Annotated in this window: 42 protein-coding genes, 6 tRNA genes, 3 rRNA genes and 13 pseudogenes (1 of these 64 running past the window's edge); 23 read left to right on the top strand and 41 right to left on the bottom strand. The window is 35.2% G+C overall.

Features of this window, described 5'->3' with window-relative positions; translation table 11 throughout:
- The 4 genes in view from ACZZ95_RS00320 to ACZZ95_RS00305 are tightly spaced (at most 58 nt apart) and all read right to left on the bottom strand, a layout consistent with a single transcriptional unit that may run on beyond the window.
- A protein-coding gene (locus ACZZ95_RS00320; protein ID WP_463467596.1) for an RNA polymerase sigma factor crosses the window boundary here: on the bottom strand, window positions 1-539 show its 5' portion. Its footprint begins 13 nt before the window's first position; 539 of the gene's 552 nt are visible here — the first part of the coding sequence; its start codon is at window positions 537-539; its stop codon lies beyond the left edge, outside the window.
- A gap of 58 nt (window positions 540-597) precedes the next feature.
- Entirely contained in the window at window positions 598-990 is a 393-nt protein-coding gene (locus ACZZ95_RS00315) for a hypothetical protein (protein WP_463467595.1), read from the bottom strand.
- Window positions 991-997: 7 nt separating this feature from the next.
- Complete coding sequence (locus ACZZ95_RS00310; RefSeq protein ID WP_463467594.1) at window positions 998-1,708, bottom strand: protease complex subunit PrcB family protein; 711 nt, start codon at window positions 1,706-1,708, stop codon at window positions 998-1,000.
- Window positions 1,665-1,865 (bottom strand): hypothetical protein, encoded by a 201-nt coding sequence (locus ACZZ95_RS00305; RefSeq protein ID WP_463467593.1) that lies wholly within the window; start codon window positions 1,863-1,865, stop codon window positions 1,665-1,667. The genes ACZZ95_RS00310 and ACZZ95_RS00305 overlap by 44 nt, the downstream gene beginning before the upstream one ends.
- Before the next feature lie 183 nt (window positions 1,866-2,048).
- Here ACZZ95_RS00305 and ACZZ95_RS00300 point away from each other — a divergent pair, with 183 nt between their 5' ends.
- From ACZZ95_RS00300 to ACZZ95_RS00285, 4 genes are all read left to right on the top strand, one after another.
- Complete coding sequence (locus ACZZ95_RS00300) at window positions 2,049-3,422, top strand: DNA recombination protein RmuC (RefSeq protein WP_463467592.1); 1,374 nt, start codon at window positions 2,049-2,051, stop codon at window positions 3,420-3,422.
- 184 nt (window positions 3,423-3,606) lie between these two features.
- A complete protein-coding gene (locus ACZZ95_RS00295; RefSeq protein WP_057117795.1) occupies window positions 3,607-4,155 on the top strand; it encodes an acyl-CoA thioesterase in 549 nt (182 codons plus the stop codon).
- A 42-nt stretch (window positions 4,156-4,197) separates the two neighbouring features.
- A complete protein-coding gene (locus tag ACZZ95_RS00290; RefSeq protein WP_463467591.1) occupies window positions 4,198-4,593 on the top strand; it encodes a VOC family protein in 396 nt (131 codons plus the stop codon).
- Window positions 4,594-4,832: 239 nt separating this feature from the next.
- Entirely contained in the window at window positions 4,833-5,402 is a 570-nt protein-coding gene (locus ACZZ95_RS00285; protein ID WP_463467590.1) for a YceI family protein, read from the top strand.
- A 2-nt stretch (window positions 5,403-5,404) separates the two neighbouring features.
- Here the strand turns inward: ACZZ95_RS00285 and ACZZ95_RS00280 are convergent, their stop codons facing one another.
- The gene (locus ACZZ95_RS00280; protein ID WP_463467589.1) at window positions 5,405-5,563 is read right to left on the bottom strand and encodes a DUF1731 domain-containing protein; all 159 of its coding nucleotides are present in this window, start codon (window positions 5,561-5,563) and stop codon (window positions 5,405-5,407) included.
- On the bottom strand, window positions 5,564-6,316 hold the full coding sequence (locus ACZZ95_RS00275) for a TIGR01777 family oxidoreductase (protein WP_463467588.1): 753 nt from the start codon (window positions 6,314-6,316) through the stop codon (window positions 5,564-5,566). It abuts the gene before it with no gap.
- Window positions 6,317-6,414: 98 nt separating this feature from the next.
- Here ACZZ95_RS00275 and ACZZ95_RS00270 point away from each other — a divergent pair.
- Both ACZZ95_RS00270 and ACZZ95_RS00265 read left to right on the top strand, forming a co-directional pair.
- Window positions 6,415-7,073: pseudogene (locus ACZZ95_RS00270) on the top strand (TetR family transcriptional regulator C-terminal domain-containing protein).
- Entirely contained in the window at window positions 7,073-8,377 is a 1,305-nt protein-coding gene (locus tag ACZZ95_RS00265; RefSeq protein ID WP_463467587.1) for an ABC1 kinase family protein, read from the top strand. Before ACZZ95_RS00270 ends, ACZZ95_RS00265 begins: the two are co-directional and overlap by 1 nt.
- A gap of 179 nt (window positions 8,378-8,556) precedes the next feature.
- Here the strand turns inward: ACZZ95_RS00265 and ACZZ95_RS00260 are convergent.
- From ACZZ95_RS00260 to ACZZ95_RS00180, 17 genes and pseudogenes are all read right to left on the bottom strand, one after another.
- A pseudogene (locus ACZZ95_RS00260) lies at window positions 8,557-9,853 on the bottom strand (cryptochrome/photolyase family protein).
- 172 nt (window positions 9,854-10,025) lie between these two features.
- Window positions 10,026-10,535, bottom strand: a complete 510-nt coding sequence (locus tag ACZZ95_RS00255) for an SRPBCC family protein (protein WP_463467586.1) — start codon at window positions 10,533-10,535, stop codon at window positions 10,026-10,028.
- A 147-nt stretch (window positions 10,536-10,682) separates the two neighbouring features.
- On the bottom strand, window positions 10,683-11,123 hold the full coding sequence (locus tag ACZZ95_RS00250) for a sterol desaturase family protein (protein ID WP_095952106.1): 441 nt from the start codon (window positions 11,121-11,123) through the stop codon (window positions 10,683-10,685).
- Window positions 11,124-11,353: 230 nt separating this feature from the next.
- Window positions 11,354-12,193 (bottom strand): phytoene/squalene synthase family protein, encoded by an 840-nt coding sequence (locus ACZZ95_RS00245; protein WP_095952105.1) that lies wholly within the window; start codon window positions 12,191-12,193, stop codon window positions 11,354-11,356.
- Window positions 12,194-12,196: 3 nt separating this feature from the next.
- Window positions 12,197-13,664, bottom strand: a pseudogene (locus tag ACZZ95_RS00240) (phytoene desaturase family protein).
- Between the two features lie 39 nt (window positions 13,665-13,703).
- The gene (locus tag ACZZ95_RS00235; RefSeq protein ID WP_095952103.1) at window positions 13,704-14,603 is read right to left on the bottom strand and encodes a MerR family transcriptional regulator; all 900 of its coding nucleotides are present in this window, start codon (window positions 14,601-14,603) and stop codon (window positions 13,704-13,706) included.
- Window positions 14,604-14,810: 207 nt separating this feature from the next.
- Window positions 14,811-15,311 (bottom strand): tetratricopeptide repeat protein, encoded by a 501-nt coding sequence (locus ACZZ95_RS00230; RefSeq protein WP_463467585.1) that lies wholly within the window; start codon window positions 15,309-15,311, stop codon window positions 14,811-14,813.
- Window positions 15,312-15,506: 195 nt separating this feature from the next.
- Window positions 15,507-17,439 (bottom strand): annotated as a pseudogene (locus tag ACZZ95_RS00225) (OmpA family protein).
- Window positions 17,440-17,451: 12 nt separating this feature from the next.
- Window positions 17,452-18,369 carry a PorP/SprF family type IX secretion system membrane protein gene (locus ACZZ95_RS00220; RefSeq protein WP_463467584.1) on the bottom strand — a complete coding sequence of 306 codons (918 nt, stop codon included), beginning with the start codon at window positions 18,367-18,369 and terminating at the stop codon, window positions 17,452-17,454.
- A 58-nt stretch (window positions 18,370-18,427) separates the two neighbouring features.
- Window positions 18,428-18,727 (bottom strand): gliding motility-associated C-terminal domain-containing protein, encoded by a 300-nt coding sequence (locus tag ACZZ95_RS00215; RefSeq protein WP_463467583.1) that lies wholly within the window; start codon window positions 18,725-18,727, stop codon window positions 18,428-18,430.
- Window positions 18,657-20,762, bottom strand: coding sequence for a hypothetical protein (locus tag ACZZ95_RS00210; RefSeq protein WP_463467582.1), 2,106 nt, complete (start codon window positions 20,760-20,762; stop codon window positions 18,657-18,659). Before ACZZ95_RS00210 ends, ACZZ95_RS00215 begins: the two co-directional genes overlap by 71 nt.
- A complete protein-coding gene (locus ACZZ95_RS00205) occupies window positions 20,698-21,432 on the bottom strand; it encodes a hypothetical protein (RefSeq protein ID WP_463467581.1) in 735 nt (244 codons plus the stop codon). The genes ACZZ95_RS00210 and ACZZ95_RS00205 overlap by 65 nt, the downstream gene beginning before the upstream one ends.
- Window positions 21,389-23,392: a hypothetical protein gene (locus tag ACZZ95_RS00200; protein WP_463467580.1), complete on the bottom strand. Its 2,004-nt coding sequence runs from the start codon at window positions 23,390-23,392 to the stop codon at window positions 21,389-21,391. Before ACZZ95_RS00200 ends, ACZZ95_RS00205 begins: the two co-directional genes overlap by 44 nt.
- An 891-nt stretch (window positions 23,393-24,283) precedes the next feature.
- Window positions 24,284-24,356: transfer RNA gene (locus ACZZ95_RS00195), tRNA-Lys, on the bottom strand.
- Between the two features lie 137 nt (window positions 24,357-24,493).
- Window positions 24,494-24,576, bottom strand: a tRNA-Leu gene (locus tag ACZZ95_RS00190).
- Between the two features lie 41 nt (window positions 24,577-24,617).
- Window positions 24,618-24,690, bottom strand: a tRNA-Lys gene (locus ACZZ95_RS00185).
- A 40-nt stretch (window positions 24,691-24,730) separates the two neighbouring features.
- A tRNA-Lys gene (locus ACZZ95_RS00180) sits at window positions 24,731-24,803 on the bottom strand.
- A gap of 126 nt (window positions 24,804-24,929) precedes the next feature.
- Between ACZZ95_RS00180 and ACZZ95_RS00175 the strand changes: the two genes are divergently transcribed.
- Window positions 24,930-25,448 carry a shikimate kinase gene (locus ACZZ95_RS00175; protein WP_463467579.1) on the top strand — a complete coding sequence of 173 codons (519 nt, stop codon included), beginning with the start codon at window positions 24,930-24,932 and terminating at the stop codon, window positions 25,446-25,448.
- Here the strand turns inward: ACZZ95_RS00175 and ACZZ95_RS00170 are convergent.
- Both ACZZ95_RS00170 and ACZZ95_RS00165 read right to left on the bottom strand, forming a co-directional pair.
- On the bottom strand, window positions 25,440-25,940 hold the full coding sequence (locus tag ACZZ95_RS00170) for a phosphoribosyltransferase domain-containing protein (protein WP_463467578.1): 501 nt from the start codon (window positions 25,938-25,940) through the stop codon (window positions 25,440-25,442). The two genes, ACZZ95_RS00175 and ACZZ95_RS00170, sit on opposite strands and share 9 nt — an antisense overlap.
- 172 nt (window positions 25,941-26,112) lie before the next feature.
- Entirely contained in the window at window positions 26,113-26,502 is a 390-nt protein-coding gene (locus ACZZ95_RS00165) for an RNA-binding S4 domain-containing protein (RefSeq protein WP_095952423.1), read from the bottom strand.
- Between the two features lie 79 nt (window positions 26,503-26,581).
- Between ACZZ95_RS00165 and ACZZ95_RS00160 the strand changes: the two genes are divergently transcribed.
- Window positions 26,582-27,673, top strand: coding sequence for an FKBP-type peptidyl-prolyl cis-trans isomerase (locus tag ACZZ95_RS00160; RefSeq protein ID WP_463467577.1), 1,092 nt, complete (start codon window positions 26,582-26,584; stop codon window positions 27,671-27,673).
- 149 nt (window positions 27,674-27,822) lie between these two features.
- On the opposite strand, the pseudogene ACZZ95_RS00155 reads toward ACZZ95_RS00160, so the two are convergent.
- The 3 genes and pseudogenes from ACZZ95_RS00155 to ACZZ95_RS00145 form a co-directional block, all read right to left on the bottom strand.
- Window positions 27,823-28,777 (bottom strand): annotated as a pseudogene (locus tag ACZZ95_RS00155) (transketolase family protein).
- 75 nt (window positions 28,778-28,852) lie between these two features.
- Window positions 28,853-29,705 (bottom strand): annotated as a pseudogene (locus tag ACZZ95_RS00150) (transketolase).
- Between the two features lie 240 nt (window positions 29,706-29,945).
- Window positions 29,946-30,266: a hypothetical protein gene (locus ACZZ95_RS00145; protein ID WP_095952096.1), complete on the bottom strand. Its 321-nt coding sequence runs from the start codon at window positions 30,264-30,266 to the stop codon at window positions 29,946-29,948.
- 326 nt (window positions 30,267-30,592) lie between these two features.
- On the opposite strand from ACZZ95_RS00145, the gene tgt reads away from it, so the two are divergent.
- The 10 genes and pseudogenes from tgt (at window position 30,593) to ACZZ95_RS00095 (ending at window position 40,867) form a co-directional block, all read left to right on the top strand.
- Window positions 30,593-31,723 carry a tRNA guanosine(34) transglycosylase Tgt gene (tgt, locus tag ACZZ95_RS00140; RefSeq protein ID WP_463467576.1) on the top strand — a complete coding sequence of 377 codons (1,131 nt, stop codon included), beginning with the start codon at window positions 30,593-30,595 and terminating at the stop codon, window positions 31,721-31,723.
- Window positions 31,724-31,789: 66 nt separating this feature from the next.
- Window positions 31,790-32,879 (top strand): annotated as a pseudogene (locus ACZZ95_RS00135) (LptF/LptG family permease).
- A complete protein-coding gene (locus tag ACZZ95_RS00130) occupies window positions 32,866-33,756 on the top strand; it encodes a DMT family transporter (protein ID WP_463467575.1) in 891 nt (296 codons plus the stop codon). The pseudogene ACZZ95_RS00135 and the gene ACZZ95_RS00130 overlap by 14 nt, the downstream one beginning before the upstream one ends.
- Window positions 33,757-33,868: 112 nt before the next feature.
- Window positions 33,869-34,823 (top strand): annotated as a pseudogene (locus tag ACZZ95_RS00125) (acetyl-CoA carboxylase carboxyltransferase subunit alpha).
- Between the two features lie 140 nt (window positions 34,824-34,963).
- Window positions 34,964-36,509, top strand: a pseudogene (gene dnaB / locus ACZZ95_RS00120) (replicative DNA helicase).
- Window positions 36,510-36,701: 192 nt separating this feature from the next.
- Window positions 36,702-37,025 (top strand): hypothetical protein, encoded by a 324-nt coding sequence (locus tag ACZZ95_RS00115; RefSeq protein WP_463467574.1) that lies wholly within the window; start codon window positions 36,702-36,704, stop codon window positions 37,023-37,025.
- 2 nt (window positions 37,026-37,027) lie between these two features.
- The gene (locus tag ACZZ95_RS00110; RefSeq protein WP_463467573.1) at window positions 37,028-37,663 is read left to right on the top strand and encodes a hypothetical protein; all 636 of its coding nucleotides are present in this window, start codon (window positions 37,028-37,030) and stop codon (window positions 37,661-37,663) included.
- A gap of 15 nt (window positions 37,664-37,678) precedes the next feature.
- The gene (locus ACZZ95_RS00105; RefSeq protein WP_463467572.1) at window positions 37,679-38,470 is read left to right on the top strand and encodes a sensor histidine kinase; all 792 of its coding nucleotides are present in this window, start codon (window positions 37,679-37,681) and stop codon (window positions 38,468-38,470) included.
- A gap of 121 nt (window positions 38,471-38,591) precedes the next feature.
- Window positions 38,592-39,254: a response regulator transcription factor gene (locus ACZZ95_RS00100; protein ID WP_463467571.1), complete on the top strand. Its 663-nt coding sequence runs from the start codon at window positions 38,592-38,594 to the stop codon at window positions 39,252-39,254.
- Between the two features lie 352 nt (window positions 39,255-39,606).
- Window positions 39,607-40,867: pseudogene (locus ACZZ95_RS00095) on the top strand (asparagine synthetase B).
- Here the strand turns inward: ACZZ95_RS00095 and ACZZ95_RS00090 are convergent.
- The 13 genes and pseudogenes from ACZZ95_RS00090 to thrS form a co-directional block, all read right to left on the bottom strand.
- Window positions 40,864-41,669: pseudogene (locus tag ACZZ95_RS00090) on the bottom strand (endonuclease/exonuclease/phosphatase family protein). The pseudogenes ACZZ95_RS00095 and ACZZ95_RS00090 sit on opposite strands and share 4 nt — an antisense overlap.
- A gap of 375 nt (window positions 41,670-42,044) precedes the next feature.
- Entirely contained in the window at window positions 42,045-42,713 is a 669-nt protein-coding gene (locus ACZZ95_RS00085) for a response regulator (RefSeq protein ID WP_463467570.1), read from the bottom strand.
- An 11-nt stretch (window positions 42,714-42,724) separates the two neighbouring features.
- The gene (locus ACZZ95_RS00080) at window positions 42,725-43,954 is read right to left on the bottom strand and encodes a hypothetical protein (protein WP_463467569.1); all 1,230 of its coding nucleotides are present in this window, start codon (window positions 43,952-43,954) and stop codon (window positions 42,725-42,727) included.
- Window positions 43,955-44,173: 219 nt separating this feature from the next.
- A complete protein-coding gene (locus ACZZ95_RS00075) occupies window positions 44,174-44,350 on the bottom strand; it encodes a hypothetical protein (RefSeq protein WP_463467568.1) in 177 nt (58 codons plus the stop codon).
- A gap of 143 nt (window positions 44,351-44,493) precedes the next feature.
- Complete coding sequence (locus ACZZ95_RS00070; protein ID WP_463467567.1) at window positions 44,494-45,081, bottom strand: sensor histidine kinase; 588 nt, start codon at window positions 45,079-45,081, stop codon at window positions 44,494-44,496.
- Window positions 45,082-45,200: 119 nt separating this feature from the next.
- On the bottom strand, window positions 45,201-45,566 hold the full coding sequence (locus tag ACZZ95_RS00065; RefSeq protein ID WP_463467566.1) for a hypothetical protein: 366 nt from the start codon (window positions 45,564-45,566) through the stop codon (window positions 45,201-45,203).
- The gene (locus ACZZ95_RS00060; RefSeq protein WP_463467565.1) at window positions 45,559-46,221 is read right to left on the bottom strand and encodes a tetratricopeptide repeat protein; all 663 of its coding nucleotides are present in this window, start codon (window positions 46,219-46,221) and stop codon (window positions 45,559-45,561) included. Before ACZZ95_RS00060 ends, ACZZ95_RS00065 begins: the two co-directional genes overlap by 8 nt.
- 168 nt (window positions 46,222-46,389) lie before the next feature.
- Window positions 46,390-46,824 (bottom strand): carboxymuconolactone decarboxylase family protein, encoded by a 435-nt coding sequence (locus ACZZ95_RS00055; protein ID WP_463467564.1) that lies wholly within the window; start codon window positions 46,822-46,824, stop codon window positions 46,390-46,392.
- Window positions 46,825-47,054: 230 nt separating this feature from the next.
- Window positions 47,055-47,477, bottom strand: coding sequence for a Crp/Fnr family transcriptional regulator (locus tag ACZZ95_RS00050; RefSeq protein ID WP_463467563.1), 423 nt, complete (start codon window positions 47,475-47,477; stop codon window positions 47,055-47,057).
- A gap of 151 nt (window positions 47,478-47,628) precedes the next feature.
- On the bottom strand, window positions 47,629-47,973 hold the full coding sequence (gene rplT / locus ACZZ95_RS00045) for a 50S ribosomal protein L20 (protein WP_008464948.1): 345 nt from the start codon (window positions 47,971-47,973) through the stop codon (window positions 47,629-47,631).
- 181 nt (window positions 47,974-48,154) lie between these two features.
- Window positions 48,155-48,352: a 50S ribosomal protein L35 gene (gene rpmI, locus ACZZ95_RS00040; RefSeq protein ID WP_007810722.1), complete on the bottom strand. Its 198-nt coding sequence runs from the start codon at window positions 48,350-48,352 to the stop codon at window positions 48,155-48,157.
- A 132-nt stretch (window positions 48,353-48,484) separates the two neighbouring features.
- Window positions 48,485-48,981: pseudogene (gene infC, locus ACZZ95_RS00035) on the bottom strand (translation initiation factor IF-3).
- A 76-nt stretch (window positions 48,982-49,057) separates the two neighbouring features.
- A pseudogene (thrS, locus tag ACZZ95_RS00030) lies at window positions 49,058-51,005 on the bottom strand (threonine--tRNA ligase).
- A gap of 1,346 nt (window positions 51,006-52,351) precedes the next feature.
- Here thrS and ACZZ95_RS00025 point away from each other — a divergent pair.
- The 5 genes from ACZZ95_RS00025 to rrf all read left to right on the top strand — a co-directional run bounded on the left by ACZZ95_RS00025 (window position 52,352) and on the right by rrf (window position 57,625).
- Window positions 52,352-53,866 (top strand): 16S ribosomal RNA (locus ACZZ95_RS00025).
- 126 nt (window positions 53,867-53,992) lie between these two features.
- A tRNA-Ile gene (locus ACZZ95_RS00020) sits at window positions 53,993-54,066 on the top strand.
- 107 nt (window positions 54,067-54,173) lie between these two features.
- A tRNA-Ala gene (locus tag ACZZ95_RS00015) sits at window positions 54,174-54,247 on the top strand.
- 200 nt (window positions 54,248-54,447) lie between these two features.
- Window positions 54,448-57,334, top strand: a 23S ribosomal RNA gene (locus ACZZ95_RS00010).
- 181 nt (window positions 57,335-57,515) lie between these two features.
- Window positions 57,516-57,625 (top strand): 5S ribosomal RNA (gene rrf, locus ACZZ95_RS00005).
- The 16S, 23S and 5S rRNA genes sit together here with 2 tRNA genes alongside, the layout of an rRNA operon.
- The last annotated feature ends 46 nt before the right edge of the window (window positions 57,626-57,671 follow it).

The raw sequence follows: 57,671 nt of genomic DNA, 5'->3' as shown, positions 1-57,671 counted from the left end.
AAATTTTTTATACTCAAAATTCGCTTCTGTAAAATATGTTTGGCGCGATTTAAATTTGATTTTGATGTTCCTTCGGAGATTTTTAATAATTCGGCAATTTCTTTGTGTTTCATTTTTTCAAAAACATATAAGTTAAAAACCGTTCGATATTGATCTGGTAAATCCCGAATAAATTCCAGAAGTTTTTCCTGTTCCATCGGTATTGCCTCTAATTCCTCTTCTTCAATAAAATCAGTGTCAGGATCAAAAACATCTAAAAAGAAACTCTCCTTTTTCTTTTTGTTTAAAGTTTCGATGAGCTTATTGATGAAAATCCGTTTGAGCCATCCTTCGAAACTTCCCTCAAATTTGTATTGGTTTATTTTTTGAAAGACAATCACAAAAGCTTCCTGAAAGACATCTTTGGCATCATCTTCGTTTTTCATGTATTTCAAACAGATGCCATACAAAACAGGAGAGAACAACTGATAAATTTTCAGTTGTCCCTCCCTGTCATTTTTCATGCACAGTTTGATGTATTTTTCTAACTCGTCTTTCAAAAAAGTGGTATTGTTTGGTTTTGCAAAAATAGTTCTAAAAAGCTTATAAAACTATCTTTTAAAAATAGTACGAGTTTGCGTCTTGGTTATTACTTACAATCGTTAGGTTTTGATTGTCAAGGTTTTCTATTACATAAGTTTTGCCCTCAAACGTAATTAGATCATGTTCTGACTGATCAATATATCCTATCCCTTTTTCTATTTGATAAGCGCTGTTTCTAATTTCTACATTATTTTTGTACGTGATAACTCTTCCTTCAGGAGTAAAGATAATTTTCTTGGCAAAACCAATAGTTTTTGGCGTTGCCACGTACGGATTATTAGTGCCGCCCACAGATTTTTCCCAGATCCAAGTATTTATAATTAAACTTGATTCTGCCTTTGTGGTATCTAAAGAATAAAAACTGGCAAAAAGAAAGAAAGCAATAAAAGGAACAAAGAGTTTTTTCATGATAGAATTATTTTAAACTTGTAATTTTTTCTTGAATGGCTTTTTTGAAAGCTTTTATTTCTGTGCTTTGATCTTCAGTGTCATTATTGTCAATATAAACTTTACTTACTACTGCGCCTTGACGTAATTCAAAATAAACACCAGCCGCATTAGGCGTACCGTAAGTTTTTGTTTGTCCTTTTAACGCTAAAATTTCAGCAGGAACAGTTTTTAATAATAGAGTATACTCTCCTCTTTTTATAGTCGGCGTGTATTTATATTGACCAAAATCATATTGTCCAACGGCAACGTTTAGGAATTTTAAAATACTATAATCGTTGATTTGGAAGAATTTTTGGCAGTCGGCAGTAGTACATTGGCTGTCAAAACTTCCAATAACAATATTGTCGCTGTTTTCATTTGTTTTCACAAAAATGAAACCTTTAGCTGTTTTTGGAATTAAAACAAAATCTGAAGGGTAAGTAGGAGTCTGTGTTACATTTTCGCCAACGTAAGGAGTTTTTTCATAATAATTAACGATGATCTCGCAATTATTCTCTACAATAGAAGTAATTTTAATAGCATAACCGCTGGTAGGTTTAGCCCCTGCAAAAATGGAAACTAAATATTGTTTTGTAAAATCGATGTTAGGATCGCTTGCAACGGGACAACTGTTTTCGTGTTTGGTGAACAATTCATTCATTTTTTCCTGAGATCCAATAACTGCTACGGCAAGCACTGCTTTGCTGTGTTTTTACACTGTAATTACACAAGAAAGGAAATCCAGTAAAGTCAACACTAGTATTAACACCGCACTCAACATATTTAGTGTCATCGTTAAGAGAACAAGCGCTGATTCCAAAAGCTATAAATAAGCTCAACATTAATTTTTTCATAATTCTTTTAATAGGTTTATATCTTGTAGATAGCACTTTTAAAAAAAGGTTGCGTCGAACTTTTATTTTTTTTAAAATTAAAATGTTGGTTTAGTTTGGATTGAATCTGAATTCGTGAAATTTCTATTTTATGAACTAAGTACTACGTATTATTGCGTACTTTTACGTAAAATAAACTTAGTTATGTCTGATTATCTACCATTTTTATTAGGTTTTGTAGTAGCGCTTTTTGTTGGGATATATTTAGGCAAAATGCTTTCAGGATCAAAATATCAGTCTGAAAAAGCAATTTCTGAAGAAAGATTGAATGCCCTGAACAATCAGATTCAAATGCAGAAAGAGCAGTTTGAAAACGAGAAAAATTATTTTCAGAAACAATTGCAATTGCTTAATTCAGAGAAAGAAAACATTCGAACAGAAAAAGACAGTTTAGCAATCCAGCTTTCTAAAAAAGAAGTCGATTTTGAAAATTTATGGGAACGCCATAAAGAACAAAAAAATGAGATCAACGAACTTCAGGAAAAATTCACCAAAGAATTTGAAAATCTAGCCAATAAAATCCTTGAAGAAAAATCGGCTAAGTTTACCGAACAGAACAGTGAGAATATGAAAAATATTCTGTTACCTCTACAGGATAAAATTCATGTCTTTGAACAAAAAGTAGATCAGACACACAAAGAAAGTATCGATTACCACGTCGCACTTCGCCAGCAGATTTTAGGTTTAAGCGAAATGAATGCCCAAATGAGCAAAGAAACCTTAAATCTAACCAAAGCATTAAAAGGCGACAGCAAAATGCAGGGAAATTGGGGAGAATTGGTTTTAGAGCGTGTTTTAGAAAAATCGGGATTAGAAAAAGGAAGGGAATATGAAGTACAGCAAAGCTTTACAAACAGCGAAGGAAACCGTGTTTTTCCAGATGTTGTAATTAATCTTCCCGACGGTAAAAAAATGATTGTCGATTCTAAAGTTTCACTTGCCGCCTATGAAAAATGGATTAATGAAGAATCCGAGCTTTTAAAAATTGATTTTCTAAAAGAACATGTCAATTCTATCAGAAGACATGTGGAACAGCTTGGAAGTAAAAATTATCATGATTTATATCAAATAGAAAGTCCAGATTTTGTACTGCTTTTTATTCCGATGGAACCTGCATTTGCAATTGCGTTAAACGAAGATCCTGGTTTATACACTAAAGCATTCGATCGCAATATCGTTATTGTAACGCCAAGCACACTTTTGGCAACTTTAAGAACCATTGACAGTATGTGGAGCAATCAAAAACAGCAGGAAAATGCTTTTGAGATTGCAAGACAAGCGGGCGCATTATATGATAAATTTGAAGGTTTTGTTTCTGATTTAGTTCGAATTGGAAATAAAATAAAAGATACCAAAACTGAATACGAAAGCGCAATGAATAAATTGGTAGACGGAAAAGGAAATTTGATTTCGAGCGTAGAAAGGTTAAAGAAAATGGGAGCAAAGGCAAAGAAATCACTTCCCGAAAATATTATAGCAAGAGCTTTAAATTCAGATGAAAATGAATTATTGAATTAATAAAAATTTTTAAACATATAGAAACATAGATTTTTGTTTTGTCTGATATAGAATATAAAAAGAAACTAGTTTCACGCCAAGTACTTTGTTTGCTTAAAAGAGTGAAACGTCTTTCCTGAGTAAAAAACTATGAATCTATTTGTTTAAAAAAATTAAAAACAAAAACTTTCCAAAAAACAAAAACATGACTACAGATTTTAAACCCGTTTCTTCCTCAAAAATTAGCATATCAGAATTAATGCTTCCTTCGCACACTAATTTCAGCGGTAAAATTCACGGAGGATATATTTTGCAATTGCTGGATCAGATTGCATTTGCATCGGCTTCAAAATTCAGCGGTAATTATTGCGTAACAGCTTCTGTTGATACCGTAAACTTTCTAAAACCAATCGAAGTAGGAGAATTGGTAACCATGAAAGCCTCGGTTAATTATGTTGGAAGAAGTTCCATGATTGTCGGCATTCGTGTTGAGGCAGAAAATATTCAGACCGGAGTTGTCAAACATTGTAATTCCTCTTATTTTACAATGGTTGCCAAAGATAAAGAAGGAAAAAGCGTTCAAGTTCCCGGATTGATTTTATCCAATTTACAAGAAGTGCGTCGTTTTAGAAAAGCGATAAAACATATCGAAGTCCGCAGAGAAGTCGAAGAGCATGAAAAACTTACCAATATTAATTCTATCGAAGATTTGGCTAGTTTAGAAAAATACAATGTCCTTCTAGAAATCAGCTAATATTTCTTATATTTATATGTTACACATTAAATAAAAGAAAACATGATAAAGTTTGGATATACAATATTGTACGTAGAAGATGTCGAAGAGACATTAGCATTTTATGAAAATGCATTTGGTTTCTCAAGGAAATTTATAAGTCCTGATAATGATTATGGCGAATTAATTACTGGCGAAACAACACTTTCGTTTGCTTCAAAAAAATTAGCATCGCAAAATTTGGAAGATGGTTTTATAGAAAGCAGTTTAGAAGACAAACCTTTTGCCATAGAAATTGGTTTTATTGTCGAAAATGTACCTGAAGTTTTGCAGAAAGCAACTTCCTTTGGCGCTGTAATGGTCTCTGAACCTGTAGAAAAACCATGGGGACAAGTTGTAGCTTATGCAAGAGATTTAAATGGATTTTTAATCGAAATATGTACAGAAGTTAAAATGTAGTTTGCAAAAACATCTCACATTTCACAACAAACATTTTTCATTAAAACATTCACAAATATTTAGCATTAGCGGCAGAACTTTGCACCTTGAAATTTCGTAACTTTAAGTGTAATCATAAGGTTACGAAATTTTTTCACGGATTACTGCCGTTCGACTTTTTTGAATTATCTGAATCTAACTTTTTACTTTCTTTTAAATAGAAAAACTTGAATGACATAATTGTTTTAATGTAGACGATTATGAAAACAACTACTTTATTATTTTTATTTTTTACTGCTTTTTCTGTACTTGCCCAAGACAAGTTTTTTACCAATACCGCTACGGTAAACTTTGAAGCGTCTGTTCCTTTTTTTGAAGAAATAAAAGCAGTAAACAGGCAAGTCGCAATTCTTTTAGAACCTAAAACAAGTACGTTTGTCTGTACTGTAATGATCAAAGATTTTCGTTTTAAACTGGATATGATGCAAGACCATTTTAACGAAAATTATATGGAAAGCCGTCGTTATCCAAAAGCTGTTTTTAAAGGAAAAATTGAGAAATTTGATTTGAAAGATATCAGTGATGTCGAGAAACAATATCAGATTAAAGGAAAGCTTTATTTACGCGGAAAATCAAAAGACATTGTGGTGAATGCTTTAATTAAAAAAGTTGCAGAAGGAATTCAGGTAATTTCAGATTTTCCAATTGCAGTTTCAGATTTTAATATTCAAATTCCGAGTTCGGTTGCGACTAAAATTGCGCAGACGGCTAATACAGCGTTAACTGGAGTAGTCCGTACAGATGATGTAATGTATTTAACTCTGAAATAAAATTATTTTACGCAGTTTATAAGTGTTTTTTCCAAATCACTAAATTGAAATTCAAAACCTGTTTTCTGAATTTTTTCAGAAGAAGCCCGTTGTCCTGTTAAAACAGCTATGCTCATTTCGCCCAAGAAAATTTTCAGTAAAAATGGCGGAATTTTTGGCAATCATATCGAGTAGCCAAATAAATTGGCTAATGTTTTAGAAAACCTAGAATTGGTTGTATTGTCTGTTATGCACGCATTGTAAGGGCCTTCTAGTTTTTCGTCTTCGATGCTTTTTAAATAGATTCGGCACAAATCGTCAATATGAATCCAAGGAAGATATTGTTTTCCAGAACCAAGAACAGCCCCAAAACCAGATTTAAAAGTCGGAATCATTTTTTTGAGAAAGCCTTCGTCTTTGCCTAATACAATACCAGTCCTTACTTTAACCGTTCGGATTTGTAAAGAGCCGATTGTATCAACCGCGTTTTCCCATTTCTGACACGTTGTGCCTAAAAAATCATTGGCGGGCGGTGTATTTTCCGTACAGATTTTATGGCTCGTAAAAGCGCCGTAAATTCCAACAGCCGAAGCAGAAACAAAAGCATTAAGTTTTTTATTGTGTTTTTCTAAAACCGAAAAAATTAAATCAATTGGTTTAATCCGACTTTCTATAATGGCTTTTTTTCTTTTTTCTGTCCATCGTTTTTCCACGATTCCTTCTCCAGCAAGATGGATGATATAATCGGCATTTAAAACTGCATTTTCATCAATATAGTTTTTATTCAAATCCCATTTATAATAGGTAATTGTCGCAGTGTTTTCTCTGTTGGAACGACTCAAAATAGACACAGAATATCCGGCATCTAAAAGAACATCTGTTAAGTGTTTTCCAATGAATCCGCTTCCGCCGGTTAAGAGAACATTTTGAGCCATAATAGTTTATAATATATTTAACAGTGTATATTGTTTAAGGATTAGTAAAGGTACTTAAACAATGTTTACCTTTATGGCAAATTCTAAATTTTAATAAAATGACGACTAATAAAAAGGTAATTACCAAAGATGATATCGTTTCAAAATATATGGATGAGGTTTTAGAAAAGGGTCAAAAACCAAAATCTGTTTATCATTTTGCCAAAGAAAATGATTTTACAGAAGCTGAGTTTTATGCTTTTTTCGGAACATTAGAAGGTTTAGAAAAAGAGATATTTCGACTTTTTTTGAAAACGCAGTTGACTTGCTTCACAAGAACGAAGAATATCAGCAATATGATATGAAAAACAAAATGCTGAGCTTTTATTTTACTTTTTTCGAAATCTTAACAGCAAATAGAAGTTATGTTTTACAATCGTTGAAAATCGATAGAAATCCGCTTAAAAATTTAGTACAGCTTACTTCGCTTAGAGACAGCTTCAAAAATTATGTTTCGGAAATTTTAACTGACGATTACAGATTGGAACAGGAGAAGTTTCAAAAATTTCAGGAAAAAGCTATTCAGGAATCGTCTTGGTCGCAATTAATGCTGACGATTAAATTCTGGATGGAAGATGAATCGGTCGCTTTCGAGAAAACAGATATTTTTATCGAAAAATCAGTTAATGCATCATTTGAATTAATGAATGTTGCGCCAATGAACCATTTAATAGATTTTGGAAAATTTCTATTTAAAGAAAAAATACACAGCAGATAATGAAAACAATCGATTATATTCCAACTTCTAAAATAGAAAGAGCTGGAAAACTAGTTCAAACCGGAGCAAAAATCGGAGTGAACTACGTAAAGCATTATGCCGAAAAAATAGTAAACCCAGATTTAACCCGTGATAAACTAAACGAGAATAATGCAGAAGATATTTACGACGGATTAAAAAGCTTGAAAGGAAGCGCACTTAAAGTAGCTCAAATGCTAAGTATGGATAAGAATTTCCTGCCTCAGGCTTATGTGGAGAAATTTTCATTGTCGCAATTTTCAGTACCGCCTCTTTCTGCTCCTTTGGTTTTAAAAACGTTCAAGAATAATTTTGGAAAAACACCTTACGAAATTTTTGATGAGTTCAATCCAAATTCAGTAAATGCGGCAAGTATTGGTCAAGTGCATTTGGCGAAGAAAAACGACAAAAAACTGGCAGTTAAAATTCAATATCCGGGAGTTGCAAACAGCATTTCTTCAGATTTGGCTTTGGTAAAACCAATTGCCATTAGAATGTTTAATCTTCAGGGAAAGGATTCTGATAAATATTTTAAAGAGGTTGAAGACAAACTGATTGAAGAAACTAACTATTTGTTAGAATTACAACAAAGCCAGGAAGTTGTTGATGCTTGTAATAAAATTGAAAACATCATTTTTCCAAATTACTATCCAGAATTCTCGTCAGAGAAAATTATTACAATGGATTGGATGACGGGAATTCATCTTTCTGAATTTACAGCAATTAATAAAGATCAGGAAGTTGGAGACAAAATAGGGCAGGCACTTTGGGATTTTTATATGTACCAAATTCACGTTTTGCGAAAAGTACACGCAGATCCGCATCCTGGAAATTTCTTGGTAAACGAGCAAAATCAGTTAATTGCTTTGGATTTCGGCTGTATGAAACAAATTCCGGAAGATTTCTATACACCATATTTTGAGCTAATCAATAAAAATGTGATTACGGATGAAAAGCGTTTCAATGAAAAGTTATTCGAATTAGAAATCCTTCGACCAGACGATTCTCCTGCAGAAGTGGCGTACTTTACAGATATGTTTCATGATTTATTGTCGCTGTTTACAAAGCCTTTTCAAAACGAAACTTTCGATTTTGCCGATGAATCTTTTTTCAACGCTATCGCCGAATTAGGAAAACGTTTTTCGGAAGATACGAACTTGAAAAAAATGAACGGAAATCGTGGTTCTAAGCACTTTATTTACATGAACCGTACTTTCTTCGGACTTTATAATTTAATGTTCGATTTGAAAGCAAAGATTGTAGTTGATAATTATTTGAAGTATTAAGGATTTTGTTTCATTAGTTTCATGTTTCAAGTTTCAGGTTTTAAATTGATGCAGAACAAAATACTACAGACCTTTGTCAAAGTTTTAAACTTTGACAAAGGTTTTTTTTGTGTTTTTTGGGTAAACGTTTCGCAAATATTGGAATTTGGAATTTATCCCGATGCTTCGGGATTGGAATTTTATTTAACAATTCCCTTTTTATAAGTCGCAATCGCACGATCTCTCGCAAAAGCATGATCTACCATAGGTTCATTGTAGCCAAGATCAAACTCAGGAATCCATTTGCGGATGTATTCGCCTTTTTCGTCAAATTTCTTTTGCTGAATTTCGGGATTAAAAACCCTGAAGTAAGGTGCCGCATCACAGCCTGTTCCTGCGACCCACTGCCAGTTTCCTACGTTTGAAGCCAATTCAAAATCTAGTAATTTTTCTGCAAAATAAGCTTCGCCCCACTGCCAGTTAATCAATAAATGTTTACATAAAAAACTCGCCACAACCATGCGGACACGATTGTGCATATAACCTGTTTCGTTAAGCTGACGCATTCCTGCATCGACCATTGGATAGCCTGTAGTTCCGGAACACCAGCGTTTAAAATCTTCTTCGTTGTTGCGCCATTGAATTCCATCGTAAGCCGATTTGAAATTATGATTGACACAATTGGGAAAACTGAATAGAATTTGAATAAAGAATTCCCGCCAAATTAATTCACTCAAAAAGGTTTGGTTCTTTTTATTTGCCCAATTTACTAATTTGCGAATACTTACCGTTCCAAAACGTAAATGTGGCGAAAGATAAGACGTGCTGTCTAAAGCAGGAAAATCTCTGGTTTCTTTATAATTGGTAATTTGTGTTAAGTTATGCGTACTGTACTTTTATGGCACTTCTTTCAAAACCTATTTCCTCTAAATCAGGAAATGAAAATTGTTTTTTGGCAAAATTGGAGTGAAAGGGTTTAGAATCACATTCTGGAGCTGTACCTGAAAGGTGATATTTTTCCAGCCATTTATTTTTATAAGGTGTGTAAACGGTGTACGGAAGTCCATCTGCTTTTGTGATTTCTTTTTCTTCAAAAATAACGTGGTCTTTGTATAATAAAGATTCAATGTTATTTTCTTTTAATAATCCAGAAATTGTGTTGTCTCTCTGAATAGCGAATGGCTCATAATCTTTATTGAAGAATAGGTTTTGAATATCAAAATCTTCGATTAGCGATTTCCAAACTTCTTTTGTTTTTCCTTTTTTGATTAATATCGAAGATTCAAATTGCTGTAATTCTGTATTTATTTTTTGTAGTGAATCGTAAATGAAACTGACTCTGGCGTCTTTTTTTGGAAGGTTTTCCAAGATATCTTCATCAAAAATAAATAGAGGAATAACAGGAAAATCTGATTGTAAAGCGTGAAATAATCCGGTATTGTCTTCGAGACGTAAATCACGTCTGAACCAGAAAAAAGTAACTTTTTGTTTTGTCATTGTATTTGTTCTCGCTAAGTTAAGTTTTTCTTTAGCACTTAAAATTGCTCGCAAAGACGCAAAGCCGCAAAGTTATTTATTTGAGTTTTTCTACAAAACTTTGCGGCTTCGTGTCTTTGCGAGATTGAAAAAAATCTGTGGCTTTATTTATGTCTTAAATAATTCAAACGGCTTAAATGCTTTTTTGCTCTGCGTGGATTTTTATAATCTTTGGTTGTGATTTTGAATTAAACAATTCTTCGATTTTATTGTAACGGAAATCGAAAATGGTTTTCAGTTTGTTTTTTACCACTAAACTATTCATAATGCGTCCGAGAATGCCAAGGGGTAATGCGTAATGCACAATGTCTGTCATTTTGGTTCCGCCGTCTGGTGTTCGTTCAAAAAAGTGTTTGTGATGCCATAATTTGTAAGGTCCAAAACGCCGCACATCGATAAAGTATTCATTTTCTTTGCAGGCAGTAATTTCTGTAACCCAAGAAATTTTTATTCCTAAAAGAGGTTTTAAAGTATAGGTAATAATCTGTCCGTGATACATTCGCTTGTCGTCGAAATCTTTAATCTGGAAATTCATGTTGTCCAGTGTAATGGTCTGCAGGTTTTTTGGACTGGAGAAAAAATCCCAGCAGTCTTCAACGCTGGCATTTACATATTGTACGGTTGCTATTTTGTATAATTTCATTTGTTTTAAATCAATTGTTACAAAAATGTTTCTTGTATTACGTGAGCGTTAGGGGTTGTAGTGGAGCTCTTTTTGTGGCTGGCCTTTTTGCCAGACATAAAAAAGCGGGAACGAAAAACCCGACCCTTGGGGAACGCCCAAATAATGCTACATTTTATAATATTTTAATGGTACAAACAACATTCCGAAACATTCTCCTTTTTCTTTGTTGAGGTGTTTGTGGTGTATTTTATGTGCTTTTCTTAGTCCGATGAGGTACTTGTTTTTGGTGTTTTTGAACCATTTAAAACGCTGATGAATTAATACATCGTGAATTAGAAAGTAACAAATGCCGTAAAGCGTTACACCGCAGGCAATGAAAAACAAATAGTTGAAGCCGCCTAGAACACCAAAATAAAATAAAAGGATACTTGGGATTGCAAAAATGACGAAGAAAATGTCGTTGCGCTCAAAAGTATGCTCGTATCTCGGCTGATGGTGATCTTCGTGAAAATACCACATAAAACCGTGCATTACGTACTTGTGCGTAAGCCACGTAACACATTCCATAAATAGAAAAACGCCTAAAAAGATTAAAAAAGAAATCATTTTGTAAATGTTGTAATTAAAATTATGATTTAAAATCTGTTGAGTTTGACTTTGAATTATAAAAGATTGACTCTAAAGATTATTTTTTTTGCTTTGTTATTCTCTCATTTTTGTCATTTCGACCGAAGGAGAAATCTCTGCAAGTAACTCCGCAATCTATGGTGACAATCTTTGTCCAGCTATTATTTGTCATTTCGACCGAAGGGAGAAATGACAAATAATACTGATTATTAAACCAACTTCAATTTATAAGTTACAAAAGACTGCGCTAAAAGTCCAGCTTTTGTATAATTAGAAACGCGAATTCTTGCATTTCCAATTTTATGAGACGGCGTGTTTTTTAGTTTTTTGAGTAGTTTTCTGTAATAAACATAAGCGGTATAAACACCAAATTTTGCTTCGATTGGCAATTTTACAATTCCTTGGTAGGCAATGCGGAAATCTTCTTCGATTTCTTTGATAATCTGCTCTTTTGAGTCTTCGTTGAAATTGTTGAGATTAACGCCTGGAAAATAAGTTCGGTTTAGAATGGTGTTATCATCTTTTAAATCTCTTAAGAAATTCACTTTCTGAAAAGCCGATCCCAAACGCATAGCCTCATCTTTTAACTGCTCGTATTTATGTTCTTTTCCAGAAACAAATACCTTTAAACACATTAGTCCTACAACGTCTGCAGAACCGTAAATATAGTCTGCGTATTCTTCTTGTGTATTGTAAGTTGATTTTATAAGATCTAGTTTCATGCTTTTTAAAAAGGCCTGAACTAAATCGTCTGTAATATTATATTCTTTTACAGTGTGCTGAAAAGAGTTTAAAATAGGATTTAGGCTGATTCCTAATTCCATTGCTTTGTAATATTCTTTTTCAAAATCGTCTATAAGATATTCTTTTTCATAGTCATGAAAGGAATCTACAATTTCATCAGCAAAACGAACGAATCCGTAAATACTGTATATGGCATCGCGTATGCTTGGTGAAAGCATTTTTACGGCAAGCGAAAATGAAGAGCTGTAGCTTTTGGTAACCAGCTTACTGCATTTGAAAGAAACGGCGTCGAATAGTGATTTCATTTTTTAAGATCTTAGGGATTTTTGAATTAATTCGGTCGCTAGTTTACCTGAAATTAAGGCAGGCGGAACACCCGGTCCCGGAACAGTTAACTGTCCTGTAAAATATAAATTCCTGACTTTTTTGCTTTTTAATTTGGGCCTTAAAAATGCAGTTTGCAATAATGTATTTGCCATTCCGTAAGCATTTCCTTTGTATGCATTATAGTCTGTTACAAAGTCATTTTTACAAAAGGACTTCTTAAAGATAATATTATTTTTAATTTCTTGTTGTGTAAGTCTGCTCAAAACGAGTAATTATTTTTTCGAAATATTCTTCTCTAAGTGCTTCATTATCATCGATTCCTGGTGCAAGAGGAATTAAAAAGAAACCAGTTTCCATTCCTTCAGGCGCGACGGTTAGATCCGTTTTTGATGGGAAATTGGCATAAAATAATGGTGAGTCAGGCCATTTTGGTTTATCGTAAATATCAACAGCATGCTGATTAAAATCGGTATCAAAAAATAATGCGTGATGCGAAATGTTTTCTATTTTTTTATTGAAACCAATAAAAAAGAGTAGAGAAGAGGGAGCAAAGATTCTGCTTTCCCAATATTTTTCAGAATACGCACGATGTTCTTTCTCTAGCAGAGTTTCGGTGTGCTGATAATCGGCACCGCTTAAAATAATATCGGCTTTTATGATTTCGCCGTTGATAACGATTGCAGTTGCAGTTTTATTTTCGATGATTATTTTTTCTATTGAAGAATTGGTTTTAATGGTAACGCCCAATTCTACAGCCAGTTTTTCGATGCCTCGAATAACATCAAACATTCCCGTTTTTGGATGCCAGGTTCCGAGACCGAAATCGGCATAATTCATAAAATTATAAAACGATGGCGTTTTGGTAGGTTTTGCTCCAAGAAATAAAACGGGGAATTCCAGAATTTGGATAAGTCTTTCGTTTTTAAATTGCTTGCGAATATCAGCACTGACATTACCTAAAAACTGATTGAGTTTTAAAGCGGTTTCTTTTGTAATTAATTCAAGCGGCGAAACTCCAGGGCGATAAACTAAATCTTTTATGGCAATATCATAATTGCTTTTGGCTTTATCGATAAAGTTTTGAAGCTTTTGCGCACTTCCTTTTTCGATTTCTTCAAACGTAGATTTTATGTTCTCTAAATTGTCATAAATGCTGATAAAATCATTTATTCCAAAATATACACGATAAGCAGGGTTTAGCTTTACGAGTTCATAGTAATCAGATGGTTTTTTATTGAAGTCTTGAAAGAAACGTTCGAAAACATCGGGCATCCAATACCAGCTTGGTCCCATGTCAAAAGTAAAACCGTCTTTTTTGAATTGTCTGGCGCGACCGCCAATCGTTTGGTTTTTTTCATAAATAGTGACACTGTTTCCTTGCTTTGCAAGGTAACAAGCGGCGACTAGGGAGGAAAAGCCAGATCCTATTATTGCTATTGTTTTCTTCATTTGTTTAACAAATATAAGAAAAACTTAAACAAAATAAAATTAGATCATGTTAATAGTTTCTTCCATCGAATCGAAAATTCGAATTCGATCGCTTAAAGCCTTTTCGTCTATATGTTCTACCATTTTTCCCATAAGCCAGATTTCATTATTTTTCTGTAATAATTTCTGTCCCATAGATTTTACATATTGATTGATAACGCTTCTGTCTGGCTGAACGGTCATAAACGAAACGAATGTAATATTCTCAAAATGTCTGGTTAAATCCTGAAGGTTTTCTATTGGCATGCTTTCGCCCAAATAAATGGTCTTGTAGCCTTTATCTAGAATTTCATATTGCAGGTATAATAATCCAATTTGATGAATCTCATTCAGCGGAAGCGATAAAACAAAAATTTTATCTGTTTTGGTTGGTTTTCTTATTTGAAGGCTTTCTGTGTAAATTAATATTTTCTGTTTGATCAAATGACTCATAAAGTGTTCATTTGCGGGAGTGATCGTTTCAGACTGCCATAACAACCCAAGCTCTTTTAAAAGAGGTAAAAAATTTTCCTTGAAAACTTCTTTAAAAGTCTTTTCGGAAATAAGCCAATCGAATGTATTAAAGAATAATTCCTGATCAAAGTTCATCATGGCCATTTTAAAAGAGGTAATGGCATAGTTTTGTGAGTTTTTCTTGGAGATTATTTCGCGTACCAATTGCGGTATCTTTTCATCAGGATACGTTGCTATTTTAGAAATCTTGTAACCGTATTCGTGTAATAAGGTGATGTTGAGAAGTTTCTGCAGATTTTGAAGATTGTAGAATCTTATATTAGTATCGGTTCGCATTGGTTCAAGGATGTTGTATCTCTTTTCCCAGATGCGTATGGTATGCGCTTTTATTCCAGATAAGTTCTCAAGATCTTTAATACTGAAAACAGTTTTAATGTTGTTTATCATTTCTAGCGATTAGGTCGACAAATGTAAAACAAAATCTTATATGCTGTCTTAAAACTACATTAAAAAGATAGAGGATTAGAGGTTTAGATACTAAAAATATATTTTATACCTAAAAACAGGTATATTTTTTTTAAGAAATATATTACTTTAATAAAAAACTGAAAATAGTCTGAAGAATAAATCTGCAGACTATTTTGTTTTTGGATGTTATTTGCAGAAAGTAGCTCTGTTTTTTACAGCGCTTTGGCTTCCTAATTCAATCGCTTTTGTAAAATCTTTGCAGGCGTTTTTGCTATCGCCAATTTTATTATAGGCCAAACCTCTTAAATTGTAAGCTATGTAATCTTTTGGATTTAATCCTAAAGAGGAAGTGCAGTCGTCAATTGTGCCTTGGTAGTTTTGTAATTTGTAGTTCACGTTGGCTCTGCCGGTAAAAGCATCTGCGTTCATGCTGTCTAATTCGATTGTTTTGCTAAAATCTGCCTGAGCGCCTTTAAGGTCATTTAGTTTGTATTTGGCAACGCCTCGATTTTGATAAGCTTCGACAAATTTAGAATTCATGCTGATAGCTTTGGTATAGTCGGCAATTGCGCCTTTTGTGTTTCCAGCGTCAGCTTTCTTCATGGCTTTGTCGAAGTAACCAGTTGCCGATTGTGCCCAGATCGAGCAGGTAATCATCATAAATGATGCTAATAGTAGGTTTTTCATAAACTAATTTGGGATTAGTGATTAATTATTTGCAACGAATTTAGGAAAGATTTATTTGTCAAAAGAAATTCTCTTGTGAAATTATGAACAATAATTTGATTATAATTTCTAGAATTCATTATGTTTTTGGATCTGTCTTATATTTAAAAAGTCGCCTAGTGTTAGACAGCTTTGTTGTTTTTATGATAATTAAAATTATAATCCTGTGATGATAAATTCACTTCTTCTATTCATTTGATGCTCCTGCTCGGAACATTTTACTCCATCATAACAATTGTTTACGAGTTGTGTTTCGCCGTAGCCTTTTCCTGTCAGGCGTTTTTTGTCTACTCCGTTTTTAACGAGCCAGCTTATAGTTGACTGTGCTCTTCTTTCGGATAGCGCTTTGTTATAAGTTTTTGAAGCCCTGCTGTCGGTATGCGAGCGAATATCGAGTTTCATATTTGGATATTGGTTTAAAACATCGAGTATTTTCTCCAAATCCAATGCGACTTCTGTGCGAATATTGGATTTGTCCAAGTCAAAATAAATCATTTTAATGCCGAAACATTTTCCAAGATCATCACCTACGGCCACTTTGCAGACTGATTTATCTAGTGCAATAGGGAGATTCGTTTTGCCAGTTTCTTTTCCAATAGCAACCATGGCTTCTTTTATGGCGTATTCTGGTTTTTCAGCTCTTACACTATATGTTTTACCACATTCCACGGCAAAAGTATATTGCCCATCAGAACCTGAAATAGTCGTATTTTTTATAGTCTGATTCTCGTACAGGGTTAATTTTGTTTCTGGAAGTATTATTCCAGAGGCAAGATTCTGTAATGATTCCGTTTAATTCCTGAATACATTTTAGTTTTCTGGTTTCTAAAAATTGGTAAATATCATCAGAACCCTGACCGCCATCTTTGTTTGAGGAAAAATAGCCTTTTCGGGAAACGGGATCGATAATATAGGCAAAATCATCTTTTGGGGAATTTATATCGGAACCTAGGTTTTGAATAGTACTGACTTTTCCATTATTGTCTAGATTTCCTGTAAATACATCTAGTCCGCCAAGTCCAGGATGTCCGTCTGAGGCAAAATAAATCTCATTTTCGCTTGTTACGTATGGGAAGGTTTCTTTGCCTTCAGTATTGATTTCCCTGCCGAGATTCTGCGGCGTTCCAAAAGTACCGTCATCTCCAATAGATACACTATAAATATCAGACTGCCCGAAAGTGCCCGGCATATCCGAAGCAAAATACATTACTTTTCCATCAGGACTTAATGCAGGATGTGCCGTACTGTATGTATCACTGGTAAATGGAAGTGCCGTAACGTTTGTCCATTTTCCGTTTTCAAGTGAAGCTTTGTAAATTTTAACCAGCGTGATCTGATTGTCATTTTTTCCTTTTTTACCGTTCAAAAAATTGTTTCGTGTAAAATATGCTGTTTTACCGTCTCTGGTAAAAACCGGTGATGATTCATGAAAACGCGTATTAACTTCAGATTTTATTTTATTTACTTTTGATGCTGTTCCGGTCTGGGTATCCAGATCGGCATCATAAATATTAGTAAAATATTCACCAGTCCACTTGTGTTTTCTTTGAGAGAAATTCCCAGTATCTCTGGCCGATGCAAAATAGATTTTATTGTTATAGACAAAACTTCCGTAATCAGAATATTTAGAATTAATTCCAGCATCTTCAATTTTGTAACGCCCAGAATTGGCTTTTATCTGACTCATGTAGTCTGGATTCTCGCGGTAGAGTTCTGACCTAGAATCTGTTTTGAATTTTGAATTGAAACCAGCCATGATTTTAGTCGCTTTATCAATCTGTCCTATCGATTTTAAAGATTGTGCATAGCGGTAATAATATTCAGCCTCGGGTGATGGATTCATGGCAAAGAGTTCGCCGTACCATCTTGCCGCGCCTTCAAATTCCGAATTGAAATAATAGGAGTTTCCTAATTTTTTAAATAAATCCTCTGATTTGTAACCTTTGTCGGCCACTCTTTCGTAAGTTTTTATGGCATCTATATAGGCATAACTTTCATATTTTTTATCACCCGAAGCAGTTTTTGATTCTTGGGCATGGCTAAAAAAAACAGGCAGTACTACTAAACAAAAAAGTATATAATTTTTCATGATTGTTATTTTTTAGAAGAAACGAGGGGTTGTCATTTTACCATTATTTTTAAAGAATTCGTAGCGCAGGAATATCTCATGTGAGCCTGAATTATAGTTGTTTAGTTTTGTGGTCTCGCGGTCATATCCGTAACCAATATAAAGCCCGTCTGTGATCTGAAATCCTGCCATGGCACTTACAGAAGCGCTCCATCGGTAGGTCGCGCCCAGAACAAATTTGTCATAAAACATAAAATTGGCTGAGACATCAACTTGAAGCGGTGCTCCGTCTGTCATTTTAGCCAGTACGGCAGGCTTGAATTTTACATACTGATATTTGTCAAGGTTAAAGACGTAACCTCCAATTAAATAATAATTGATTTTATCCTTGTAGATTGCTACGTCATTATCATCATAGCGGTTTGTTTCGATGAAATTGGGCACTGATAAACCAATGTAAGCCTTGTCAGAATGCCAATAAACGCCTGCTCCAATATTGGGAGAGAATTTATTGTCGAGATCCTGAAACTGCGGATCACCCTGATCTTCTGGATTTAATTTGTTAATGTCGAGGTTAAATAAATTAGCTGTTGCCTTGATACCAAAGGAGAGTTTAAAGCTCGGAGATGTTTGGATAGTGTAAGACAGATCTGCAGATAGATTGTTCTCATTTGTAGGTCCGATTTTGTCGTTTACAAGTGATAGTCCTACGCCAATCTTACTGTTGTTGATGGGGGTGTTTACAGAGAAAGCACTTGTTTCTGGTGCGCCGTCGAGACCTACCCACTGGGTTCTGTAGAGTCCGAAAATACTCAGCGCACCGCGTGATCCTGCGTAGGCTGGATTTATATTGATCGTATTGTACATATACTGTGTGTACTGTGCATCTTGCTGTGCATAGCCCGAAAAGCTTACAGCGATAATGATGAAGAAAAATAATTTTGTTCTCATAGTAGATATGTATTAAAAAAATCATGGCAGGGCTATTTATGATCCTGCCATAATTTTATTACTGATTATTTATATATAAATAGCCTGATTTGTTTGCATGGTCGCCGTTGTCTTCATATTCAAGAGTGTAGAAATACGTCCCTGTTGGAAGTTTATCTTTTCGAAGAACAGTTGCACGCCCGTCTGAGAATCCTTCAAAAGGATTTGTTACATTATCATAGCTGTTTTTTTCATAAACAACTACTCCATATCGATTGTAAATTTTTACTGTATTGTTAGGAAAGCAGTCAATCCCTTCGATTATAAATGTATCGTTTCTTCCATCTGCATTTGGAGAAATGGCATTGAAGACATTCAAAAGACAGGAAACATTGATGGTTTGTGTAAATGTGCTTTGATTGCCGCATTGATCGTGTTGTGGTTCCTGTAATAGTCCCTGCGCAGTTATCTGTTGTCGTTGGAGTTTCTGGAGTCACCGAACATTCTGCTGTAAGATCTGCTAGAACTGGAATTACTGGAGCCGTACCATCATTAATAATAATATTTTGGTTTGCTGTTGAAATATTTCCGTCGCCGTCGTCAAAAGTCCATGCTATTATTGTTGTACCCTGCGTGGTTATTGGAAAAACTGCTGTCGTTGTTCCTGTGATTGTTCCTGCGCAGTTATCTGTTGTTGTTGGCGGGATTAGTGTTGTAAGAGAACATTCTGCTGTAACATCAGCTAAAATTGGAATTAGTGGTGCTGTTATATCATCAATAATAACATTTTGATTTGCTGTTGAAATATTTCCATTCCCGTCGTCAAAACTCCAAGTTACTACTGTTGTACCCTGAGTGGTGATTGGAAAAACTGCTGTCGTTGTTCCTGTGATTGTTCCTGCGCAGTTATCTGTCGTTGCTGGAGTTGTTGGAGTTACTGAACATTCTGCTGTAACATCAGCCAAAATTGGAATTACTGGTGCTGTTGTATCATCAATAATAATATTTTGGTTTGCTGTTGAAATATTTCCGTTTCCGTCATCAAAAGTCCAGATTACACTTGTTGTGCCCTGATTTGTGATTGGAAATAAAGTCGTTGTAGTTCCTGTAATAGTGCCCGCGCAGTTATCAGTTGTGGTGGGTATCAATGGTGTTGCCGAACATTCTCCTGTTACATCTGCCAGAACTGGAATTATAGGTGCTGTTACATCCTGAATAATGACGTTTTGGTTTGCTGTTGAAATATTTCCGTTACCGTCATCAAAAGTCCAGATTACACTTGTTGTACCCTGAGTTGTGATTGGAAATAAAGTCGTTGTAGTTCCTGTAATAGTGCCCGCGCAGTTATCAGTTGTGGTGGGTATTAATGGTGTTGCCGAACATTCTCCTGTTACATCTGCCAGAACTGGAATTACAGGTGCTGTTACATCCTGAATAATGACGTTTTGATTGGCTGTTGCAATATTTCCGTTGCCGTCATCAAAAGTCCAGGTTACAACTGTTGTTCCCTGAGTTGTGATTGGAAAAGCTATATTCGCCGTTCCGCTAATCGTTCCCGCGCAGTTATCAGTTGTGGTAGGTATTGCTGGCGTTGCAGAACATTCTCCCGTCACATCGGCCAGAACTGGAATTACAGGTGCCGTTACATCCTGAATAAGAACATTTTGATTGGCTGTTGCAATATTTCCATTGCCGTCATCAAAACTCCAGATTACACTTGTTGTGCCCTGAGTTGTGATTGGAAATAAAGTCGTTGTAGTTCCTGTAATCGTTCCCGCGCAGTTATCAGTTGTGGTGGGTGGAGTTAGTGTCGCAACGGAACATTCTGCCGTTACATCTGGCAAAATTGGAATTACAGGTGCCGTTACATCAGTAATAATTACATTTTGGTTGACAGTCTGAGTATACCCATTTCCATAATCGAAAGTCCAAACTACCACCGTAGTTCCCTGAGTCGTAATAGGGAAAGCCGTTGCAGTTGTAGCGGTTATGGTTCCTGCGCATAGATCTGTCAGTGTTGGAGCTATAGCGGTTCCGTCACATTGCCCTATTACATCTGCTAAGGGAGCAGGCAATGTTGTCGGATTTATGGTAATTGTGGTTGTGGTACTGTTAGAACACGTTCCATCATTAAAAATATAAGTTACGGTATACGTTCCGGGTGTTGATGCTCCAAGATCTATTGTTCCTGTTACTTCGTCAATGCTTAATCCCGCTTCTGCGCTGTACTGTCCGCTTGTAACTCCGCTTTCTGTAGATGAAACCGTTCCTCTGTTACAGTAAGTTCCGGCCGGATAACTAATAGAAGCTACAGGAAGCGCATTAATAGTGATCACTGTAGTAGAAGTATTAGAGCAGACTTCCGTCACTAAAAGTATAAGTAATGATGTGATCTCCAATAGTTGAAGTCGCAAGATCTATTTCACCAGAGTTGGCATCGATAATCAAACCGGGATCCGAAGTGTAAATGCCACCCGAGGTTACCAGTTCTTCCGGAATTGCTGTTCCAATCTGGCAGTAAGGTGTATTTAAATAGGTAATTACCGCAGTAGGAAGCTCATTGATAAGTGCCTCAACAGGTGCGATGTTAAAACATCCATTGGCATCAGTTCCTTTTATATAATAAGTATCTCTTACGGCTACTGCTGTGGGATCTGTCACCGCAATAGAAGCCTGTTCATCTGAAAAATAAGTATAAGTCAGACCTGAAGCGCTTCCCGCTGTAACGGACGCGACTGTAATATCAATGGTACCCGGTGTGCACACAGGAGTCGGATTTGTAATGACTATTGTTGGGCGCGCATTGACATTGATCGTTAAGTTAGAAACGGTACTGCTGTTACAAGGTGCTCCCATTGTAACGGTACAAGTATAGTTATTTGCTCCTATCGTAAGATCTGAATAATTTACCAAAGGATCTTTAAGGCTTTGATTAGAAGGGTTTATTCCTGGGCCAGTCCATAAATAAGAAAGTGCATCGAAAATATCAACATCCAGATGTACTGTTCCCGAGGTCATATCGCAGATCGTCGCAGGAGTATTAAGTCCGTTTGCAGTGGCATCGGGCGTCGCGGCTGACACCAATCTGTGCCGATTGTGTGATGATATTACCGCGACCGTCTTTTATCCTGAAAAAATAAGTAGCATCTGTAAGTCCACTAAAAATGTTGCCGCTTTGGTAGGTGCCGTAAGTACTACCTCCATCGGTACTAAGTGCATATTCTAGGACATTCCCAGGGGCAGGTGAGTTAGACTCAGCTGTAATGGTTAAAATACCATTTGTTCCTCCGGAAGCACAGACATAGCCACCAGTATTGGTTTTGTCTACAATAATTGCATTATTGGCATCATAAGTAACCGTTTGCGTGAGAAGGTTTAATGAGTCGCTTTTAGAACGTAATGCAAAAACATAAGTGCCATAACTAAGTCCATTAAAAGGAAGTGAAGCGGTTGTACTGGCCAAGTCTCTCGTTTCACCAACACTTGAAGGGCCTGAAACAACAATCACTCTATAAGAGCTAGGCAAATCAAAAGTACCATTCATAACATAGTTAAATCCGCCACAGACTGGAGTTATAGTATTGCCGGATAAACTTGCATCATAACCTGTAACTGTTGCATTAATACTCTTTGTGCCACAAGGTGTAGTTATACTTAATGTATAATTTCCTTTAGGCCAATTATTTGTTGGGTCAGCGACATTTACCTTAGGGAAATAAGCGTAGCCTCCACCATCTATTGTCACATTACCTGTATATCCTACTGGTACTAAAGAATTATTAGAAGCTGTTACCATGTAATTTATAATGTCTCCAGTCTGATATGGGCTTACATTTATGCTTAAGGTTCCGTAATTTAAATAATTGGGATTGGTTGCTGAAGCATATTGGGTTAGAGTAATTGAAGGAGTGGCTGGAATAGAAAAGTTTTGAGAAGCAGATAGATTAAAGTCTCCCGATGTGCTTCCTCCCGCATCAACATATGAAAGATGATAGGTTGCTCCCGCAGTAAAACCTATAAAAATGCTTATTGGATCAATTAATGTCCTATGGATGACATCGGCAGGATTATTGATATTTGTAAAAGTTGCATCAATAGGAAGACATCCAAGCTGAGAAGGCCCGATACGTAATTGACCAACTCCTCCACAATTAGAAACTGCTATCGTATTATAATATAATGTAAAAGGAAACTCTTTTGTATTACCGCAATTATCTATTAATACAGCTCGCATATTAGGAAGGTCTGCTTTAATACCTGCTTTAGTTGCAATTACCGGCATTGGAATTCTATCTAGAGATGAGGGATAACCTGCGCCTCCAATATCACTAAAGCCATCTCCATCAGTATCTTTTCCATAAAATTGGCCTTGATATTTAATTTTCCATGTAAAATTGGAAGCATCTGCAGGCGTTAGTACCGTACTGGTAGAAATATACCTAAAGCCTGATGAATTAAAAGCATATAATGGAGTACTACAATTATATCCTGTTAAATATCCTGGAGATACAATATATCCTAGCTTAATGTCATTTAAAGTTAAAGTAGGATTGGTAATAGAAGTTGCACCCGTAACAGTCTGTCCGCAAGAATCGGTAACACTAACAATATAACTATTGGTAGTAAGACCGTTAAAAGTAAAAGTAGCGACCGAAATAGCCCCACTGTTTTGCAGAATCGTTGCCGGAGCATCTTGTGTGGCAATAGTGTACGTAAAAGGGGCTTTTCCGTTGGTAACTGTTGTTGTTAGCGTCGCTGTACCACCCACACAATTCGCCACTTTTGTGGGAGTTGTTACTGCCATTGTACTATAACCATCCGTAACGATGATGTCGCTACTGGAGAAAACAGGGTCGCCAAATGTAGCCCTTGCATTTACAACATAGGTCCCAGAAGGTAGTCCGGTAAATACAGCGTTATTGTTAAATTGAGTATTGTCTCCCGGAACCGGCGAAACCGCAATTCCGGCGCGCGACAATTGATATTGAGGACTTGCACCCAAACCGGTAGTACTGGCAGTGACAATACCAGCTCGCTCTGACAACCTGTGTTGCTCGCTATGCCAGAAACAGTCTGTGCAAAAATGTTGTCTCCTATAAAGGAGAACAGCATAAACGTTAAAAATAAAGTAATTTTTGTTTTCATAAAATGTCTTTTTCAGTAAACAAATATTTCCAAAATTTCATGAGTCATTAACTGACTATAAAGTAGCATGGTCGTATTTATTGTTTTTAATTTTCTGAATTTTAAATAATTAGAGCTTAAAAGATAAGCGGGCGCAAAATTCATTTTAATTGAAATGGATTTTATTCCTTAAAAGATTTAAAACTAACAGATTAAGACAATTATTAAAGTTTGGGCATACAAGAAAAAAAAATACGACTAATAAATGTAAAGAACACAAAGCCAGTAAAAAATTATACTGTCTCTATTTGTGAAAATAAACTTTAAAGATAAAGGAGATTGTTGATTAGGGCTTGTAGTGAAGATGTGAGGCTGTAAATTATATTTTAATTTACATTTAAATGTAATTTGTAAGAATATGATTTTAGTTCTTATTTGATATAAAAGTACTGTTTTTTAGTTATTTAGCAAATTTTTTACAGTTTTTTTTTAAATTGTATTCTAAAATAATCATGTCTTTTGTAATTTATTCAATGAAGAATTTAATTATGTATAAAGTATTGAAGTAAAAGATAATACTTAAGAATTGTAAGAAAGCCAAGTCGCTTTGTAGTGAATTTAAAAAAAAGGTTGAAATAGAACTAGAAATTAAAAGTGACTAATCCAAGTCCACAAAACTTTGCGAACTGTGCAGTTTCTGTTTTATTTTTTTTCTCTTAACATGGTTTCTAAGTAATATGTGATAATGGAGGGATTTGAATCCTAGGCTGTTAAATGAAAAAGGTTATTCGCTTTGGCGAATAACCTTTTGTGACCCGACTGGGGCTCGAACCCAGGACCCCATCATTAAAAGTGATGTGCTCTACCAACTGAGCTATCGAGTCTGTTTTTTCTCTTACGAGGGTGCAAATATAAGTACTTATTTAGCTTTATAAGCCTTTTTTTAAATGAATTTTGCAATAAATTTTAAGCATTGTTGTAAAAGTCTATATTACAATATGATATGCTTTATTTTTTTTTGTGACCACGGTGGGATTTGAACCCACACGCCCTTACGAGCACCACCCCCTCAAGATGGCAAGTCTACCGTTTCTCCACGTGGCCTAAAATAAAAAAGGTCATTCGCCATGGCGAACAACCTTTTGTGACCCGACTGGGGCTCGAACCCAGGACCCCATCATTAAAAGTGATGTGCTCTACCAACTGAGCTATCGAGTCAATGCTCTCAAGAAATTTAATTTGTTAATCACAAAATTTGTGACCCGACTGGGGCTCGAACCCAGGACCCCATCATTAAAAGTGATGTGCTCTACCAACTGAGCTATCGAGTCATTTAATTTCTTGAATGCGGGTGCAAATATAAGGAGTTTATTTTGAAGTTTCCAAGCAAATTTATTATAAATTTGTCTTTTTTTTGGAAAAATTTCCAATCGCTTAGTTTATAAGGTTTTATTAGTATGAAGAAAATTGTATTGTTAGGTTATATGGGTCGCGGAAAGTCGACAATTGCCCAAAATTTGTCAAAAATCACAAATATTCCGTTCTTAGATTTGGATAAAATTATCGAAGAAAGAGCAAAAATGTCCATAAATGAAATTTTTGAGAAGCATGGAGAGATCTATTTTCGAAAATTAGAACACCAAATTTTTGTCGAATTACTGCAATCTGAAGAAAATAACATTATCGGATTAGGAGGAGGAACTCCGTGCTATGCTAATAATCATGAATTGCTAAAAGGAGACGACGTTGCTTCTATTTATTTAAAAGCATCAATTGATACTTTATATAATAGATTAGTATATAATAAGAGCAAGCGTCCTTTAATAGCTAATATGAATGAAGAAGAGATGAAAGAATTCATCGCGAAACATTTATTCGACAGAAGCTTTTATTACAATCACGCGCAGCATAAAGTTTCGGTAGATGATAAGTCTGTCGAAGAAACGGTTCAGGATATTTTGAAGATTTTAGCTTAAAGAAGCATAATCGCCGTTTTCAGAATCGAAAACAACTTGAACGTGCTCCAATAATGAAGTTGAAAGGGAAATTCCTTTAAAATCTGCTTTTACAGGATATTTTTTATGATTTCTGTCCACAAGAACCGCTGTCTTGAATTTTTTAAGCGGAACGTCTAAGAAATGACGGACAGCGTAGATTAATGTAGTTCCTGAGTTCAGGACATCGTCAACCAGTACTAATCCTTTGTTTTTATATTCTTCAGGGCTTAATGAAGTTTGTATTGCGTCCTGTGGATTTTGTTTGTTTACTCTTACTTCGCAGATGGAAACTTTTAAAGTCGATATACTGCTTAGTGCTGTTGCGATTTTTTCGGCAAAAACATATCCATTTGAAGCAATGCCGGCAATAATAACTTCTTCTTCGTTTACGAATGTTTCGTAGATCTGATAAGCGATGCGTTTTATTTTGTGTTCGACTTCTTGATTGGTTAAGATAATGTTACTGCTCATAATTTATTTTTTTTGCTAATATAATTAATTAAAATTCCAATATTTAAAATCCAAATTCCAATTTAGAAAATTCAAATTCCAAATTTTAAATCTCAAATTCCGAAATTGATTTTTTGATTTAGGAATTTATGTGTTAGTAAGTTTTTGGAGTTTGGAATTGAAAATTAGAAATTTATTCCGTTTCCTCTTCATCAAAAATTTCATTTCCGTATTCGTCGATATCCCTTCTGTCCTTTTTAGTTGGACGGCCTGTGCCGCTTTTTCGGTAATGTTCTTTCGATAATTTTAATAACTCTAAATGCGCGTATGCTTCTGGTGGCGTTTCGTTTTTACGGTAAATATCAACCAATTTTGCGCCGACTCGACTTTCTGGAATGTCTAGCACTGTTATAATTTGTGTAATTTGATCTTTTCTAAAAGTAATTCGGTCCGTAGGGAAAACTTCTTTTGAGGGTTTTGCAACCTGCCCATTTACAGTGATATGATTCTTTTTACAAGCTTCAGTAACCATGTTTCTAGTCTTGTAATATCGAACGCACCACAAGTATTTATCTATTCTCATAATTTTTCTAAAATCCAAGTTAAATTCTTTACAAAAATAAATCAATATTGTATCTTGCGCACCTAAAAAAATCATAATAATGAATAAATTTAAATATTATTTTGTTTTATTGCTGGCAGTTGTTGCTGTCGTTTCTTGTAATAAAAAGGATGATGATGAGGTAGTTGTTACTCCAGTACGAGATTATGCAGAGCAGTATAAAGCAGATAATGACTCGATTGAAAAATATTTAAAAACAAATTTTATTACAGTAACGCCAAATTTTGATGTTACTATTTCGAAAATTACAGATCCGACAACACAAACTTCTATTTGGGACCAGACTACTTATCCATTAGAGCATAGAGATGTTTACAGTCGTGATGTTACTTATAGAGTGTATTATTTAACTTTAAGAAAAGGAGTTGGAGAATCACCATGTAATTTTGACAGTGTTTCTGTTTCTTATACAGGAACCCTTTTTGATGGAACCCAGTTTGATAGTTCTTATGGTTTAGTACGTAATTTAGATCTAGATATTTATTCAGCGCGACCAACAATTGACGGATGGGGAGAAATTATGCCGAAGTTTGGAGTTGGTACTGAGAATCCTGCTGGTGCAGATGGAACTATTACTTATGATAATTATGGTGCTGGAGTAATGTTTTTGCCTTCAGGGCTTGCTTATTATGCTTCGTCTCCGAGTGGTATTCCGGCTTATTCACCTTTAACTTTTAGTTTTAAATTGTTTGCTCTAAAGAGATCAGATAGTGAGTATATTGTTTCAGGTGGATCTAAAGTAGTATTAGGAGATGGTGTGCCAACTTATTTAGAAGATATTAATGGTGATGGCTATTTATATGATCAAAGAGATACGGTTAGGTTTCCTAACTTGCCAAAAGAACTAATCGATGATACTGATGGAGATGGAACTCCTGATTTTTATGATTTTGATGATGATGGCGATGGCTACACAACAAGATTCGAAATTACGAAACCAGCTGATGCTCCTGTAACAGGAATTAGCTTATATTATCCATATGATCCAATTCCAGATAATCCTGCTACGCCAAATGTAGATGAAAGTGAAATATGGGGTATTCCTGCTTTCTCAGCAACAGGAAATCCAGATTATACTTCACCGGGCAGATTAAGAATCCATGTTGATAAAGATCATCACTCGGCTAAATAAATAAAGAAAATAAAAAATATTAAAGCCTCGTAAGTATATTTACGAGGCTTTTTTTATGCAAATCGTCTTTAGTAGGACGATAGTTGATCAATAAAAAAACCTCGAAATGTGAATTTCGAGGTTTTTTTATAAGTAAGAAAATCTAAAAATTATTTTCTTTTAATAACTCTTTCTACAGCTTCAACAATTGCTTGGTTGTTTAATTTGTATTTGTTCATTAATTGCTCTGGAGTTCCTGATTCACCAAAACTATCTTGTACAGCTACAAATTCTTGAGGAGTTGGATTGTTTAAAGCTAATACTCCTGAAATGCTTTCTCCAAGACCTCCAAGGTAGTTGTGCTCTTCTGCAGTAACAACACATTTAGTTTTTGCTATCGATTTTAGAATAGCTTCTTCATCAAGAGGTTTTATAGTGTGAATGTTGATTACTTCGGCAGAAATTCCTTTTGCTTCAAGAGCTTCTGCGACAACAAGCGCTTCCCAAACTAAGTGTCCAGTAGCAACAATTGTTACGTCAGTTCCTTCGTTTAATAAAATTGCTTTTCCAATTACGAATGGTTCGTCAGCAGGAGTAAAGTTAGGTACAACTGGACGTCCGAAACGTAAATAAGCAGGACCATGGTGATCTGCCAATGCAATCGTAGTCGCTTTAGTCTGATTGTAATCGCAAGTGTTGATTACAGTCATTCCTGGCAACATTTTCATTAAACCAATATCTTCTAAAATTTGGTGAGTTGCTCCGTCTTCTCCTAAAGTTAAACCAGCGTGAGAAGCACAAATTTTTACGTTTTTGTCTGAGTAAGCAACAGATTGACGAATTTGATCGTAAACTCTTCCTGTAGAGAAGTTAGCGAAAGTTCCTGTAAAAGGAATTTTTCCGCCGATTGTTAAACCTGCAGCAATTCCAATCATGTTCTGCTTCTGCGATTCCGATTTGGAAAAAACGCTCGGGGTGATTTTTCTTGAAATCATCAAATTTTAATGATCCAATTAAATCAGCGCATAATGCTACTACATTTTCATTTTTTTGACCTAGTTCAGTCATTCCCGCTCCAAAACCTGAACGAGTATCTTTGCTTCCTGTATTTTCGTATTTTTTCATTTTTGTTTTTTTGCTTTAGGCAATAGGCTTTAGGCAATAAGCTCATGGCTTACTGCTTATAGCATAAAGCTTTTTTTAATAGTCGATTTGATCTGCAGAATAATTTTGAGCTAAAGCATTTTTCAATTGCTCATCGTTTGGAGCTTTACCATGCCAAGCGTGTGTGTGCATCATAAAGTCAACTCCATTACCCATTTCTGTGTGTAATAAAATACAAACAGGTTTTCCTTTTCCTGTTCTTGATTTTGCATCATTTAATCCTGCAAGGATTGCGTCGATATTATTTCCTTCTGCAATTTCGATAACGTCCCAGTCAAAAGCTTCGAATTTAGCGCGAAGACTTCCCATTGGTAAAACTTCATCAGTTGTTCCGTCAATTTGTTTTCCGTTAAGGTCTACTGTTGCGATTATATTATCTACTTTTTTAGCAGATGCGTACATAATTGCTTCCCAGTTTTGACCTTCCTGCAATTCTCCGTCACCGTGTAAAGTGTAAATTAAGTGATTGTCTCCGTTTAATTTTTTAGCCTGCAGCCGCTCCAAGAGCCACAGATAAACCTTGTCCTAATGAACCAGATGCAATACGAACTCCCGGTAAACCTTCGTGAGTTGTTGGATGCCCTTGCAAACGAGAATCTAATAATCTGAAAGTAGCAAGTTCTGAAATTGGAAAATAACCGGCGCGAGCTAAAACGCTATAAAACACTGGAGAGATGTGGCCGTTTGAAAGGAAAAAGATATCTTCTCCAATTCCGTCCATATCAAAACCTTCTTTGCGCTCCATAATGTTTTGGTAAAGAGTTACCAAAAATTCAGTACAACCTAAAGAACCACCTGGGTGACCTGAGTTGACAGCATGTACCATTCTAAGAATGTCTCTTCTTACTTGGATCGTTAAATCGCTTAATTGTTGTGTGTTAGGCTTCATTTATATGTAAAATTTTAAACTGTAGCAAAAGTAATTGTTATTTTGCGGGGAGACAAATGATTTTCTGCTTTAGTTTGTTTCAATTGTTAAATTTTTGTAGTCTTTTTTAATTGATTTTAGAAAAAAGTATGAAATGTATATTCTGTATAAAAGTTTTGCCACAGATTTCACGAATTAACTTGATTAAAAAATCTATGCTAATCTGTGAAACCTGTGGCAAAAAAAAAAATTAAAGCAATTTTAATTAGTATCGCTTTCGCTATAGAAATTATTTTCTTCATCTTCTGAACCAATGTCTTCCTGTTCATCATCAAGTTCTGATCCTGGAACATCTAAGTCGTTTCCAAGTTTATCGCTGTTTTGTTTCCATTCGTGATTGTTATCTTGATTGATGATTCTTTCGCCGGAAATGCCTTCTGGATCAATGTCTTCTAATTTTTCTTCCTGATTGTAAATATCTTCGTTTGCTGGATAATCTAAATTTTCCAGATTTCTTTCGATTTGTTCATCCTTAATATCGTCTAAACGTTCTGCTGGATCTCTTTCTTCTGAATTTATCATGATTTCTATTCTTTTAAAATTGATAATAATTGTCTTTTTATTTCATTTAAAATTAAGAAATAATGAAGCAGTTCCGTTACATATTACTAATCTGATTGTTGTAGTTTTTACATTTGATTTCTTCTGAGATTTTATTCTTATTGGAGATCATTAGACTTCGTTTGAAGTGCAGTCGCTAAAGTTGGAGATCTTAGAATTTTAAGGTTTTACATTTTAAGTTAATTTTAATCAATATCTAATTTTCTAATTGACAAATTATCTAATTAAATTTCTCTGAAATTAAACTATCTTTGCCGTCCCGAACAATCGGGAGAAAAAAGAAACAGATGAAGTTTGATTTATTACAAAAAGATCCGCAGTCTAAAGCGAGAGCGGGAAGTATTACTACTGATCACGGAGTTATAGAAACTCCTATTTTTATGCCTGTTGGAACGGTTGCATCTGTAAAAGGTGTACATCAGCGTGAATTAAAAGACGATATAAATCCTGATATTATTCTTGGAAATACCTACCATTTATATTTACGTCCGCAGACTGAAATTCTTGAAAAAGCGGGAGGATTGCATAAATTTATGAATTGGGATCGTAATATTTTGACTGATTCTGGAGGTTATCAAGTATACTCTCTTTCAAATAATAGAAAAATTAAGGAAGAAGGAGTGAAGTTCAAGTCGCATATTGACGGTTCTTATCACTTTTTTACACCAGAAAATGTAATGGAAATTCAGCGTACCATAGGTGCTGATATTATCATGGCTTTTGATGAGTGTACGCCTTATCCTTGTGATTACAGATATGCCCAAAGATCGATGCATATGACGCACCGCTGGTTGGACCGTTGTATTAGTCATCTGGATAAAGTGCCTTATAAATATGGATATGAACAAACATTTTTTCCAATTGTTCAAGGAAGTACTTATAAAGATTTACGACGCCAGTCGGCTGAATATATTGCGAATTCAGGTCAGCAGGGAAATGCAATTGGCGGACTTTCGGTTGGTGAACCAGCAGAGGAAATGTATGCTATGACAGAAGTTGTCTGCGAAATTTTACCAGAAGACAAACCTCGTTATTTAATGGGAGTTGGAACTCCGATAAATATTTTAGAAAATATTGCGTTAGGAATTGATATGTTCGACTGTGTAATGCCAACTCGTAACGCAAGAAACGGGATGTTATTTACAGCAAACGGAACCATCAACATCAAAAATAAAAAGTGGGAAGCAGATTTTTCTCCAATTGATGAAATGGGACATACTTTTGTGGATACAGAATATACAAAAGCTTATCTACGTCACTTATTTGTCGCCAATGAATATTTAGGAAAACAAATTGCAACCATTCATAATCTTGGCTTCTATATGTGGTTGGTTCGTGAAGCTAGAAAACATATCTTAGCAGGCGATTTTAGACCATGGAAAGAAATGATGGTTAAAAATATGAGTCAAAGACTTTAAAAATAGGTTTATTCGTTTAATCGTTTATTCGGTTAAACGATTTGAACAAATAAACGATTAAACTTTATGCTGTCAATAATAGATAAATACATCTTAAAAAGATATCTGGGGACTTTCTCTGTTATCTTGCTTTTGTTTGCGCCAATTGGAGTTGTTATTGATGTTTCTGAAAAAGTGAATAAGATGCTGGAAAACAAGATTCCGTTTTGGGATATTGCCTTCTATTATTACAATTTTACGATCTATTTTATTAACTCACTTTTTCCGATATTCTTGTTTTTGTCGGTAATTTGGTTTACGTCAAAACTGGCAAATAATACCGAGATTATTGCAATTTTGAGTTCGGGAATTTCTTTTACCCGTTTCTTGCGTCCTTATATTATTGGAGCAACAATTGTTTCGCTTTTTGTATTGTTAATGGGATTTTTTATTGTGCCTGCGGCGAGTGAAGGCTACAATAATTTTAGATATACCTATTTAAAAGGAAATGGGAAAGAGCTCATGCGGGGTGAAAACACCAATGTTTACAGACAAATTAATGATCACGATTTTATATTTGTAAACAGTTTTAATGAAGAATCTAAAACGGCTTTTAATTTTGCATTAGAGCATTTTGAAAAAGAAAAATTGACCTATAAAATTACGGCAAGCCGTATTAAATGGGATCCTAAAAAAGAAGATTTATATTTTATACGATTACACCAAAAGAACAGTTGGCGAATTGAATGACGTGATCGAAAAATCTCCAGAAAAAAACATCGCTTTTAAGTTTGAACTAGCAGATTTAACGCCTGTTGTTTATATAGCAGAAACACTGACTTTAGGTAAATTATACGATTTTATTGAAAAAGAAAGAAAAAGAGGTTCTGGAAATATCAATACCTATTTAGTTGTTCTTTATAAAAAATACAGTGTACCTGTCTCAGCGTTTATTTTAACGATTATTGCGGTTTCGGTTTCTTCTATGAAACGACGCGGCGGAATGGGGACTAACTTAGCAATTGGAATTGCAATTGCTTTCTCATTTGTGTTTTTTGACAAAATATTTGGTACACTTGCCGAAAAATCTACTTTCTCACCTTTATTAGCTGTTTGGTTTCCAAATATTGTTTTCGGAATCTTGGCGGTTTACTTATTACGCAATGCGAAACGATAATTTAAAAAGTTATTTAAATCTTCACTTAATTGTTTTTATCTGGGGTTTTACAGCCATTTTAGGCGCTTTAATTACTATTGATGCCGAAAATCTGGTCTGGTTTAGAATGTTATTGGCAGGGATTTTTCTTGGAGGCTTTATTGTTTTTAAAAAGCAGTCTTTTCAAGTTCCAATCAAAGAATTTTTTAAACTGATTTTTGTTGGATTATTAATTGCACTGCATTGGATTTTCTTTTTCAAGGCAATTCATGTTTCAAATGTTTCCATTACGCTATCCATATTTTCGTTAGGCGCTTTTTTTGCCTCTTTATTGGAACCTTTATTCTACGGACGAAAAGTATTATGGTACGAAGTTTTCTTTGGACTTATTATTATCGCAGGTTTAGGATTAATTCTTCAAGTAGAAATAAAATATCTTCAAGGTGTTTATTTTGCTTTGGCATCCATAATTTTGGGGGTTTTATTTACCTTGATGAATGGAAAATTAATTGCCGATCATGAACCTTCAGTAATCACATTTTACGAGTTTGGCGCCGGCGTATTTTTTATTACTATTTACTTTCTTTTTCAAGGAAAATTTACCGCGGATTTCTTCACTATGTCATTGAATAACTGGGTGTTGTTGTTGGTTTTGTCTTCAATTTGTACCGCTTATGCTTTTACGGCTTCTGTAAAAGTGATGCAGAAATTAACACCTTACACAGTAATGTTAACTACTAATTTAGAGCCTGTTTACGGAATCGTTTTGGCGTACTTTATATTAGGAGGAAAAGAAAAAATGAGTGTCGAATTTTACGTAGGAGCAGTTATAATTATCATAACAGTTATTCTAAATGGTGTTTTCAAACATTATCAGAATAAGAAACAAAACTTGTAATAGTTTACTTATTTTTAAATTGCATTTTTATACTTTAAATAACAATTAACTTCGCCAATGATATAATATTTTTATATTTGCGGTTCGATTTACAAACAAAATTCAAAAATCCATGGAATATTTAGATTTTGAGCTTCCAATTAAAGAACTTGAAGAACAGTTAGAAAAGTGCGTTATTATTGGAAAAGAATCTGACGTTGATGTAACGCCGACTTGCAAGGAAATCAACAAAAAATTAGTAGAGACTAAAAAAGAAATATATAAAAACCTTACTGCTTGGCGAGCGTGTACAATTGTCAAGACATCCAAATAGACCTTACACTTTAGATTATATTAAAGCAATTTGTGGAGATACTTTTTTAGAACTTCACGGAGACAGAGGTTTTAAAGATGATAAAGCTATGGTTGGCGGTCTTGGTAAAGTAAACGGACAATCGTTTATGATTATCGAGCTGACAAAAGGTTTTAATACTAAAACACGTCAATACCGTAATTTTGGTATGGCTAATCCAGAAGGATACCGTAAAGCTTTGCGTTTAATGAAAATGGCAGAGAAATTCGGAATTCCAGTTTTGACTTTAGTAGATACTCCAGGTGCATATCCAGGACTTGAAGCGGAAGAAAGAGGACAGGGAGAAGCTATTGCAAGAAATATTTTCGAAATGGTTCGTCTTCAAGTGCCAATTATTACTATAATTGTTGGTGAAGGTGCTTCAGGTGGAGCTTTAGGAATTGGTGTTGGAGACAAAGTATATATGTTAGAAAATACTTGGTATTCTGTAATTTCTCCAGAATCTTGCTCTTCTATTTTATGGAAAAGCTGGGAATACAAAGAACGTGCGACAGAAGCATTAAAATTGACTTCTTCTGATATGAAAAAACAAAAATTAGTTGATGATGTGATCCCTGAACCATTAGGAGGAGCGCACTACGACCGTGAAACAACTTTTAAAACGGTTGCAGAATACATCACTAAAGGATATAATGAATTAAAAGACTTATCAACAGCCGACTTAATTGCCCAAAGAATGGACAAATACAGTAATATGGGCGAGTATAAAGAGTAAATTCATACAAAGAGACTTAAAATCCGAAGCCTTACCGTTTCGGATTTTTTTTTGGTTATGAACAAATCAGGATAATTTATAAACAATTAATAGTTATAACTCGATAGCAGATTTTTTTTAAATTTTGCTACTTTCGCTATATGGAAAATTTCAAAAACTTAAACCCCGTAAAGGTTGACAAAACTACAATTATCAACTTAGAAAAAGGAAAATTGCCACCGCAAGCTCTTGATTTAGAGGAGGCTGTATTGGGAGCAATGATGATTGATAAAAAAGGGGTTGACGATGTAATTGACATTTTGCGGCCCGATGCTTTTTACAAAGATGCACACAAACATATTTTTGAAGCAATTTTACAGCTTTTTACCGAAACGCGACCAATTGATATCTTAACGGTTTCGTCTCAATTAAAGAAAAATGGAAAACTGGATGTTGCAGGGGGAGATTTTTATCTGATTCAGCTTACGCAGAAAATTGCATCGTCTGCGCATATCGAATTTCACTCTCGTATCATTCTTCAAAAATTTATTCAAAGAAGTTTGATTAGAATTTCTTCAGAAATTATTGAAGAATCGTATGATGAAAGTACAGACGTTTTTGATTTATTGGATAAAGCCGAATCTAAATTATACGAAGTAACACAAGGAAATATCAAGCGTAGTTCTGAAACTGCGCAGAGTTTAGTTTTACAAGCTAAAAAGAAAATTGAAGAGATTTCTAAAAAAGAGGGATTAAGTGGTGTAGAAACTGGTTTTACGAATTTAGACAAACTGACTTCTGGATGGCGACCGAGTGATTTAATTATTATAGCGGCCAGACCAGCGATGGGAAAGACAGCATTTGTACTTTCTATGGCCAGAAATATTGCTATCCAATTTGGACATGCAGTAGCATTATTCTCTCTAGAGATGGCATCTGTTCAGTTAATTACGAGGCTTATTTCTTCTGAAACAGGATTGTCATCAGAAAAATTGCGTACAGGTAAATTAGAGGCTCATGAATGGACAATGCTAAGTACTAAAGTAAAAGATTTAGAGAAAGCGCCTTTGTTTATTGATGACACACCTTCACTTTCTATTTTCGATTTAAGAGCAAAATGCCGTCGTTTAGCGTCGCAAGCATGGTATTAAAATTATCATTATAGATTATTTGCAGTTGATGACTGCGGGAGGAAATAATAAAGGAGGAGGAAATCGTGAGCAGGAGATTTCGACAATTTCCCGAAACTTAAAAGCTTTGGCAAAAGAGCTTAACGTTCCGGTTATTGCACTTTCTCAGTTGTCGCGTGCTGTAGAAACGCGTGGTTCCAGTAAACGACCTTTACTATCGGATCTTCGTGAATCTGGAGCAATTGAGCAGGATGCCGATATCGTTTCGTTTTTATATCGTCCAGAATATTACAAAATTGAGGAATGGGATGATGAAGAGGCTTCGCCAACTGCTGGACAGGCTGAAATTATGATTGCAAAACACCGTAATGGTGGTATTGAAAATATTCGTTTGAAATTTTTAGGACACTTAGGAAAATTTGATAATCTAGATGAATTTACGGGCGGTTATGATGATTTGCCGTCAAAAATGAATCATGACGATAATCCGTTTATTACTAATAATCTTCCTTCTGCAAATGAAGCTTTTGGAAGTAATTTGAATGACGACGATGACGACAGTGATGTTCCATTTTAATAAATCATAAAAGCCTTATTTTTAAGGCTTTTTTTATGTTTGGATGTTAATTTTTTTAATTAAAATCAGTAGTTTAGCCAAACCAATTGTAAACTATTAATTTTTTTAAATTATTAACCAATAACAAATTTAAATTATGAATGAAAAATTAAATCTTGGAAGTGTTGAAATACCATTGACCGAGGGTATAGAATGGGCAGACAAATATCGCAAAGACAGTCGCAACGGAAGAGGGAAGAAGAAGAAAAAGTAGACGGTTACTTAATTCCATTGGAAACCTTAAAATTAGTAATGGATCAAGATATTGAAGCAGTTCGTGCTTACAAAGGGATCAATAAGGCCGGAGAGCAAACTTTAATATTTGTAGGGGCAAAATGGGATTCTGAAAAGGAAATCTATGTTGACGTTTTCAAGAGTGAAGGCGACGAAGGCGGCTTAGGAGGCGCACCTATTGTTTACGATGGCGCACGCCCTGTTCCTCCTTATGGAGATCCTGATAGTCCATTAAATCCATAACAATGTTTGATTTAATTATATATTCGACTTACTGCATTTTATTGGCAGACTTTATATTATATACATATAGCTTTTTTCGAGAGAAAAAAGCTAGTGTTTTTTTTGTAAGTTATCTTGCCTTTTGTTGTGTATTGCAGTTTTCAATGGAAGTAATGTATCATTTTCGATTGAATAATTTATTTCTGGTCAATATTTTTATCATAGGTCAAATGATATTACTAGGACTGTTTTATAATTCATTATTCACTTTAAAAAGCCAAAAAAACTTTGTAAAAATAAGCCTGATTCTTGCGCTGGTAATATTAGGAGTTCAATTTGTGATGGATTGGAATCAGTTTTTACGTTTCAATTTGTTTGAGATAACTTTGACTTCTGTTTTAATTGTAGTCTTTGCCCTGATTCATTTTTACAATATGCTTACAGAAACTAGAAAATATTATTACTTCAATATTGGGGTTGTGTTTTATTTACTTACTAGTACGGTACTATTTCTAATTGGTAATTTAACCCATAATTTGAGTAAGGAGTTTAAATTCTTGAGCTGGGAGCTAAATGCAGTATTACTTGTTTTGTATTATTCTATCATTTTATATGAATGGAAATTTAGTTTTGTACCCAAAAAAAGAAAGATAAATTAGAATTATCTTAAAGTTATGAAAGTAAATTCACTTCCAGAAAAAGAAATTGTTGCGATTATCTTATACACCTCTCTTTTCTTCATGATTGTTGCGGTAGTTTTAATCGTGTTTTTTTACTTTTCTAGAAAAAAAATTATTCAAAAGGAGTTAGAGAAAAAAGATTTAATACTTCAATATCAAAAAGAGCAGTTACATGCCATAATTATTGCACAAGAAGAAGAACGAAAGAGAATTGCACAGGATCTTCATGATGATATTAGTTCAAAATTAAATATTGTTTCTTTGAATAGTCATTTACTGACAGCTCCAAACCTTACTGAAGCAGAAACTGCTGAAATAACAGAAAACATCATCAATCTAACGACTAAAGCATTAGATAACTCTAGAAAAATTGCCCATAATTTATTGTCGCCAGTTTTTGAGAAATTTGGTTTAAACGCTGGGATAGAAGAATTATGCGAAGAATTTGAAAGTAGTAAATCTGTAAAAACACATTATAAAAACGAGATCGATTTTGACGATAATGATATCGATCGACATTTACATGTTTTTAGAATTTTACAAGAGCTTATGAATAATTCGCTTCGACATGGAAAAGCAACAGAATTATGGATCTCCTTTGCTAATAAAGATGGGGTTAATATTTGCGATTATGAAGATAATGGAGTTGGTTTTGATAGTTCGAATGATGAAAATCAAAAAGGCTTGGGAATGAAAAATATTGACAGCCGTATATCGTTTTTAGAAGGAACCATAAATATTACATCTGAAATAAATAACGGAATTGTAGTGAATTTTACTTTTTAATTTAAAATTTACACTAAAGTAAGGTTTTTAGTCAATAAAATAAGGTGATTTAAGCTTTTTCTAAATCATATTTCGTAAATTCGGCACACCAAACCAAACGACCAAAATCAAAGTAAGATGAATGCTTGCTATTAAAATTGCCTTAGTAGATGATGAAATTTTGTTTCGAAAAGGAATTTCTTTTTTACTACAAAGAGAAGAAAATATTGACATCATTTTTGAAGCTTCAAACGGAGATGAACTTATTTCTCTGTTAGAAAAAAACGAAGTAAAACCCGATATCATTATAATGGATTTAAAAATGCCGGTATTAAACGGTGTTGAAGCCACAAAAATTATTAGAAAATCATATCCTGATATTAAGATAATAGCTTTGACTAGTTATGATACAAAATCATTTATAGCCAATATGATTCAGGTAGGTGCCGTTGCTTACTTAATAAAAAATACTACTCCAAAAGATCTTATTCTCACTATCAATGAAGTAGCTTCAAAAGGATTTTATTACAACGAAAGTGTTTTAAAAACAATTCAGGACACAATAGTTTCTCCTAAAAATTCAAAAGGCGGTTTAGAAACTAATTTTCTTTCGCCCCGCGAGGTCGAAATACTGCGACTGATCTGCCAGCAGAAAACAACTGCGGAAATTGCAGACCATCTTTTTTTAAGTCCGAGAACTATAGAAGGACACCGAAATAATCTGCTCCTTAAAACAGAATCACGAAACATTGCTGGCTTGGTTGTGTATGCGATTCAAAATGATCTAGCGGTTTTAACAATCTAATATAATTATGCTGTCAAAAATTGAATTGACAAAACATAATATAAGATGATTGTGAGCACTAAAACGCATAAACCTATTTTTTGAATTATATTCATACCCTTTTCTTGATTATTACTATCATTAAACTTCATGGCGGTTGTTTTTTTATACATTTGATTAGTTTTATGACCTGGGATAGCAAATGTATATAGAATATTCTGCCATACTATAGGTGTTTTCACCTGTTTTTTTCAATATTGTAAATCAGGTATTTACCCCTGTTTTTACATTTAACATTCTATTAAGTTATAAAAGATTCTAAGCATTCTTTTTTTTGGCTCTTCCTTTATATCTTTACTAAAATAATTTTCGGATGAATAGAAGTTTATTCTACATTTTTATACTATTAATTACATTTAATGCTCGAGCATCGTTTATCTTACTTCCGATGGACGAATCCACGCGACAAAATCATTTAAAAGCTTACGACATAACATATTGGTGTTTAAGCAGAGATTATAAAGCAAGCTGGCTTTTAAATTATCGCGACGGATCTTTCCTGTCGCCGGATGCCGAGGAAATAAGAAAGGAATGTAAAATTAGAGGAGTTAGTTTTGAAGTTATTTCAGACAGTGAACAAGCTTCGATTTTAAATGAAATTTCAAGTCCTTCTCAAAATATGGAATCAGTAATTTTGGAAAAAGCGCCAAAAATTGCTGTATACACACCAAAAGGAAAACAACCTTGGGACGATGCCGTAACACTAGTTTTGACTTACGCTGAAATTCCGTTTACGCCAATATATGATGAAGAGGTTTTAAGTGATCAGCTTTTATTATACGATTGGCTTCATCTTCACCATGAAGATTTTACGGGGCAATATGGGAAATTTTATGCGAGCATATAAAAATACGCCTTGGTATATTGATCAAAAAAAGGATGCCGAAGCATTAGCCGCAAAATTAGGATATGAAAAAGTATCTCAGGAAAAGGGAGCTGTAGCCAAGAAAATCAGAGATTTTGTTGTTGGCGACGGATTTATGTTTGCCATGTGTTCTGCAACGGATAGCTTTGATATTGCTCTTGCCGCAGATGGAGTTGATATCTGCGAGACTATGTTTGACGGTGATCCTAGCGAATCAAATTACCAATCGAAATTAAATTATACTAATTCTTTTGCTTTTAAAAACTTTACTTTGGAAAGAAAACCTGAGGTCTACGAATTTTCAGATATCGATATGACGACGAAAAGACGTATTATGATGGATAAAGATTATTTTTCTTTAATGGAATTCTCTGCCAAATGGGATCCAATTCCGAGTATGCTCTGCCAAAATCATACACAATTGGTAAAAGGTTTTATGGGACAGACAACTTCATTTGATACTTCATTGATAAAATCAAACGTATTAATTATGGGAACTTGTGAATTAAATGGCGAGTCAAGATATATTCATGGTGAAAAAGGAAAAGGTATGTTTACTTTTTTTGGAGGACATGATCCAGAAGATTTTCAGCATCAGGTTGGAGACCCGCCAACTGTTTTAGATCTGCATCCTAATTCTCCAGGTTACAGATTGATTCTGAACAATGTGTTGTTTCCTGCGACTCGAAAAAAGAAACTTAAAACCTAGTTTAAAGAGAATTCAAACCAAATAGGAATATGATCAGAAACTTTTCTGGCACTTTGAAGAGAATCAAAATCTTCATAAAATTTAATAACCCCAGAATTGATCATTTTTAAAGTAGAAGTTTTGTAAAATATATTGTCAAACTCAGAGGCAAGACAAACATTATTTTTGCACTTTTGTTTTAGGGTAGTTTTTTGATTTTTTAAAACAGAAGCATATCCCATTCCTTTTAATGGATTAAAAACAGAATGTTTCTCTGGGCAATTGAAGTCTCCTAAGAAAATCAAATTTAGACTTGGATATTCGTTTGGTAGAAATTTAAAATATTTGATTTCGGTTTCAGGCTGTTTCTTTTTGGTAATAGCATGAAAATTAACTAGAGTTATCGTTTTTTTATTGATTTCGAAAGTACCAAAATAAGGTTCGCGATCAATTTCTAAGTTATATTTTTTTCTCAAGCCACGGCTTATTTTTCAATTTGACTTTATTTGTCTTCCAAATAAAAGCATATCGTTCCGTTTTATAACTGCTTGCTCGATGTGGGATCGCTAATGCTGTAGTCCCATTTTGCCCCTTTTTCATTAAGCAAGTCTACTAATTTAGCAACAGACTGAGCGTCGCCGTATCCAGCAACTACTTCTTGAATGGCAATTATATCGTAAGCAGTAATTTTTTTAGCAATATAATTTAACTCAACAGCAGATTTTGATTTGCCAAAGTTCTCTATATTCCAAGATAAAACTTTGGTTTGTGCAAATGATAAAAGTGTAAATAATAGTAGGAGAGGGCTGAGAACGTTTTTCATGTAAAATTAAAAATGAAATCAAATATAGTTATTTCCTATATTATTCGTTTCAGGCCTTTATTGAATTATTTAGTGCTTTTTGTATCTGTTTTTTAAGGCAGTGCCAATAATTATAATTTGTAAAACTAGGAGTGCTGGAATAAAAATTATTTTCCAATCAATTTCCAGCCAGCCTGTTTTTTCAGAAACAAAAGCAAAGCTTATCGATAAAAAAAGACAAAGAAACATTGTTTTCATAATAATTTTATTTTGGATTGTATTAATTTTTGTAAATACAAAAATTGCTTTATTTTTTGGTCTCATTCGGTTAATAGGTTTTACAAATTTAAAACTATCAAACATGCAATCCTTACGGGATTCCGTAAAGCCATTAAATTAAACTAGGCCAAAATCTTTCGCGATAGCAATTAAATGGACATTATTATTAGCTTTAAAATATATTTTTAATTTATTTATTCTTTTCTCAATACTGCTCGTTCCGTTTGGAGTGATAGACAAATCTTTAAATTCTTTTGAAATGCTCTCTAAAATATACCCCTGTGACAGAAGTTTTAAAATAGAAATATCATAAGATTCGATTTCAATTAAAGCCTTATCATTAAAGCTGAAAGACAAATCAGATGAAAGTATTTTTTCCTCGTTTTTATACGTGCTTTCAATAGCATTTTTTAATTCTGTAATGCTGTTTCTTCCTTTAGAAACGTAAGCATTAATACCCAATTCATTAAAAAGAGTTTTAATTCTATAGCTTTTATCTTCTATCGAAAAAACAATTTTTTTTATTGCAGGCTGAACAGTGTTTACGGCTTCAATTAATTCATCTCCACAAGTTAAGTTTGCTTTTCTGTGATCCAGTTTAAAAGATAAATCAGTAATTAATAAATCATAGGGTTCTTTTTCAAACAGCGCTTTTTTTACTTTGAGTAAACCTTCATCACAATATTTTACATGATCAATCACTGGGATGTTAAGCTCTTCAAGAACTTGGATCACAGCAATACTGATACTGTCTAAATCTTCGGCAACCAAAACTTTTTTAAACATATTATTTAATCTTATATAGGAAATGTGAAACTTAATTTAAAACTTCGTTCTAAACTTTTGTCAAAATTAATAGTTCCTTTTATTGTTTTAATACGGTTTTCCACATTTTGTAGTCTTTTTTCTAAAATAATATTTTTAGAAGTAATTTCATTACTGTTATCGGTGTACGAAACAGCTAGATTTTTATTGGTTGATTTTACTATTATGCTTACTAAACTCGAGCTGTTAAATTTTTTCATGTTAAACAATAATTCTTGTAAAACGCGGTAAAGTATTATCTTCTTGTTTTTGTTAATTGCATCCCAAGCGATTGTATCAAAACCGTTTAATAATATATTTACATCTTCTGTTTTATATTCTGAAATCATTTCTTTCAAAGCAGAAACATATCTATAATCGATAGGGATTTTGCTATTTTCTCTTGAAATGTTTCTCGTTTTTAAATAAATATTATTGAGCTTATCCAATAGTTTTTCCTTATTTTCTTTATCCTCTAGATCATTATCTTCAGCAAATAATAAAGTTTGAAAAACATCTGAATTAAGTTCATTGTGCAGTTTGTTGGAAATTCTCATTTCACTTTTAAAAATGGCATCATCTTTTTCTCGTTTACTTTTAGAAGTGATATGAAATATTAAAAAAAGTAATATTAAAACACTTAGAGATATTACTACATAAGAAATGTAACTTCTATTTTTTTGTCTTTGCGACTGTAAATCGTTCTCTGCTTTTTGAGTTTTAAGTTCGAGATTTTCTTCTTTATCTTTTTTGAAATGAAATTGTATGGTAGAAGATTGATTTTTGGTTATTTTATGGGCGTCATGTATGCTGTCAGTTAACTTAAGATAAATCTTTACATATTTTTTTAGATTTTCACCATCCTCAGCTTCAATTACCTCGCCCAAAGAATTTATTTGATTGGATATTGAATTTGCTTTACATGCAGAAATATATCCATTCATCGCATGATATTTCTTTAATTCTGGATTATTGTATTTTTTGTAATACAAATAAAGAGCATGATAACAACCAATTAATTCAAAATTATCATTTGTTTTAAGAGTTATTTCCAGACTTTTAGTAAGATTATCCAAAGCTTGTTTTTCATGATTTCCTAAACGTAGATAGCAAAGCCCAAGATTATACAATACTGCAGAATATTGAATTTCGGAATTTACAGCATCGGTTTTATCTTCGGTTTTTTTCTTAGCTAATGGTTCTAGTAAATTTATCGCTTCCAAATATTTTTTCTGTGCATGTAAATGAAGGCAATATCACATTTAATTTGTGCTTTTCGAAATTGAGATATGGCAATTTTTAATGCTTTTTTATGATAGAATAGCGCATTGTCGTTATCATAAGTATTATAATAGTTATTAGCTGTTATGTTATACACGATTTGAGAGAGCCTTGGTTTTGATGTATATTTTAAATACGGAAGTGTTTTTGTAAGTATATTTTCAGTCGCCATAATAATCACCACTTCTTTGTAAAATAAACCCTATTTGTGATAATGAATAAACATATTGATTTGCGTAATCTATTTTAGGATTGCAAAGCAATTGCGCTTTATTAAAATAAAAAATTGCACTGTCATATTCTGAGACATGATTTAGACTGTCTCCTTTTTTTACCATTTTGTATATAGCAGTGGTATTATCTGTGTTCTTAATATAGATTTGTTTTTTTATCACAGGATAATATAGACAAAACCACAGCTAACAGCGCAAAGCAGTTTAATATAAGACTAGTTTGAAGATAAGAAAATATATTTTTCATCTTACAAAGGAAATTTAATAAACACCTTAAATCCTTTTCCTAAATCAGATTCGATATTGATTTTACCTTTTATGGCAAGAATCCTATTCTCAATATTATGCAGTCCATTTTTTAAAACCATTTTGGTAACATCAATTCCTTTACCGTTATCAGTGTAATTGATTGTAATGTCCTTGTTCGTCTCTTTAAAAATAATGGCAACCAAACTGGCTTCACTGTGTTTCTTCATGTTTACCAGTAACTCCTGTATCGCTCTGTAAATTGCTGTTTTCTTTGCTTTATCTATTTCATGCCAGGATATTGTATCCAAGCCATTAATTAAAAGATTTATATTTGGAGTATTAAACCCAGAAATCATTTCTTTAATTGATAAAACATAATTTCCATCTGTACTAATTGTACAGTTTTCTCTGGCGATATCTCTTGTTCTGGAATAAATAGTGTCTAAACTATTTAATAACTGTTCCTTGTTTTCAAGTAAAGACAAGTTTTTGTTTTCAGCAAAAGCCATTGTGTGGTAAATATCATTAGCTAATTCATCATGAAGTTTTTTTAGAAATTCTTGTTTCGCTGTTGTAAGCGACTTCAATTTTGTCACGATTTGCTTTAGAGGTTAAATAATAATATAGAATTAATATCAGGCATAAACTCAAGATAACTATAATATATGAGATAATATTTCTATTTTTTTGTCTCTCAAGATCCAATTCATTTTCTGCCTTGTGGGCTTTCAGCTTTAGATTTTCTTCTTTTTTCACGTTTAGAGTCATACTTAATTTTTGCAAATTGATTTTTTGCTTTCTGTCTTACTTCATCAATACTGTCCGATAATCCAATGTAAAGGTTCGAGTACTCTTTTAATTCATTGTTATTGCTGTTGTTAATTATCATTTTTAGGGCTGAAAGCCTGCCGTCGATATAGTTGATTTTACTATATTCTTTATAGCTTAAAAGAATGTATTTTTTAGATAAAGAAAGATCTCTTTGTTGATAGAATTCAGCTAGATGCATGTAACTTTTTCCCAAGCCGAAAGGATTTTGAGCATCCTGCCTTACTTCTAAAGCTCTATTCATATAGTCCAGTCCTTTTTTTAGGAGCGTCTATTTTAAAATAACAAAAACCAATGTTGTCCAATAAAGAACCGTAAATATCCTTGTCTTTAATTATTTCATCTTTTGTTTCTAAAGGCAGAAAAATAGTAAGCGCTTCGTAATATTTTTTTTCTTGAATAAGAGCAACTCCAATATTATTTTTAGTCGCCAGCTTTCTCCAGTTTTTTGTGTCTAATTGTAAAGCTTTTTCATTATATAATATAGCGCTCTTGTAATCGTACGTATCCAGGTAGTTAACGCTTAGCGTAACATATAAGTTCCAGGTGTGAAGTTGGTTTTTTACATATTTTGCATAAGGTAGTGCCTTTGTAATTGTGGCTTCGCTTCCTGCATAATCTCCGTGAGTCTGCTGGATAATCGCCATTCGGTTTAAAGTACTGATATAGTTTTCAGCATCCTTAATTGGAGAGCAGACAAAAATTGCTTCATTGTAATAGTAAAACGCACTGTCAAATTTATTGTTGTCAAACAAAGTGTCAGCCACAGCTATTAGTTTGTCGGCTTTAGCTTTGTTGTAGGCTTCTTTTTTGTTAGGAGAATTTCTCTTTTGGCAAGATAAAAGCGTTAATAATATGACAATTACATAAAATAATATTTGCGCTCTTTTTGGTATCATGCGCCAAAAATAAATATTTCTGGAAATCTCAAAAGAGTATATATACGGTATTTTCAATTATTTTCAAATTGAGTTTTTTTTGATTCTCATTTAGAGCTAAATACAAAAAGCCCTTTTAAACAAAGGGCTTTTGAATGTTTGAAGCTTGTAAAAATCTCCTTATAAAATTTAAACGGCTCTCAGTCCGGTTGTAATTGCAAGTCTGTTCCAAGAGTTGATTGTAATAATTGCTAAAATTATTTCAGCTAGATATTTTTCATCAAATAAATTAGTCGCATTTTGATAAACTTCATCAGAAACATGGTTGCTTATTGAAGTCACTTGTTCTGTTAAAGCCAAAATTGCTTTTTCATCTTCTGTATAAACATCAGCTTCGCGCCAAGCACTTGTTAAGTATATTCTTTGTTCAGAAATTCCATGCTTTCTAGCATCAGCAGTATGCATATTAATACAAAATGCACAACCGTTAATTTGTGATGCACGAATTTTAATTAATTCTTTATGAACCGCAGTTAATGAAGTTGTAGAAATATATTTTTCTAAGTTCATTAAAGCTTGATAAGCTTCTGGAGCAACGTTCGGGATAACAATTCTTGATTTCATTTTTATATGTTTTAAAAGTACATTACAAAGGTCAGTAATGTATACTCTTAAAAACTTGAACTACTTCAAGAAATTCAAATCACACTTTTCCGGCTCTTATTTTACTCATAAATTCTGCCGAAAAATCCAAATAGGAGGCAAGCATGTATTGTGGAACACGCTGGACAAAATCCGGTTGTTGGTTTTTGAAGTGATTATATCGTTCCTCTGCAGACATTGTAAATAGAAATTTAATTCGCATCTGAGCTGGCGCCAAATGCTTTTTGAGCAACAATTCTAAAATACTTTTCAAGATTTGGAATCTGAACAAGTACAGATTCTAAAACCGATTTATCAATTGCAATCACTTCTGTCGTTTCAACTGCTTGAATATAAAAATGAGATGGAGTATGGTTATGATAACTTAAATAATCTGTTATCCACCAATTTTCAACAGCAAATTGTAATGTTTGTTCCGTTCCTTTTGGGTTAATGATATATTGACGCATACAGCCTTTTACAATAAAGTACATCGTATTGCAGACCTGTCCTTCTTGTAAAATAAGACTCTTTTTCTTAATCTGTGTTGTAGTTAAACAGGATTTAAGTATGTCAATTTCTGATGGCTCAAGTGGAACAAACTTTTGAATATGGTCTAAAATTGCATTATGCATTTCATCGATAGTTTTAAGTAAATTTACTTTAATTATTTTAATTCGTAAACTAATAAAATTGTTGTAATCTCCATAAAAGCAAAAAACCATTCGAATAAACGAATGGTTTTTTTATGATAAGTAAGTAATCTAAATTGAGTTTATAAAACGTTTATTTTACTTTATTAAGTATTGCTTTGAAAGCTTCTGGGTGGTTCATAGCTAAATCTGCAAGAACTTTACGGTTCAATTCGATTCCGTTAGCTTTAACTTTCCCCATGAATTGAGAATAAGACATTCCTTCTAATCTAGCTCCAGCGTTAATACGTTGAATCCATAAAGAACGGAAATTTCTTTTGTTCTGTTTTCTGTCACGGTAAGCATAGCTCATTGCTTTCTCTACCGCGTTCTTAGCAACTGTCCAAACGTTTTTACGTCTACCAAAGAAACCTTTGGCTTGCTTCATTATTTTTTTTCTTCTTGCTCTTTTAGCAACTGAATTTACCGATCTTGGCATAATTTTAATGTGTTTTTGTAGCAGGCGTCCTGAATTGAATCAAAGGAACTTGAAAGCCGTACTCCAAGGTTATATAAATATTTTTTTAACCTAAAGAAAATCTTTAGTCAAAGGTTTAAAAGTCAAATGCCAAAAGTTTACAACTTTGTGACTAATAAGGCTTTACAACTTTAGACTTATATTAGATAATTCTTAATTGTTGTTTGATGCTTTTCATATCTGTAGAGTGAACTAGCGCTGAGTGTGTCAAAGCTAATTTACGTTTTTTAGATTTTTTAGTCAAGATGTGACTTTTAAAAGCATGCTTTCTTTTAATCTTTCCAGAGCCAGTAACTTTAAAACGTTTCTTAGCGCTAGATTTTGTTTTCATTTTAGGCATTTTTCCTAGTGTTTTAATTTATTCTTACTTACTTATATTTTCAAAAGCTTTAGGCTTTAGGCTTTAAGCTTTAAGCAAAGATTTATAATAACGTTTGCTTAAAGCTTAAAGCTTACTGCTTATAGCAAATAATTATTTTTTCTTCTTCGGAGCAATGAACATAATCATTCTCTTACCTTCTAAAACAGGCATAGCTTCAACTTTACCATGCTCTTCTAAATCTGTAGCCAAACGTAATAATAAAATCTGACCTTGATCTTTGTAAATGATAGAACGTCCTTTAAAGAAAACGAAAGCTTTTAATTTAGCTCCCTCTTTTAAGAATTTTTCAGCGTTCTTTCTTTTGAACTCATAATCATGCTCATCAGTTTGAGGACCAAAACGAATCTCCTTTACCACAACTTGAGAAGATTTAGCTTTTAATGCTTTGTCTCTTTTCTTTTGTTCGTAAACAAATTTCTTGTAGTCCATGATTTTACAAACCGGCAGTCAGCGTTTGGCGAAATCTCAACCAAATCCAATTCAAACTGATCTGCTAGACGCAAAGCCTCTGCAAGCTTAAATACACCTGGTTCGATGTTCTCGCCTACTAACCTTACTTCTTGTACTCCACGAATATTGTTATTTATTCTGTGTGCATCTTTTTTTTCTACTCGAGGTTGAAAACCTCTGTTGCTTCTTATTGCTATGACTTTCTAATTTAAGTTAAACTGTAAATACTTTTAATGTCTTTTTTATTTCTTCGTCTACAATCGAAGCAAATTCCTCGATTGAAACTGTAATATTACCTTTTCCTTCTTGTCCGTGGCGACGAATAGAAATAGTACCGTTTTTCTCTTCTTCCTCACCCACGATAAGCATAAATGGAATTTTCTGCATCTCTGCATCTCTAATTTTCTTACCGATAGTTTCATTTCGGTTGTCAATTAGGGCGCGAATTTCGTGATTTTCTAGCAAATCTAAAACTTTTTTAGCATAATTTTCGTATTTCTCACTCAAAGACAAGATTATAGCCTGTTCTGGCATTAACCAAAGTGGGAAATTTCCTGCTGTATGCTCTAATAAAATTGCGATAAAACGTTCCATTGATCCAAAAGGAGCTCTGTGAATCATAACTGGTCGATGTAATTCATTATCAGCACCTTTGTATGTCAGTTCAAAACGTTCTGGTAAATTGTAATCAACCTGAATAGTTCCTAACTGCCATTGTCTTCCCAAAGCATCTTTAACCATAAAATCAAGCTTTGGTCCGTAGAATGCGACTTCGCCGTATTCTACAACGGTATTAAGACCTTTGTCTCGTGCTTGCATTAATAATAGCATTTTCAGCTTTTTCCCAGTTTTCATCTGTACCAATATATTTCTCTCTGTCTTCTTGATCTCTCAACGAGATTTGAGCAGTAAAGTTTTCAAAACCTAAAGAACCAAATACATACAATACAAGGTCAATTACTTTTTTGAATTCCTCATCCAATTGCTCTGGAGTACAGAAAATATGCGCATCATCCTGAGTAAAACCTCTAACACGAGTCAAACCATGTAACTCACCAGATTGCTCATATCTATATACAGTACCAAATTCAGCATAACGCTTAGGTAAATCTTTATATGACCAAGGTCTTACATTGTAAATTTCACAGTGGTGAGGGCAGTTCATTGGTTTCAATAAAAATTCTTCACCTTCCGCCGGAGTATGTATTGGCTGAAAACTATCAGCACCATATTTCGCATAATGTCCAGAAGTAACATAAAGTTCTTTCTGACCAATATGTGGAGTTACAACCTGTTCATATCCTGCTTTCTTTTGAGCTCTTTTCAAAAACTGCTCCAAACGATCTCTAAGTGCAGCTCCTTTCGGTAACCATAAAGGTAAACCTTGACCTACTTTCTGAGAGAAAGCAAACAATTCAAGTTCTTTTCCTAATTTACGGTGATCACGACGTTTTGCTTCTTCAAGAAGTTCAAGGTACTCAGTTAAATCTTTTTGTTTAGGGAAAGATGTTCCGTAAACACGAGTCAGCTGTTTATTCTTTTCATCACCTCTCCAGTAAGCACCAGCAACGCTCATAACTTTCATAGCCTTGATGATTCCAGTATTCGGAATATGTCCACCACGGCATAAATCTGTAAAAGTAGCATGATCGCAAAAAGTAATAGTCCCGTCTTCAAGATTAGAAATCAATTCAGTCTTGTAAACATTGTCTTTGTACATTTCTAATGCATCTGCTTTGCTTACAGGACGCATTTTAAATTCATGCTTCCCTCTTGAAATTTCAAGAACACGATCTTCGATCTTTTTAAAGTCAGCCTCAGAAATTTTCTGATCACCAAAATCCACGTCGTAATAAAACCCATTAGCAATTGCAGGTCCAAGAGTTAATTTAATTCCTGGGTATAATTCCTCAAGAGCCTGAGCCATTACGTGCGAAGTCGAATGCCAGAAAGCTTTTTTACCTTCAGCATCATTCCAAGTATATAAAATAAGATTACCGTCGGTCGTTAATGGAGTTTCGGTTTCAATAGTTGTACCATTAAAAGATGCAGAAATAACATTTCTTGCAAAACCTTCGCTAATGTTTTTAGCGACCTCCATTGGAGTTACGCCCGAAGCGAACTCTCTAATTGACCCATCGGGTAAAGTAATCTTGATCATTGTTTATAATTTTGTGAATGCAAATATACATGATTACTAAAATACATACAATATATATATGTAGAAGATTATTTTATTATCTAAGTGCTGGAGGTCTGCGCCATATTAGGAATGGATTTCATTCACACAACCCGACAGGTTTTAAAACCTGTCGGGTTTACTTTTTTATATACCTATATATATGTATAAATTAATTAAAATCCAATTTTACGTAGAGACGCACAGCAGTACGTCTTATGCGTACTGCAGACATTATTGAAAATCTGATTTGTCAATCAAAATCAATATCAGAATATTGTAGAGATGTCAGGCTGAGCGAAGCCGAAAGCCATTTAATGACAAAGGAAGTTTTAGAATTCAAATACCGTTTGTCAGGCTGATCGAAGCCGAAGCCCGCGTCCCATATCCCACAATCCAAGAAAATTGGAATTTGGATTTTAAAAAATTGGAATTTAATTTTAATTAGGAGCTTAATCCCGCTATCCGCTTCAATCTTTTGTGCCTCCTCCCGAAGCCTCGGGACCGGCACAAAAGGATTTCCGCTTCTATCGGGGCTAGGGCAGTAGTTTTCAAAAGAAACAGTAATCACAGAAGCAAAAACGAATATATAAGAAAAAACAGCGTCTTATCACCTCTGGGAGATTCATAAAACGATGGAAAAACAAAACTTTGCGTCTTTACGTCTTTGCGGCAAACCAGCCAAAAATACTGTAAAACCCATGAATTCCGCAAAAACGACCTTTTTAAAAACACTAAAAATGGAGGAATGACAGTATGATAAAGAAAAAACTGACAATGATTTAAAAAATTTTAAAATGTAAATAAGCAGTTATCAGAGTGTTAAGAAAAAAGCGTTTAAAACATGGAAAAAATATAAAAAAAAGGCTTGTAAATGTAAATAAAGGTAGTACTTTTGCACCCGCAACAACGACAAACGTTCACTGAAACACTGACAGGCATTGAATTTTAAACTGAAAAGTTTTTTCAAAAAAAGATTCAAAAAAGCTTGTGGGATTTGAAAACGGATGTTACATTTGCACCCCGCAAAACACGGAAAGTTCATTGAAAGATTGGTAAGGTTTAGGAGGGAAAAGGAAAAGAAATTTTCTAAAAAAAACTTCAAAAAACATTTGCCGGTTTAAAATAAGTTTTCTACTTTTGCACCCGCTTTGCAACACAAGCGAAACAAAAAAAAGAAACACGTTCGTAGACATATTGAATTGACAGCCGTCTCGTCGCAGGATGAGACAAAAGAATAAGAGTAATAGAATCGAGAGATTCGATAGGAACCGATAGAGAAAACATCGCATAATAATTAGTCTTGATTTATTTAAGACACACAATATACGATGAAGAGTTTGATCCTGGCTCAGGATGAACGCTAGCGGCAGGCTTAACACATGCAAGTCGAGGGGTATATTTCTTCGGAGATAGAGACCGGCGCACGGGTGCGTAACGCGTATGCAATCTGCCTTTCACAGAGGGATAGCCCAGAGAAATTTGGATTAATACCTCATAGCATTATAGGATGGCATCATTTTATAATTAAAGTCACAACGGTGAAAGATGAGCATGCGTCCCATTAGCTTGTTGGTAAGGTAACGGCTTACCAAGGCAACGATGGGTAGGGGTCCTGAGAGGGAGATCCCCCACACTGGTACTGAGACACGGACCAGACTCCTACGGGAGGCAGCAGTGAGGAATATTGGACAATGGGCGCAAGCCTGATCCAGCCATGCCGCGTGCAGGATGACGGTCCTATGGATTGTAAACTGCTTTTGTACGAGAAGAAACACTGATTCGTGAATCAGCTTGACGGTATCGTAAGAATAAGGATCGGCTAACTCCGTGCCAGCATACACGGGTAATACGGAGGATCCAAGCGTTATCCGGAATCATTGGGTTTAAAGGGTCCGTAGGCGGTTTAGTAAGTCAGTGGTGAAAGCCCATCGCTCAACGGTGGAACGGCCATTGATACTGCTGAACTTGAATTATTAGGAAGTAACTAGAATATGTAGTGTAGCGGTGAAATGCTTAGAGATTACATGGAATACCAATTGCGAAGGCAGGTTACTACTAATTGATTGACGCTGATGGACGAAAGCGTGGGTAGCGAACAGGATTAGATACCCTGGTAGTCCACGCCGTAAACGATGGATACTAGCTGTTGGAAGCAATTTCAGTGGCTAAGCGAAAGTGATAAGTATCCCACCTGGGGAGTACGTTCGCAAGAATGAAACTCAAAGGAATTGACGGGGGCCCGCACAAGCGGTGGAGCATGTGGTTTAATTCGATGATACGCGAGGAACCTTACCAAGGCTTAAATGTAGATTGACCGGTTTGGAAACAGACTTTTCGCAAGACAATTTACAAGGTGTCGCATGGTTGTCGTCAGCTCGTGCCGTGAGGTGTCAGGTTAAGTCCTATAACGAGCGCAACCCCTGTTGTTAGTTGCCAGCGAGTCAAGTCGGGAACTCTAACAAGACTGCCAGTGCAAACTGTGAGGAAGGTGGGGATGACGTCAAATCATCACGGCCCTTACGCCTTGGGCTACACACGTGCTACAATGGCCGGTACAGAGAGCGACCACTGGGCGACCAGGAGCGAATCTATAAAACCGGTCACAGTTCGGATCGGAGTCTGCAACTCGACTCCGTGAAGCTGGAATCGCTAGTAATCGGATATCAGCCATGATCCGGTGAATACGTTCCCGGGCCTTGTACACACCGCCCGTCAAGCCATGGAAGCTGGGGGTGCCTGAAGTCGGTGACCGCAAGGAGTCGCCTAGGGTAAAACTGGTAACTAGGGCTAAGTCGTAACAAGGTAGCCGTACCGGAAGGTGCGACTGGAACACCTCCTTTCTAGAGCCCCATTTGTTAGCATTATTGCACGATGGGGAAAAAAGATGTCTATCTAAAGGAACTGAATCACAAGATTCAATTACTCTTGCTGTTAATTTAAAAAAAAATGAAAATTAAGTAAAACAGAGTCTCGTAGCTCAGCTGGTTAGAGTACTACACTGATAATGTAGGGGTCGGCAGTTCGAGTCTGCCCGGGACTACTATTTAACTTAAAAAAGGAAATTCTGGAAGTTGGGATTCGCCAAAAGAAATTAGAGAAGAATTAAGAAATCTAAAATCTGAATTCTACAATCTAAGATTGAAAAATGGGGGATTAGCTCAGCTGGCTAGAGCGCCTGCCTTGCACGCAGGAGGTCAACGGTTCGACTCCGTTATTCTCCACTATTCAAGTGAATAGTAAAGAGTAAAAAGTAATTAGTCAAAAGCTGATCACTAATTACTAAGGACTAATCACTAGAAAAAAGTTCATTGACATATTGAGATAAGAAAATAATAAAAAGTAGAAAGCGTTTTTTGTTATAGTAGCAATACAACTAACAAAAGACAAAAAAAAACGGTCTTGATTAATTTTAAGGCTGGTACAATAAGCAAAATAAGGGCGTATGGGGGATGCCTAGGCTCTCAGAGGCGAAGAAAGGCGTGATAAGTCGCGAAAAGTCGCGGGGACGGGCACACACCGATTGATCCGCAGATACCTGAATGGGGCAACCCACTATGTTGAAGACATAGTACACCGATAGGTGGGCAAACCCGCTGAACTGAAACATCTAAGTAGGCGGAGGAGAAGAAAACAAAAGTGATTCCGTAAGTAGTGGCGAGCGAACGCGGATTAGCCCAAACCAGTGCTGTTACGGCAGTGCTGGGGTTGTAGGACCACGACATTTTATGCATGCAGAACCGGAAGTTACTGGAAAGTGACGCCATAGAGGGTGACAGCCCCGTACGGGTAATAAATGTAATAGATAGTGGTATCCTGAGTAGGGCGGGGCACGTGAAACCCTGTCTGAATTTGGCGGGACCATCCGCTAAGGCTAAATACTCCTGAGAGACCGATAGTGAACCAGTACCGTGAGGGAAAGGTGAAAAGAACCGTGAATAACGGAGTGAAATAGATCCTGAAACCATACGCTTACAAGCGGTCGGAGCCCTTTTGTGGGGTGACGGCGTGCCTTTTGCATAATGAGCCTACGAGTTAACGTTGCTGGCAAGGTTAAGTGGTTAAGCCACGGATCCGCAGCCGAAAGCGAGTCTGAATAGGGCGCTTTAGTCAGTAGTGTTAGACGCGAAACCGTGTGATCTACCCATGGGCAGGTTGAAGCTGTGGTAACACACAGTGGAGGACCGAACCGGTTGACGTTGAAAAGTCTTCGGATGACCTGTGGGTAGGGGTGAAAGGCCAATCAAACTCGGAAATAGCTCGTACTCCCCGAAATGCATTTAGGTGCGCCGTTAGTTATAAAGTTATACAGAGGTAGAGCTACTGATTGGATGCGGGGGCTTCACCGCCTACCAATTCCTGACAAACTCCGAATGCTGTATAATGTTCACTAACAGTGAGGGCTTGGGTGCTAAGGTCCAAGTCCGAGAGGGAAAGAACCCAGACCATCAGCTAAGGTCCCCAAATATATGCTAAGTTGAAAGAACGAGGTTTGTCTGCCCAGACAGCTAGGATGTTGGCTTGGAAGCGACCATTCATTTAAAGAGTGCGTAACAGCTCACTAGTCGAGCGGACGAGCATGGATAATAATCGGGCATAAGCATATTACCGAAGCTATGGATTTAGAGATTACTCTAAGTGGTAGGGGAGCATTCTAACAGGGCAGAAGGTGTATCGTAAGGTATGCTGGACCGGTTAGAAAAGAAAATGTAGGCATAAGTAACGATAATGCGGGCGAGAAACCCGCACACCGAAAAACTAAGGTTTCCACAGCTATGCTAATCAGCTGTGGGTTAGTCTGGTCCTAAGGCGAACCCGAAAGGGACAGTCGATGGCTAACGGGTTAATATTCCCGTACTACTAATTACTGTGATGGGGTGACGGAGTGATGAAAGCGCCGCTGAACTGACGGAATAGTTCGTTGAAGTACCTACCTATAAGATCTGCAGGCAAATCCACAGATTTTGGGGAAATACGATAGTACTCGGAGTCTTCGGACAAAAGAGATAGTGCGCCTAAGGGCTTCCAAGAAAAACCTCTAAACTTCAGGTAATTAGTACCAGTACCGTAAACCGACACAGGTAGTTGAGGAGAGAATCCTAAGGTGCTCGAGAGATTCATGGCTAAGGAATTAGGCAAAATAGACCTGTAACTTCGGGAGAAAGGTCGCCCACAGTAATGTGGGCCGCAGTGAAGAGGTCCAGGCGACTGTTTATCAAAAACACAGGGCTCTGCAAAATCGTAAGATGAAGTATAGGGCCTGACACCTGCCCGGTGCTGGAAGGTTAAGAGGAGATGTTATCTTCGGAGAAGCATTGAATTGAAGCCCCAGTAAACGGCGGCCGTAACTATAACGGTCCTAAGGTAGCGAAATTCCTTGTCGGGTAAGTTCCGACCTGCACGAATGGTGTAACGATCTGGACACTGTCTCAGCCATGAGCTCGGTGAAATTGTAGTAACGGTGAAGATGCCGTTTACCCGCAGTGGGACGAAAAGACCCTGTGCACCTTTACTATAGCTTAGTATTGACTTTGGATAAATGATGTGTAGGATAGGTTGGAGACTATGAAGCGTGCGTCGCCAGGCGTTGTGGAGTCATTGTTGAAATACAACCCTTTGTTTATCTGAAGCCTAACCCCGTTTAGCGGGGGACATTGCTTGGTGGGTAGTTTGACTGGGGTGGTCGCCTCCAAAAGAGTAACGGAGGCTTCTAAAGGTTCCCTCAGTACGCTTGGTAACCGTGCGTAGAGTGCAATGGCATAAGGGAGCTTGACTGAGAGACATACAGGTCGATCAGGTACGAAAGTAGAGCATAGTGATCCGGTGGTTCCGCATGGAAGGGCCATCGCTCAAAGGATAAAAGGTACGCCGGGGATAACAGGCTGATCTCCCCCAAGAGCTCATATCGACGGGGGGTTTGGCACCTCGATGTCGGCTCGTCACATCCTGGGGCTGGAGAAGGTCCCAAGGGTTGGGCTGTTCGCCCATTAAAGTGGCACGCGAGCTGGGTTCAGAACGTCGTGAGACAGTTCGGTCTCTATCTACTGCGGGCGTTAGAAATTTGAGTGGATCTGATTCTAGTACGAGAGGACCGAATTGGACAAACCTCTAGTGTATCTGTTGTCCCGCCAGGGGCACCGCAGAGTAGCTACGTTTGGAAGGGATAAGCGCTGAAAGCATATAAGCGCGAAACCCACCACAAGATGAGATTTCTTTTAAGGATCGTGGAAGATGACCACGTTGATAGGCTATAGATGTAAAGGCAGTAATGTCATAGTCGAGTAGTACTAATAATCCGTAAGCTTATGTACACCCTTTTCCCCCGATGCAAATCGGGGGGAGAAACTTTCTAGAAATACTAAATAAAAATACTTTTCTTTATCTCAGTATGTTAAGATATTTGCCTGTCGCGGGCAGTAAGCAGTTAAAAAGTAACTGGTAAAGGGTCTAAGGACTAATTACTGGGCACTAAGGACTAATTACTAAAAACCTTAAGGTGGTTATTGGCATGGGGCTCACCTCTTCCCATCCCGAACAGAGTAGTTAAGCCCGCCTGCGCAGATGGTACTGCAGTTATGTGGGAGAGTATGTCGTCGCCTTTCTTTGAAAAACCCTATCCAAACCGGATAGGGTTTTTTGCTTTTATAC

The organism is Flavobacterium sp. AC267 (assembly GCF_979258715.1).
Note: the sequence above shows the minus strand (reverse complement) of the source record. Positions and strands in the feature narration are given on the sequence as shown.

Excerpts from the sequence above, each read along its gene's own strand:
- ACZZ95_RS00085 (WP_463467570.1), bottom strand. The coding sequence starts at position 42,713 with ATGTTTAAAAAAGTTTTGGTTGCCGAAGATTTAGACAGTATCAGTATT.
- ACZZ95_RS00160 (WP_463467577.1), top strand. The coding sequence starts at position 26,582 with ATGAATAAATTTAAATATTATTTTGTTTTATTGCTGGCAGTTGTTGCT.
- ACZZ95_RS00075 (WP_463467568.1), bottom strand. The coding sequence starts at position 44,350 with ATGGTAAAAAAAGGAGACAGTCTAAATCATGTCTCAGAATATGACAGT.
- ACZZ95_RS00165 (WP_095952423.1), bottom strand. The coding sequence starts at position 26,502 with ATGAGAATAGATAAATACTTGTGGTGCGTTCGATATTACAAGACTAGA.
- rplT (WP_008464948.1), bottom strand. The coding sequence starts at position 47,973 with ATGCCAAGATCGGTAAATTCAGTTGCTAAAAGAGCAAGAAGAAAAAAA.
- ACZZ95_RS00295 (WP_057117795.1), top strand. The coding sequence starts at position 3,607 with ATGACTACAGATTTTAAACCCGTTTCTTCCTCAAAAATTAGCATATCA.
- ACZZ95_RS00285 (WP_463467590.1), top strand. The coding sequence starts at position 4,833 with ATGAAAACAACTACTTTATTATTTTTATTTTTTACTGCTTTTTCTGTA.
- ACZZ95_RS00300 (WP_463467592.1), top strand. The coding sequence starts at position 2,049 with ATGTCTGATTATCTACCATTTTTATTAGGTTTTGTAGTAGCGCTTTTT.
- ACZZ95_RS00100 (WP_463467571.1), top strand. The coding sequence starts at position 38,592 with ATGCTTGCTATTAAAATTGCCTTAGTAGATGATGAAATTTTGTTTCGA.
- ACZZ95_RS00230 (WP_463467585.1), bottom strand. The coding sequence starts at position 15,311 with ATGAAAAACCTACTATTAGCATCATTTATGATGATTACCTGCTCGATC.
- ACZZ95_RS00305 (WP_463467593.1), bottom strand. The coding sequence starts at position 1,865 with ATGAAAAAATTAATGTTGAGCTTATTTATAGCTTTTGGAATCAGCGCT.
- ACZZ95_RS00255 (WP_463467586.1), bottom strand. The coding sequence starts at position 10,535 with ATGAAATTATACAAAATAGCAACCGTACAATATGTAAATGCCAGCGTT.
- ACZZ95_RS00115 (WP_463467574.1), top strand. The coding sequence starts at position 36,702 with ATGGGCAGACAAATATCGCAAAGACAGTCGCAACGGAAGAGGGAAGAA.
- ACZZ95_RS00145 (WP_095952096.1), bottom strand. The coding sequence starts at position 30,266 with ATGATAAATTCAGAAGAAAGAGATCCAGCAGAACGTTTAGACGATATT.
- ACZZ95_RS00175 (WP_463467579.1), top strand. The coding sequence starts at position 24,930 with ATGAAGAAAATTGTATTGTTAGGTTATATGGGTCGCGGAAAGTCGACA.
- ACZZ95_RS00245 (WP_095952105.1), bottom strand. The coding sequence starts at position 12,193 with ATGAAATCACTATTCGACGCCGTTTCTTTCAAATGCAGTAAGCTGGTT.
- tgt (WP_463467576.1), top strand. The coding sequence starts at position 30,593 with ATGAAGTTTGATTTATTACAAAAAGATCCGCAGTCTAAAGCGAGAGCG.
- ACZZ95_RS00110 (WP_463467573.1), top strand. The coding sequence starts at position 37,028 with ATGTTTGATTTAATTATATATTCGACTTACTGCATTTTATTGGCAGAC.
- ACZZ95_RS00065 (WP_463467566.1), bottom strand. The coding sequence starts at position 45,566 with ATGAATAGAGCTTTAGAAGTAAGGCAGGATGCTCAAAATCCTTTCGGC.
- ACZZ95_RS00050 (WP_463467563.1), bottom strand. The coding sequence starts at position 47,477 with ATGCATAATGCAATTTTAGACCATATTCAAAAGTTTGTTCCACTTGAG.
- ACZZ95_RS00250 (WP_095952106.1), bottom strand. The coding sequence starts at position 11,123 with ATGATTTCTTTTTTAATCTTTTTAGGCGTTTTTCTATTTATGGAATGT.
- ACZZ95_RS00170 (WP_463467578.1), bottom strand. The coding sequence starts at position 25,940 with ATGAGCAGTAACATTATCTTAACCAATCAAGAAGTCGAACACAAAATA.
- ACZZ95_RS00055 (WP_463467564.1), bottom strand. The coding sequence starts at position 46,824 with ATGAAATCAAGAATTGTTATCCCGAACGTTGCTCCAGAAGCTTATCAA.
- rpmI (WP_007810722.1), bottom strand. The coding sequence starts at position 48,352 with ATGCCTAAAATGAAAACAAAATCTAGCGCTAAGAAACGTTTTAAAGTT.
- ACZZ95_RS00235 (WP_095952103.1), bottom strand. The coding sequence starts at position 14,603 with ATGATAAACAACATTAAAACTGTTTTCAGTATTAAAGATCTTGAGAAC.
- ACZZ95_RS00060 (WP_463467565.1), bottom strand. The coding sequence starts at position 46,221 with ATGATACCAAAAAGAGCGCAAATATTATTTTATGTAATTGTCATATTA.
- ACZZ95_RS00290 (WP_463467591.1), top strand. The coding sequence starts at position 4,198 with ATGATAAAGTTTGGATATACAATATTGTACGTAGAAGATGTCGAAGAG.
- ACZZ95_RS00130 (WP_463467575.1), top strand. The coding sequence starts at position 32,866 with ATGCGAAACGATAATTTAAAAAGTTATTTAAATCTTCACTTAATTGTT.
- ACZZ95_RS00105 (WP_463467572.1), top strand. The coding sequence starts at position 37,679 with ATGAAAGTAAATTCACTTCCAGAAAAAGAAATTGTTGCGATTATCTTA.
- ACZZ95_RS00275 (WP_463467588.1), bottom strand. The coding sequence starts at position 6,316 with ATGGCTCAAAATGTTCTCTTAACCGGCGGAAGCGGATTCATTGGAAAA.
- ACZZ95_RS00220 (WP_463467584.1), bottom strand. The coding sequence starts at position 18,369 with ATGAGAACAAAATTATTTTTCTTCATCATTATCGCTGTAAGCTTTTCG.
- ACZZ95_RS00265 (WP_463467587.1), top strand. The coding sequence starts at position 7,073 with ATGAAAACAATCGATTATATTCCAACTTCTAAAATAGAAAGAGCTGGA.
- ACZZ95_RS00315 (WP_463467595.1), bottom strand. The coding sequence starts at position 990 with ATGAAAAAACTCTTTGTTCCTTTTATTGCTTTCTTTCTTTTTGCCAGT.